Raw genomic sequence first — 57,671 nt, 5'->3', positions numbered from 1 at the left:
GATAAAAGTCTTCCGGCAATGGATGTTAGACAAGCTGCAGGAAAGCCGAACGCTTGAGCACGATATGGCCCAGGCCTTAGTGAATAAAGAGTTCGTGGTTTACTATCAGCCGATAGTCGACTCCTTCAGCCGCGAAATTTACAGCTATGAAGCGCTGATTCGCTGGATACATCCCCTGAAGGGCGTGCTGTCGCCGGACACCTTTATTCCCGTGGCCGAAAAAACCGGCATGATTAACGAGATGGGGAAATCTGTACTTGAAATGGCCTGCCGGGAAGCCGCTTGCTGGGCGGTACCGACCAAAATTTCTGTCAACGTCTCTCCCGTTCAGCTCAGCAGTAAAGCTTTTACCGGCATAGTGATGTCTATCCTGAAGGACACGGGGCTTGCGGCTGAGCGGCTTGAGCTGGAAGTGACCGAATCCTCTCTCTTTACCGAGAGCAGCACGCCGGTGAATACGCTTAACAGACTGCGTGCTCTGGGCGTGAAAATCTCTATCGATGATTTTGGTACCGGATACTCTTCTCTGTCGCGCCTCAGCAGGATTGCCTTCGATAAAATCAAAATAGATAAGTCCTTTGTGCATTCGATATCTGCCCAGGGCGATGCTTTGAATATCATCAGGCTTATCACAGGTATGGCGAAATCCCTCAATATGAAGGCCGTTGCCGAAGGGGTTGAAACGCAGGAGCAGCTGGAGAGCCTTCAGGCGCTGGGCTGTGATTTTGCTCAGGGTTATCTGTTTGGCAAACCTCAGCCTTTTATCGATGCAAAAATCAGAAACGGCTAGGCCGTGAAGAGCGGCTGTAATTGAAGTATGCAAGAAAATCTGACAATTTTTATGGTTACGTTATAGTATAACGATGGTGTTTGTCGTCGCGAAGGATGCGCGCTTATCACGACAAATCGTAGAAACGCCCGTTGCTTACAGTTTCGGATGACCTAAATGAAAATTCGCAGCATGATTGTCGCATCGCTTGCCTTAAGTTCTTTCAGTTGTCTGGCCTTTAAAGCAGAAACGGTCAGTGTTTCTCCCCTCCCGACGAGCCAGCTCAGCCCGATAGCATCCGGTATTTTTACTGGATTTAACGCATCTCATCCACCCACCGCGCTCGGCGGTACCTGCAAGGCTTCCCCGCTAGCAGGCTGCAGTTGTCCATTCTGTACGATGTTGCGAACGCATTCACGTTAGTCACCGTCTCAGAGCAGAAAAGCGCAGTCATTGTCAGTTCAAGACTCCCTTAAGGGAGCCGAAATGTGTTGCGTGTTCTGGTATAACAATTGACCTCATCGACTCGTTATCACGTTTTTAGAGTGTGTCTTCTTTAAACAGGAGCCCTAATGGAGCCTAGCCTTCAAAGTGATGCCACCCGCCTGGATACGCGACTACGTTCTCGCCTTTTATGGTGCAGAGCCATTGTCAGCATGCTCCTTGGTGTTGTGGCTATCCTCTTCTTTCTGCTGGAGTTTATCGATACGCAAAGTGTCTGGATGATGGTTTTTCGGCCACTTCTGGCATCAGGGTTATTAACTTTTGCAGTGGTAGACAATGCGCTGAGGGCATCTTCCATTCCTGAGCCCTGGGAAGCAGAGACTCAAACAGCACCCCCCGAAAAACCACGCTGGAAGAAACTGGCCTGGCTTAAAACGCTGGACGAATATTTGGCGAGATGGGAACCGCACATTATTCATCTTGGGCTGACCGCCGCTTGTTCCATTATCGCGCTGGTGCTGGTCAGTAAGAACCTCAGTACGGACAACGTTTTCGCGCCGCTTGAAAGCGGTCTGATCCCGGTGGGTTCGGCGCTTCTGGCCGGTTGCTTTGCACTGCTGGTCTGTGAACGCACTCTCAGCTTCCGTCGTCTGAAAAGTTGGCCGCAACAAGCCGCGATGATTGGATTATTGCGCACGGCGTTGAGCATCAGCGTGCTGATGATGGTCGCCGTTGCCGTTTCGGCGTTATCCCTCACCATTGCTTTTTGGATAGTCTGGCTTGCCAGCCTGATTGTTTTCCTGGTCGCTCTCGAGTTTCTTCTGCGCACGCTGGCTGCGGCCTGTGTAAAACCTGATCTCACCCGTAAGCCGCCATTTCTGACCCAAAGCCTGGTTGCCGAACAGTATCGCTGGCCGCTTCATCCTCTGCTGGCGCTGCGCAAAAAAATCATGCAGCACTTTGGCGTGGACGTCGGCAAGATTCAGGCGTTCAGGCTGCTGGGTCAAATCCTTTTGCCTGTCACCTTTGGCGTGGTGTTGATTGGCTGGCTCGTCAGCGGGCTGCATGAAGTTCCTTCCACCCAGCGCGGCGTCTATGAACGCTTTGGTCGCCCTGTCGCTGTTCTGCCTCCGGGGCTGCATGTCGGTCTGCCCTGGCCATTTGGTCGGGTGCTTGCGGTCGATTATGGCGCAGTGCATGAGCTTCAGCTCAGTGACAAGCCGGCAGATGAGAGCGTAGGCCGCAAGATAGCCGACACCATTGAGGGCCCGGCCCCGCAGGAAAGCTGGCGTTTGTGGGATAACTCCCACACCACCGACCAGGCGCAGGTGATTGCCAGCGCCGTGGGTGACAAGCAGAGCTTTCAGATTGTGAACATGGATATCCGTCTTATCTGGCGAGTGGGATTACAGGACAACGATGCCATGAACAGTCTGTATCAGACTGACGACCTCCCGACCACCATTCAGCGCATCGCCCGTCAGGTTCTGACGCAATATTTTGCCCATCAGCAGCTCGATGCGTTACTGAATGAACAGCGGGCGTCGATGTCTGCGGCCATGAATACTGAAATACAAAAACGCCTCGATAAACTCCACACAGGCGTGGAATTGCTCTATACCCGCGTGGAATCTATTCACCCTCCAGCCGGGGCGGCGAATGCCTATCACGGCGTGCAGGCGGCACAAATAGCGGCCAATACTCAGATAGCGAAAGAGAGAGGATATGCCGCCGCGCAGGGGAAAGAGGCACAGCGTAAAGCGACCACGGCAATCAGTAACGCCGAGGCATCAGCTGGCGAACGTATGGCTCAGGCCAATGTCGCCCTGACGCGCTACAGCGCTGAGCATAATGCCTGGAAAATCAATCCTGAGGCTTACCTCAATGAACGCCGTTACCAGACGTACAGCAAAGCGCTGTCCAGAACGCCGCTGCTTATTCTGGACAGTCAGGTGGCAGAAGATAATCAAGCCATGCTCGATTTACGTCAGTTTTCCCAGCCTTCGCGCTAGCACCCGATAAATAAGGCCCGCTGAGAATGAAAATTCGTACTATTTCAACCGCCGCAGAAAGCGATAAGGTTGGTTTAACTCCCGCATCACATCAGATGCGGGCTTCCCGTCCTGACCGCCGCTGGTTGCGTTACGGTATCGCAGCCCTGCTGGTCGTGCTGGCATTACTGACCGCCTGTCTGGTTCAGGTTCATGCCGGCAGCGCCACCATTATGACCCGTTTTGGCAGCCCGGTTCGGGTCCTGCTCTCACCGGGGCTGGCGTGGCGTCTTCCTGCCCCGTTTGAAACACCCGTCGAGGTGGATTTGCGTACCCGCTCAACGTCCAGCGGATTGCAGGATGTCGGGACCCGCGATGGCTTAAGGGTCATTGTCCAGGCCTGGGCTATCTGGAAAGTCAGTCCGGAACAGCCGCATGTGCTGCGTTTTATCCGCGCGGTACAGAACCAGCCTGAAGAGGCTGCGCGCCAGATCCGTACTTTTATCGGTTCTTCCCTCGAAACCACCACCAGTAACTATGCGCTGTCGGAGATCGTCAATACCGATGGCAAGCAGGTGAAAATTCCACAGCTGGAGCAGCAGATTAAAAGCCAGCTGAAGGCGCAGTTGCTGAACAGCTATGGCATCGAGCTGATTGATGTCGGTATCGAGCGTCTGACGCTGCCTGCCGTCACCCTGAATGCGACCGTTGACAGGATGCGCGCAGAGCGTGAAACCATCGCCACTGAGCGGACGGCTGAAGGCAACCGTATGGCGGCCGAAATTCATTCCAAAGCGGATAAAGAAGCGCGTATTACTGAAGCCGATGCGTCAGTGAAAGCTGCGACGATCACAGCCCAGGCGCAGCAGGATTCCGCAGCCATCTACGCCAAAGCCTATGCGCTCGATCCGCAGCTTTATAATCTGCTGCGTTCTCTGGATACCCTTAACGACGTGGTGAACAAAAGCACCCGCATTGTGCTGAGCACTGACGCCGCGCCATTCAAAGCCCTGGTGCAGAAACCGGATGATGCGCAGAAGGCGAATCCATGAGAAAAGCTTCCACAGTATTAAGCCCCTGGGGCCAGTCATACCGGATTGCCTTCTTTGGCTTGTATGCCGCAACCGTGGTGGCGGCGCTATCCTGGGTCGTTTCCAGTTTTCATCAGGTCACGCCCGACACGCAGGCTGTTGTTTTCCGCTTCGGTAAAGCGGTGAACGTAGAAAGTTCAGGTATGTTGTTTGCCTGGCCGAAGCCGGTTGACCGTGTGGAAATCATTCCGGGTCCGGCCCGCATTTTGCAGCATGACGTCCTGCCCTTGCTCCGCCGCGAACAGCTGAATCTGTTGAGCAACGATCAGTACACCAGCGATGCCGGGGCCGGAGCCGGGTATTTACTGACCGGTGATTCCGGCGTCGTCCAGCTCAATATGCAGGTGTACTACCGCATCAGTTCGCCGCTGCAGTATGTGCTTCAGCAACAGCATATCAACCCGCTGCTCGACAGACTGGCACAGCGTGCCGCGACAGTGGTCAGCGCAGGGCGAGATCTGGATACGATCCTGGTCGCCCGCCCTGAAACACTTGAGAACGACAGTCATGCCGCGCAGGAGCGTTCGCGTTTGCGCAGCGATCTGCGTCAGGTGATGATGCAGGATCTGCAGAAACTGAAGGACAGCGACAACGATCCGGGTATTACCATCGAACGTGTCGATATAGCCTCATCCCTGCCGGATAACGCCGTGGATGCTTTCAACGCCGTACTGACTGCCAGTCAGCGCGCAGAGCAGACCGTTGCGCAGGCACAGAACGATGCCACGCTGCGCCTGCAAAAAGCGCAGCAGCAGTCCGACAGGGTTATCCAGCAGGCGCAAGCGGACAGCCGTGAAATGCTTGCTCAGGCCGAAGTGGCAACGCAGACCATCACCAAACTTGCCCAGGCGCGCGCAACGGGTACCGATGCCGGCATGCTGTCACGCATCTGGCGCGACAGAATTACCACCATCTTCTCCCACGCCGGACAGGTACTGACGGTGGCGCCGGAGAATAAAAACCGGCTGGTGCTTACAGGACCAGACGGGCAGGGGATCGATCAGCCGGCGGCGACCCGTTCTGCTTCGCCGTCTGACATCAGCATCAATTCTGACTGGTCTTCTGCGCCATCTTCAGCATCGACCCCAGCCTCATCTTCGGCCCCTGCGTCGAAGACTCCCACCTCTCTGTCTGATGTATTTGGAGATCTGCGATGAGTCATCAGTGTAGTCACGGGCATATTCATCCTAACTTCAGCCAGGCTCTGCTGACGCCGGAAGAGCAGCGTAAAATGACCGTGCAGCTGACCCTGGCCATGACCACCATCGGCCTGATAATCCTGAGTCTGGTGTGGCGTTCCATCGCGCCACAGCAAGCGGCTATCAGCGATTTGCTGGCGGGCGTGGCCTGGCTTATTGTCGCCATTCCGGTGTTTCGGGCAGGATTCCACAGTCTTCGCCATCCGGACCTGCACGGCGTCACCGATTTATTAATCGTGCTGGCGATGCTCGGCGCCTGGGCGCTTGGCGACCTGATCACTGCCGCATTGCTGCCGGTATTGATGATTTTCGGTCATATCCTCGAAGAGCGTAGCGTGATGGGGACGCGTCAGGCGATTGCGGGCCTGACGAAGCTGACCCGCAGTAAAACGCGGCGGGTGCGCGAGGATGGCTCGTTCGAAACGGTCGATAGCGATAAGGTCCGCAAAGGCGACGTTGTGGAAATCCGCGCTGGCGATAACGTGCCTGCGGACGGCAAAATCCTCAGCGGCTTTGCCAGCCTGGATGTGGCCTCCATCACCGGGGAGTCAGTACCGCAGGAAGCCGGGCCAGGAGCGCTGATTTTTGGTGGCTCCATCAACCTCAACGGACTGCTGCGGATGGAGGTGATGCACACCGGCGAACAGTCGACGCTCGGGAAAGTCATCGCCCTGATGAAGGATGCCGAGCAGGCAAAACCGCCGATCACCCGTCTTCTGGAGCGCTACGCCTCGCACTATCTGGTACTGGTATTGCTCATCGCGGCCAGCACGTGGTTTTTAACCTATGACAGTCAGGCGATGCTGGCGGTACTGGTTGCCGCTTGTCCGTGTGCGCTGGTGCTTTCTGCACCGGCAACGGCAATGGCAGGGATAGCGGTCGCGGCACGTCACGGTATCCTGATCCGCAACGCGGCGTTTCTGGAAGAGCTGGCAGATGTTGATGCCCTGATCGTCGATAAAACCGGCACCCTGACTCAGGGGCGTCTGAAGCTGGTGGATTCGGTTCTGGCGCAGGACTGCGACTATGACCAGGTGCTACGTCTGGCGGCGACGCTGGGAGCGACCAGCAGCCATCCGGTCAGCCACGCGCTGGCTGAATATATCAGCGTTGATAAGCGCTTGCCGGTGCTGGACGTGCAGGAGAAGCAGGGCTTAGGCATCGTGGCGCAGACGGAGCAGGGGACAGCGCTGCTTGGACGTGCCGATCTGTTTGCCGAACACGGCGTCAGCATGTTGCCGCAGCCCGATCATCAGGGGCCGATTGTCGGGGTTGCCCATCAGGGGCAGTTCCTGGGCTGGTTGCTGCTGGCCGATACCCTTCGCCCGGAAGCGCCGGAAGCGCTGCAGGAATTAAAGCAAATGGGCATTGATAAGCAGCTCCTGCTCACCGGCGATCGGCTTGCGGCGGCGCAAAGTGTGGCAGATAAGTTGGGTATTCAGGACGTTGTCGCCCAGGCGCTACCCGCAACTAAATTGCAGGAAGTGCAGAAGGCCGTTAACGAGGGCTGGCGTCCTCTGGTGGTCGGCGATGGCATCAATGATGCGCTGGCGTTGAAGGCCGGGGCAGTCGGGATGGCGATGGGTGCAAACGGCGCGGATATTGCGCTGGTGTCAGCGGACGTCGTGCTGACAGGCAGTGACCTGCGCCGTATCGCCTCGGCAATCCGCCTGAGTCGTAAATGCCGACAAACGCTGATGGTGAACGTGTTTATCGGCCTCGGCTGGACCATCATGATTGTTGCCGCTGCGGCACTCGGCTGGCTTGGCGGCGCGGGTGCGCTGGTGGCGGCATTGCTGCATAACCTGAGTACGCTGATGGTTCTCGGCAACACCGGCCGACTGCTGCAGTTCGACGAGACTCATTAATCTATCCCCCCGGTGCGCAATGTGCCGGGGTAACCGCGCTTGACTCTCCGTACTTCATCATCGGCAAGGTATCTTCGCCACTGTCATCATTAGATGAGGATTTCTCATGTTGTGATGAAATTTAGTCGCTTCCGTTGGACCCCTGGCTCTGGCATAAATTATCAAGAGTTAACGTTTTCACAACATCATGACTGCTAAATGAAAACAAGTCTCTCTCGATACTTTAGCCAATAAACTCAGCTGTCATGGATGGGTGCAGGAACAACGCGATGAATACTGATTTGACTTTCTCTTTGAAATATACGCCTTTCGACGAAAACTATAACCCCTCTGAAAATACACGTATTACCACTAACTTTGCTAATTTAGCCAGGGGGAAAGAGCGTAGGGAAAATTTACACAACACGCTGGTGATGATTAACAACCGTTTTAATAGTCTGGTTCACTGGGATAACCTCACCAGCGATCGCTATTCCGTTGAACTGGAAATTGTCTCTGTTGAAATGCGTGTGGAAAGTAATGAAGAGACTTTCCCGGTGATTGAAATTCTGAAAACGGTCATTGTCGACAATAAAACTAATGAGCGTATCGACGGTATTGTCGGTAATAATTTTTCCTCTTACGTCAGGGATTACGATTTCAGCGTGCTGTTGCCAGCCAGTAATGCAGGTGGTTCGGCGTTCCGTATCCCCGAAGGATTTGGCGATTTACACGGTAATATTTTTAAAGCATTTATTGGATCTGCCGAATACAGGCAGCACTTTAATAAGTCACCGGTGATCTGCTTAAGTGTATCCAGCAAAGAAACCTATACCCGAACAGGAAATCAGCACCCGGTACTGGGATTCGAGTACCAGCAGTCCGGCACCTCGCTGACGGAATATTACTTCAATAAAATGGGATTGCAGGTGCGCTATTTTATGCCGCAAAACAGCGTCGCGCCTCTGGCTTTCTATTATTCCGGGGATTTGCTGAGCGATTATTCAGATCTGGAACTCATCAGCACCATCAGCACAATGGAAACATTCCAGAAAATTTATCGGCCTGAGATATACAATGCTAACTCTGTCGCCGGGCGTCAGTACCGGCCGGACCTGAATCATCATGACCATTCGGTGACAAAAATTGTTTACGATCGGGAAGAGCGTAGTCATTTGGCGATTGAACAGGGAAAATTCACTGAACAGCATTTCATCAAACCCTATAAAAATTATTCTTGAACAATGGTCCACGAATGCATAACGCATTTAATCCGATCTAAAAGGTCCGCGAGCATGAAAAAATTATTACCTACCTCCACCGCCGGGAGTTTACCGAAGCCATCCTGGCTGGCGCAGCCAGAAACGCTGTGGTCGCCATGGAAGCTGCAAGACGAAGGGCTGCTTGAGGGAAAATACGATGCGCTTCGTTTATCACTGGACGATCAGTTACGCGCCGGGATTGATATTGTCAGCGATGGCGAACAAACCCGTCAGCACTTCGTCACGACATTTATTGAGCATCTCAACGGTGTTGATTTTGAGAATCGTAAGGTCGTTAAAATTCGTAATCGTTACGATGCGAGCGTCCCGACTGTGGTGGGTGAGGTCAGCCGACAGAAACCCGTTTTTGTTGAAGATGCCGCTTATTTACGTCAATTAACCAAACAGCCGATTAAATGGGCGTTGCCAGGTCCAATGACCATGATCGATACCCTTTATGACAATCACTATAAGAGCCGGGAAAAACTGGCGTGGGAATTTGCAAAAATTCTTAACCAGGAAGCCAGGGAATTAGAAGCGGCAGGTGTCGATATCATCCAGTTCGATGAGCCAGCCTTTAATGTGTTTTTTGATGAGGTCAATGACTGGGGTATCACCGCGTTAGAAAGAGCGACCGAAGGGCTGAAGTGCGAAACGGCCGTACATATTTGCTATGGATATGGTATTAAGGCCAATACCGACTGGAAAAAGACGCTCGGTTCCGAGTGGCGCCAATATGAAGAAGCGTTTCCAAAGCTGCAAAAATCCAGCATCGATATTATTTCCCTGGAGTGTCATAACTCGCTTGTGCCGATGGATCTGCTTGAATTGATACGCGGGAAGAAGGTCATGGTGGGGGCCATTGATGTGGCAACAAACACCATTGAGACAGCGGAAGAAGTAGCGAATACCCTGCGAAAAGCGCTTCAGTTTGTCGATGCAGATAAGCTCTATCCTTGTACCAACTGTGGTATGGCTCCCTTGTCCCGCCAGGTCGCCACCGGCAAGCTTCGCGCATTGAACGCGGGGGCTGAGATCATCCGCAGGGAAATAGAGGGGCTATAATCCCGCAGGCCAGGCTAACTTAGTGAGTACTGGCCATATTAAGTTGAAAATAATTATCATTTTTTTTAGGAGGCGGTGCCGGTAGAAGAGGGAGTTGCAGTTGCTAAGCGAGGGAAAACATATGATTTTCGTATATCACCTTCGTTTCAACGCCATTCGATTGATCCTGAATAAGTCATAAGTATGATGATTAACTAGAATCGTCATACTCATTAAGTTGTATCAGGGTTACCTTCAGGATCACTACCTTGTCCAGACTACGCCACACACTCTTTGCGTTGTTGGCCAGCGCGTCCTTCTTCGCATCCGCCAGCGCACCTGTCACGATAACCACCGCATGGCCGGTAAACGTCGGGCCACTTAACCCGCATCTTTACACCCCAAATCAGATGTTCGCCCAGAGCATGGTCTACGAGCCGCTGGTGAAGTATCAGGCAGATGGGTCGGTAAAGCCGTGGCTGGCAAAAAGCTGGAGCCATTCGGCGGATGGCAAAACCTGGACCTTTATCCTGCGCGATGATGTGACGTTTTCCAATGGTGAACCCTTTGACGCGCATGCCGCAGCTGAGAATTTCCGCGTTGTGCTGGATAATCGCCCGCGTCACGCCTGGCTGGAACTGGCTAATCAGATAGTTAGCGTCAAGGCGCTCGACAAGAATCAACTGCAAATCACGCTAAAAAGCGTCTATTACCCGTTTCTGCAGGAGCTGTCCCTGCCGCGTCCATTCCGCTTTATTGCGCCGTCGCAGTTTAAAAACAACGAAACAATGAACGGAATTAAAGCGCCGATTGGTACCGGTCCGTGGAAACTTAAAGAGTCGAAGCTCAATCAGTACGATGTGCTGGTGCGAAACGATCGTTACTGGGGTGAAAAACCGGATATTCAAACGATTACGGTGAAAGTGATTTCAGACCCGACGACGCGCGCCGTGGCGTTTGAAACAGGCGACATCGACCTGCTGTATGGTAATGAAGGGCTGCTGCCACTCGATACCTTTGCCCGCTTCAGCCAGAACCCGGCATACCGTACCCAGCTTTCGCAGCCCACAGAGACGGTGATGCTGGCCCTCAATTCAGCCAAAGCGCCCACAAATGAGCTGGCTGTCCGTGAAGCGCTGAACTTTGCGGTTAACAAAAAATCGTTAATTGATAACACCCTGTATGGTACGCAACAGGTTGCCGATACGTTGTTCGCCCCTGGCGTTCCTTACGCCAATATTGGTCTGAAACCGCGACAGTATTCACCACTGCAGGCGAAGGCATTACTGGAGAAGGCCGGCTGGACGCTGGCTGACGGCAACCCCATCCGTGAGAAAAACGGCCAGCCGCTGCGGATTGAACTGGCCTTTATTGGTACCGATGCACTGAGCAAGTCGATGGCGGAAATCATCCAGGCGGAAATGCGTCAGATTGGCGTGGATGTGGCGTTAGTGGGTGAGGAGGAGAGCAGCATCTACGCCCGCCAGCGTGATGGTCGCTTCGGCATGATTTTCAATCGAACCTGGGGGGCGCCTTACGATCCGCACGCCTTTATGAGTTCAATGCGCGTCCCGTCCCATGCCGACTACCAGGCGCAGCAGGGCCTGGAAGACAAGCCTCTGATTGACAAAGAGATTGGTGAAGTACTTGAAACCACTGACGAAACAAAGCGTCAGGCTTTGTACCGCGATATTCTGACGCGACTGCACAACGATGCGGTTTACCTGCCCATCAGCTACGTCTCAATGATGGTCGTTGCCAGACCGGAGCTTGGCGTCATCCCTTACGCGCCTATTGCTTCCGATATTCCCTTTGAACAGATTAAACCGGTGAAGCCCTGATGCTGCGTTACGCGTTGCAGCGCATGGTGCTGCTGATCCCCATGATTTTCGCCGCCTCGGTCATTATCTTCCTGATGCTCCGTCTGGGGACCGGCGACCCGGCACTCGACTATTTGCGGCTGTCGAGTCTGCCACCCACGCCTGAGATGCTGGCCTCTACACGCATTATGCTGGGGCTGGATCAGCCGCTTGTCGTGCAGTACGGCACCTGGCTTTGGAAGGCGCTGCATCTGGACTTCGGTATCTCTTTTGCCTCTCAGCGACCGGTGCTGGATGACATGCTGCACTTCCTGCCCGCGACGCTACAGCTGGCAGGCGCTGCGCTGGTGCTTATCCTGCTTACCTCTGTCCCGCTCGGCATCTGGGCGGCGCGTCACCGCGATCGTCTGCCTGATTTCGCCGTACGCGTTATCGCCTTTTTGGGCGTGTCGATGCCTAATTTTTGGCTCGCTTTCCTGTTAGTCATGTTTTTCTCGGTTTACCTGCAATGGCTACCGGCGATGGGCTACGGCGGCTGGCAGCACATCATTTTGCCCGCGGTGTCGATAGCGTTTATGTCACTGGCGATTAACGCCCGTCTCCTGCGCGCCAGCATGCTGGAAGTCACCGGGCAGCGCCATGTGACATGGGCGCGACTGCGCGGGCTGAGCGAGAAGCAAACCGAACGCCGGCATATTTTTTATAACGCTTCGCTGCCGATGATCGCCGCCGTGGGCATGCATATCGGTGAATTAATTGGTGGCACTATGATTATCGAGAACATCTTTGCCTGGCCCGGCGTCGGGCGCTATGCCGTCTCTGCGATTTTTAACCGCGACTACCCGGTGATTCAGTGCTTTACGCTGATGATGGTGATTGTTTTTGTGGTCTGCAACCTGATAGTCGATCTGGTGAGTGCGGCGCTGGATCCGCGCATTCGTCACCATGAAGGAGCGCATTCGTGAATTTTTTCTGCGCTTCACACTGGCCGGTGCGCTTTGCGATGGTCATCATTGCGCTGCTGGCGGTGATTGCCCTTACCTGTCAGTGGTGGCTTCCTTACGATCCTCAGGCCATTGATTTGCCGTCGCGTCTGCTTTCGCCTGACAGCCAGCACTGGCTGGGCACCGACCACCTGGGGCGCGATATTTTTTCACGCTTGCTGGCGGCAACCCGTGTCTCACTCGGGTCTGTCATGCTTTGCCTGCTGCTGGTCCTGACGCTGGGACTCCTTGTTGGCGGCAGCGCAGGACTTATCGGCGGTCGGGTTGATCAGGCCACCATGCGCGTCGCAGATATGTTTATGACCTTCCCGACCTCGATCCTTTCATTCTTTATGGTTGGCGTGCTGGGAACCGGGCTCACCAACGTGATTATCGCCATCGCCCTGTCGCACTGGGCGTGGTATGCGCGAATGGTGAGAAGTCTGGTGATCTCCCTGCGACAGCGCGAGTTCATCCTTGCCTCCAGGCTTTCCGGGGCAGGTCATGTCCGGGTGTTTATCGATCATCTGGCCGGGGCGGTTATGCCGTCGCTGCTGGTGCTGGCGACGCTGGATATCGGCCACATGATGCTGCACGTGGCCGGAATGTCATTTCTTGGTCTGGGCGTCAGCGCCCCAACCGCGGAATGGGGCGTCATGATTAACGATGCGCGCCAGTACATCTGGACTCAGCCGCTGCAGATGTTCTGGCCGGGGCTGGCGCTGTTTATCACGGTAATGGCCTTTAACATGGTGGGGGATGCGCTGCGCGATCGCCTGGATCCTCACCTGGTCACGGAGCATGCCCACTGATGCTGAAACAGATTGAACTGCAAAACATCACCCTGCAGGCAGGATGCCCGCTGGTGGAAGGCGTCTCTTTGTCGCTTAAACGGGGACGCGTACTGGCACTGGTCGGCGGTAGCGGCAGCGGTAAATCGCTGACCTGCGCGGCGGCCCTTGGCGTTCTGCCAGCGGGTGTAAGACAAACGGCGGGGACAATTCTCGCCGATGGCAGGCCAATACTCCCTCGCGAGCTTCGCGGTAGAAAGGTCGCCACCATTATGCAGAATCCACGTAGCGCCTTTAACCCGTTGCGTACCATGGCAACCCATGCGCGAGAAACCTGCCGGGCGTTGGGCAAACCCGCAGACGACGCGACGCTTATCGCGGCCCTGGACGCCGTCGGACTGGAACATCCGCAGCGCATCCTGAAGCTTTACCCGTTTGAGATGAGCGGAGGCATGCTGCAACGCATGATGATTGCCATGGCATTTTTGTCAGATGCGCCGTTTATCATCGCCGATGAACCCACCACCGATCTGGACGTCGTGGCTCAGGCGCGCATTCTTGACCTGCTGGAAAACATTATGCAAAAGCATGGCCCGGGAATGCTGCTGGTGACGCACGACATGGGCGTGGTCGCGAGGTTGGCGGACGATGTCGCGGTAATGGATCACGGCCGCATTGTGGAGCAGGGCGATGCCGGAACGCTGTTCAAATCACCACAGCATGCGGTCACCCGAGGTCTGGTTGCGGCGCATCTCGCCCTGTACGGTATGGAGCTTGCCTCATGACATTACTCAGCGTATCCGCCCTGACACATAAGTATGCGCACGCAGGATTTCGCGGCAATCATCAGCCCCAGACTGTGCTGAAAGCGGTCTCTTTTGCGCTGAACAGCGGCGAAACGGTAGCCTTGTTGGGGCGTAGCGGCTGCGGAAAAAGTACGCTGGCGCGCCTGCTCATCGGCCTGGAGTCGCCAACGGAAGGAAGCGTCTGCTGGCAGGGCGAGCCACTTTCACGTCTCAATCGCGCAAGGCAAAAGGCATTTCGCCGCGATATTCAGATGGTTTTTCAGGATTCCATCAGTGCGGTCAATCCACGTAAAACCGTGAGTGATATTTTGCGTGAACCCATGCGACATCTGCTGTCGTTAAGCAAATCAGAGCAAATGGCGAGGGCCACAGAAATGCTCCGCGCGGTCGATCTCGATGAGACCGTGCTCGATAAGCGTCCGCCGCAGCTGAGCGGGGGGCAACTCCAGCGAGTCTGTCTGGCCCGAGCGCTGGTTGTGGAGCCGAAACTGCTGATCCTGGATGAGGCGGTGTCGAATCTCGATCTGGTATTACAGGCAGGCGTGATCCGTCTGCTAAAAAAACTGCAGCAGCAGTCTGGTGCAGCTTTCCTGTTTATTACTCATGACCTGCGCCTGGTTCAGCGTTTTTGCCATCGGGTGATGGTCATGGAAGAGGGGCAAATCGTGGAGATGCAAACCGTGGGAGACGCTTTACACTTTTCCTCTGATGCGGGCCGCGTGTTACAAAATGCCGTACTGCCTGCTTTCCCTGCGCCCCGTCGCGCCATAGCCTAAGGTTTAAATCAGATGCAACGTGTAACCATCACCCTCGATGACGATTTACTGGAAACGCTCGACAGCCTCAGTCAGCGTCGTGGCTACAATAACCGGTCTGAAGCGATTCGCGACATTCTTCGCGGCGCGCTGGCGCAGGAAAAAACGCAGGAGCACGGCGTCCAGGGATTTGCGGTGCTGTCGTATGTCTACGAGCATGAGAAGCGCGATCTGGCCAGCCGACTGGTCTCTGCCCAGCATCATCATCACGATTTATCCGTCGCCACGCTGCACGTGCACATTAATCATGACGACTGCCTTGAAATTGCGGTACTCAAAGGTGATATGGGCGATGTTCAACACTTTGCCGATGATGTTATTTCTCAGCGCGGCGTCCGCCATGGCCTGTTGCAGTGTTTGCCTGTTATAAAGTGATAATCAGCCGGGTGTTTCAATCGCCCTGCTAAGCACCGCCCAAAAGACACAAATCAAAGCCAAAAAAAAGCGCCCGCAGGCGCTTTTCATCATAACCGATCAAGGCTTTTTCTTCGGCCAGTCGTCCTCATCGTCCCACTTGTCGTTGAAATCACGATGCGGAGGAAGGTCCGGTTTGTTGGCCATAAATTTCTTCGGATCGACGCGATTGAGATCTTTGATAACGTTGATCATCACGCCCACCAGAAACACCAGCACCAGGATCCACCAATATTTTGCCAGCCAGTCCATGCCTGTTACCTCTCAAAGTCATGCCGCTTACGCGACCAGTTGTTCCATAATCCGCTGATACATTCGGGCCAGAAGCTGCAGGTCGGCGGCGTTCACGCACTCGTTAATTTTATGAATGGTGGCGTTCACCGGCCCAAGCTCCACCACCTGCGCCCCCATTTGCGCGATAAAACGCCCGTCGGAGGTGCCGCCCGTGGTCAGCAGCTGTGGTTTAATTTCATTATAGTGCTCAATGGCATTCACCACCGCATCCACCAGCTTGCCGCGGGAGGTCAGGAACGGCTGGCCGGATACCCACCAGTCGACACTGTAGCGCAGCTCGTGCTTATCGAGCAGGGCGAGCACCTTCTGCTTAATCATCTCGTCGGTCAGTTCGGTGCTGAAGCGGAAGTTGAACTGCACGAACAGATCGCCCGGAATGACGTTGTTGCTGCCGGTGCCCGCTTTGATGTTGGCAATCTGCATGCTGGTCTGCGGGAAAAACTCGTTGCCTTTATCCCACTCCGTTGCCACCAGCTCGGTGAGCATCGGGGCCGCACGGTGAACCGGGTTATCGGCCAGATGCGGATAAGCCACGTGGCCCTGCACGCCGTGGATGGTGAGATTACAGGTCATGGAGCCGCGGCGGCCATTTTTCACCACGTCACCCACCACTTCGGTGCTTGACGGTTCGCCGACCAGGCAGTAATCCAGACACTCGTTGCGCGCCATCAGCGCTTCCACCACCTTCACGGTGCCGTGGGTGGCGCTGGCTTCTTCGTCTGAGGTGATAAGGAACGCCAGACGGCCTTTATGGTTCGGATGCTGCGCCACAAAGCGCTCTGCCGCGACGACCATAGCTGCCAGCGAGCCTTTCATGTCTGCCGCGCCGCGTCCGAACAGCATGCCGTCGCGAATGGTGGGTTCAAACGGCGGGTTGATCCAGCGGTCGGCATCGCCCGTTGGCACCACGTCGGTATGTCCTGCGAAGGCGAGCGTTTCCCCTTTGCCACGCCAGGCCCAGAAATTTTGGGTATCGCCAAAGTCCATGGCTTCCACGGTAAAACCAATTGCGCGCAGGCGCTCAATCATCAGCGCCTGGCAGCCCGCGTCGTCGGGGCTAAGGGAAGGGCGGCGAATAAGCTGCTGAGCCAGCTCAATGACCGGGCATGACATACACTACACCTCGTTAAACGTCTGGTAACTGGAATCACTAAAGCCCAGCAGCATAGGCTGACCGGGCGCGCAGAGCAATGGGCGTTTGATGATTGCCGGCATTTCCAGCATCAGCGCGGCAGCGGCATCGGCGTGAGTAATCGTCGAACGGAGGGATTCATCCAGTTTGCGCCAGGTGGTGCCGCGAGTATTCAGCAGTGCTTCCCAGCCCAGTTCGGCAATAAAGGTGTCTAATAATGCACGATCGAGGCCGTCAGCGCGGTAGTCGTGAAAGCGGTACTCCACCTGATGTTCGTCCAGCCAGCGGCGGGCCTTTTTAATGGTGTCGCAGTTTTTAATGCCGTACATGATAAGTGTCGGTTCAGAATGGTCCGTCATGGCGTTTTACCTGTGGGTTTTTATAGGGTTGTAGAATACAGGCGATTACGACCATGAAACATCAGAAATTATGATTTTTAGTCAATGTGTTACCTGGGTGTCATCCGAGTCAAGATGCGCAGTATAAGCCTGTTTCTAAAACGGCATTAGTACAAATGTCGAGCGTTATGATCAGAAGGCGCGCTATTTTATAGAGATAAATATTTATATAAGAACATGTCGTCTTTCAACTTTTTACTATTCCAATTTTTTTTGTGTGTGTAATAGTCAAGTTTCACCAAGTGCAAAAAACAACCAAAAAGAGGGATTTTTATGCCTAATATCAAAGATCTAAATTTTGATGAGATAGCTTTGGTTAGCGGTGGAGAAGGTCATGGAACGGAAGTCAATCGTGAGCGGCAAGAAGCTAGAAATTCTGTGGTAAGAAATGCACCAACATATATTTATAGTGACCCAAACACTGTTAAATGCGCCAATAATGTACTCGGCGGTTTAGTCAGTGGTATTCCCAAAGGGCCTGGTGGCATGATTTCAGGGGTAGTTGGAGGTGCAATTAAAGGTGATTGCCTTGGGTCATCAAACAGCAAAAGTAATGGATGTAATTCAGGTAGTAGCAAGTGTTCAGGAAGTAACGCGGCTTCTACTTGTAATAGATAATTAAAATCCATGGGGGAAACAATGAATTTAGTTAAATTAACATCTGCTATATTAGGTATGCTAATAGGCTTTTCACTGTTAAGTGGTTCCTCCATTATTGACTCTCCAGAATTTTATTTTTTTTCAAAAATATTTTCTGATTTCATCATTATAATCTTTGCGCTGCATACATCTGCTGCATCTTTTAATAAAATCATAACATTAGTAAAGAATTACTTGATTTAAAGGTGATGTATCAAATGAAAGGAAATACTCAGATGGCCATGGTCCTTTTGGTAGCATTTTTTTCCTCCGTGCTAATTACGTTTTTACCTTTGATAACATTAAGGTACTATAGCAAGGATGTATCATTTCTTATGATGCTTACCACCGAATTTATATTGTCACTATTAGTGTATTTTTCTTTTTTAAGAAAGACTATGGACAATAGTCTAATGCCGAAATTTTCAAAAAAATATGCGACAATTTTTATTTATTGCTTTGCAATACTCGCTGCATTGCAAATAATAGCCTTTATTCTTGTCTTGAAAAGGGGGGAAGCAATACAAGCGCACTTCTCACTTATTCTTACCATAATAATGACCGTTATAGTACCATTGCATGAAGAGATATTTTACAGGGGATGCCTTTTCACTGGATTATGCTTGTTTTTTAAAGGTAAACATATTATTGCTTCCGCATGTGTGTCTTCCTTGATATTTTGCGCGATGCACTTTCAGTATAGTGATCCCTTCGATTTTATAGTGTTATTAATCGCATCAACTTTATTAATTATCATAAAGCTTAAGACAAGTGGTCTATTCTACCCTGTAATATTACATTCAAGCATGAATATGGTTTTCTTATCAGTAAACCTTCAAAATATTTATAGATAAATGAGCTTGTTTAGAAAGGAAGCTATAGAGCATAAAAATGATGGCGCACATGGCGATATCATTATTCCTGCATCATTTGGTATGACATTCAGCTCGATAGCTACAATCGCTCTACTCATTCTTATAGCTTTATTCCTGTACATTGGTGAATACACCCGCAAGGCTCAACTTTCCGGAATTGTTATGCCCTCAGGGGACATAATCAGTGTGTCGGAAGATCTCTAAAAGTGAATGGTCCGATTAAGCGGGATACTTACAGTGTTACCTGAGTGTCATCCGATTCACGATGTGCAGTATAAGCCTGCTTCTAAAACGGCATTAGTACAAATGTCGAGCGTTACGATCAGAAGGCTCGCTATTTTTTAGAGATAAATATTTATATAAGAACATGTCGTCTTTCAAATTTTTACTATTCCAATTATTTTTGTGTGTGTAATAGTCAAGTTGCACCAAGTGCAAAAAACAACCAAAAAGAGGGATTTTTATGCCTAATATCAAAGATCTAAATTTTGATGAGATAGCTTTGGTAAGTGGTGGGAATGGAGCTGACTCGGCAGATCGTGACCGGGCTCTGAGAGCCGCACGCAATGCACGCAATGCTAGTACTTCCTATGGTGGGCAGGCTAATGGTTTTCAATCTAATTATGCCGCTGGAGCTGCCGGTGCCAATATGTACAACGATTTGAGCAGTAACTGCGGGCTAGCTATGATGGGGGGTATTGCTGGGTTAGTAGGTGCTGTTGCATCTAGAAGCATTACAGGTGCTGTATCATCTATTACCGGTATGATTGCAGGTTGTAAGCCTGATTCTAATGCTGCGTCAAAAAATGGTGCTCCATTCCGTTGATTTATGGCAGGGCTACAGATTATGAACTTCAGTAAATATCTTAGTATTATATTAGCCTCGATTTTAGCGATATTTATTACTTACTATTCAGTAGTTCTACTTGATTGCAATGAGCCATCAACCGGTGTTAAGAAAGTTGCTTATGTCTTTACAGTTTTTAGTATTATTTATACTAGTGGGAAATTAGCTCCATTAGTAGTGAGGAAGCTAATTTCAACTTCTGAAAAGTTGGTTGGGTTTATAGTCAAGGGTTAAGTAGTCCAATGTTATGCCCCCTCACTTTCATAAAATGGAGAGGGGGTATTTATTCATAATCACGGATATCTAGAAGAAAATAAATAAATGGAAAAATCAGAGCCTGAAAATGTTTATCAGTACAGTGGTTTTAGTAAAAACACATTAATACTTTTAATTATCTTTTTCCTGTCTGTTGGTATTACCGGTTTGCCGTTATTGCTTTACCCCAAATTCATGGGGGTTGATTATGCATTTAGCGTAATGTTCATAGCTGAATTTATACTTGGTGGGATAACTTATTATATTTATTTCAAGAGATCTGATTCTTTCCCTGGAATTAATAAAGGGATGTTGGTTAAGTCGATACTTATAATTCTGAGTATTCAGTTGTTAATGTACTTTTCTGGTCCACACAATATAGGATCAATGAAATTTACTCTTGCAAATACATTGCCACTCGCCATGCTAGTAGTTCTCATTCCGTTTTATGAGGAGGTTTTTTATAGAGGATGCCTTTTAGAGGTTTTGTTTTCAATTTTCAAAGGTCAACGATATTTTCCTTATGTTATTAATTCTGCGGTATTTTGCTTGATGCATACGCAATACCATCGAGTGAGTGAATATTTTGTTTTGTTTGTGGTTTCACTTATATTTACGCATGTTAGAGTGAAAAGTAATAGTATAATTCACTCAGTGATCGCTCACTCCAGCATGAATGCTTTCGTTGTTATTATAAATATGCAGGTTTTTTTCTAACTATGTCTTTATTTAGAAAAGAGTCAATTGAGCATGGAAATGATGAAATACATGGTGATATAATTATTCCTGCTTCATTCGGTATGATATTTAACGCAATAGCTACAATTGGCTTGCTTGTTCTGTTATTTTCATTTCTCTACTTTGGAGAATATACTCGAAAAGCCCATCTATCAGGTCTGGTCATGCCATCATCCGGGCTGATAAAAGTCACACCCCAGTATTCTGGGTTTGTCACGCGTATGGAGGTGACTGAAGGGGAGCATGTCAGCGCCGGAAAGCCTTTATATTATATCAGCGGTGAACGATACAATGCCCAAGGCACGGGTACGTTGGCTGCGATGAATATCTCCCTACAAACACAGTATTCCATGCTTTCTTCTCAGCAGGAGTTGGAGTTGCGCGACAATCTGCAACAACAACAAGCTGCCAGGCAGAGGATATCGTCTTTACAGCCACAGTTGTCCACTTCGGTAATGAGCCGTTACAGGAAACTGGTATCTTCACATTACGTATCCGATATTGAGTACCAGCAAAAGCAAATTGAAGTTTCCGCAGCAAAAGAAAATGTTGAGGATCAACGCCAGGTTCTTCTGCAACTTCACACCGCTCTGGATACAGCAGAAGATGATCTCAGGCATCTTGTCACCCTTGGTGAGAGCAGGAAGTCAGAGCTGGACAGGCAGCTTCAGGCCTTAAAACAACAGCAGGTTGAACTTGCAGGACAAGAAAGCTTTACGCTGACCTCCCCGGTGTCCGGCACTGTTGCTGCTGTTCTTGTGAGGCAGGGGCAGTCTGTAAAAGTTTCTGAACCTGTCATGACTCTCGTTCCGGATAATGCCCGGTTACAAGTAGAGCTCTACGCCACCAGCCAGAATGCGGGATTTATACAGCCAGGTCAGCGGGTTGCATTGCGATTTGCTGCATTTCCCTATCAAAAATTTGGCACTCAGCACGGCACTATTCGCGAGATAAGCCGCACTACGTTGACGCCTTCAGACATACTTTCCGTTTCACCTGTCACCTGGAAAGAAAATGAAGGGCATTATCGGGTGATCGTTGAACCAGAACATGCCTTCATCCTTGCTTACGGCAAAAAAGAACCATTACGTCCCGGTATGACTCTGGAAGGTGATGTCAGCCTAGATACCCGCCATTTGTGGGAATGGCTGACAGAACCGCTCTGGAGCCTTAAAGGAAAATTATAAATGGATGTATTGAATTGGACGGGTAGAAAGCATCTGCCCATTATCCGACAGACAGAATCGGCTGAATGCGGGCTGGCCTGTCTGGCAATGGTTGCCAGTTGGCATGGGTTCAAAACAGATTTGCCTGCATTACGCGAGCGCTTCAGTATCAGCACTCAGGGTATGACATTACAACGGTTGATCGAATGCGCTTCCAGTATTCGTCTTTCTCCTCGCGCTGTCCGCCTGGAGCCGGAGGATCTGAAATCCCTCAACCTCCCCTGTATTTTGCACTGGAATATGAATCACTTTGTCGTGCTTCACAAAGTACGCAGAAACAGGCTGGTCGTGCATGATCCGGATCGGGGATGCGTTGTTATTTCTCTCAAAGAGGCGGGTAAGCATTTTACTGGCGTAGCGCTGGAATTAGCTCCTACAGCAGATTTTATCGCCCGTGACGATCGTAAGAAAATACGTTTACGCCAGCTAACAGGTAAAACGCCGGGACTATTTTCTGCGATGGTGAGAATTATCATTTTTGCTCTCGCACTGGAAATTCTCGCATTGGGTAGTCCTCTGCTTAACCAGATGGTTATCGATGAAGTGCTGGTTGCGGCGGACCATAGTTTGCTTACCGTTATCATTATCGCCTCGCTGTTACTGTCCTTTACGCAGTTGCTTTTATCACTGGCTCGTCAGTGGGCCAGTATCACGTTGTCCGTTAACTTCAACATGCAGTGGACTGCGAAAGTTTTTCACCATCTGATCAGACTTCCTCTCACCTGGTATGATGCCCGCAGTAAAGGCAGTATTAACGCCCGTTTTGGCGCGATAGATACCATCCAGACAGCACTAACGACACAGATTCTTGAAGGGATCCTGGATGTGCTGCTGGTATTCACATCGTTGGGTATGATGCTGCTCTACAGTCCTGAAATGACGCTAATAGCGCTAGCAGCGGCAGTGATTTACGGCGTACTGAGAGCACTTTGGTATCCTGCTCTCCGACAGGCCGCAGAAGACGCCTGGGATGCAGAAGCCCGAGAATCAGGACATTTTCTGGAAACGCTGAATGGTATTCTGAGCCTGAGAATAAACGGGGTGGCGGCGCATCGTGAAGCCGCTTGGCTTAATCTCAATGTCACTCGACGAAATACTCAACTGCATCAGAGCAGGCTGAGTATGTACTATGACGTGGCTCATACTCTGGTCGGGAGCCTGGTTTCGGCGCTGGTATTATGGAAAGGGGCAGGTGAAGTGCTGAACGGAACATTTACCGTCGGGATGTTAGTTGCCTATCTCTCCTACCAAGGGCGTTTTACCTCGAGCATCAGCAGTCTGACCGATAAGTTTTTTTCCTGGCGCATGCTGGACGTTTACAACGAACGACTGGCGGATATTGTTACTGCTCCCGCTGAAGGTCAACAGCAACAGCAAAAAGAAGGGCTGACAGTCGAACATATACCGGATGGCGTTTCCATGCTGCCAGGCTTTGTTCCACAAAAAACCAGCGTTCCTTTGTCCATTGAGAACATAGCTTTCAGCCACAAAGGAAATCTTGCCCGGGTCATTAAAGACGTCTCCTTAACGTTGAATCCAGGTGAAATCGTTGCCATTACAGGAAAATCCGGCTGTGGCAAATCAACACTGGTTAAACTCATTTTGGGTATTCACATACCGGCAGAGGGGGTGATCAGTAGCTTTGGTATCCCTCATACCCATCCTGATTATTTTCAGGTTCGTCAGCGAATTGGAACCGTGCTTCAGGATGACCACTTATTCAGGGGCTCGATAGCGGACAACATCATTTTCTTCAATGAGACTCGGGACCAGGAGAGAATGATGCAATGTGCGACCCTGGCACTCATTGATGCAGATATAATGGCAATGCCGATGGGCTATCAAACACTTGTTGGTGAAACGGGTGGGGGTCTGTCCGGAGGGCAGAAGCAGAGGATCCTTCTGGCACGTGCTTTATACAAAAATCCAGGATTTTTATTGCTTGATGAAGCGACCAGTCACCTGGATGTGGAGAGTGAAATTATCATTAGCCAGACGCTGCGACAGACAGGTATCCCCATACTTCTTATCGCTCATCGCCCTGAAACGCTTGCTTCCGCCGATCGTGTACTCATACTGGAAAATGGCGAGCTACTTGAGAAAATGATCTAATTTTTCAATGGGATATTTTTTCACGCTAACAACATAACCCGGCTGCCCGTTCATTTGGTTTCAGAGCATCGGCCCTGGTCCCTGATAAGCAATCTAAAACGCCAGACTCACAGCCTGAACTTCTCTACAAATTTTATGGTTCTTTCAGCAAAAACAGCTCGCAGTTTTTAATGCCGTACATCGTGATCATGGTTAATCTTTTTGCGGTATTGCCGGTGTATTACTCAGAATTTTCGAATAATCAAAATGCCTGTTGGAATCATACGCGAAATAGCCGTCAGACCCTACGTAACCCTGAGTAAAATATCCATTCGCAGGTGGTGAATGAATTTTCATGCAGAGTGCATAATAGTGCGAAATCATGCAGAAGTCTTAATGTTTCGAAATATTGCAGTAAGTCACATTAAATTAATGGTTATCGGTCATAGTAGCTGTAAGCCCCGTGGTACGGTACTCAGGCCCATATCGCAGCGATGGGCCGAACCTTCTTCACACCGCCAGGCTAATTTTGTACACTACCCATAATAATAAGAGAGGTTGTTATGATCGAACATGAACTGGGGAACTGGAAAGATTTTATCGAAGGGATGCTTCGTAAATAATTCCAAAAAAGAGCAAATGCGCTAACTGTTTTTTAATAGTACCGGCCAGGAGCGACAAAAAAGGCGACCATCACAGTCGCCTTTTTTAATGCCTGCTTTTTATTCCGGCTTCGGCTTCAGTGGGAAGCGACGGCGCACCAGCACGAAGAACAGCGGCACGAAGAAAATGGCCAGCACGGTGGCGGAGATCATCCCGCCCATTACCCCGGTACCGACGGCATGCTGGCTGCCGGAGCCCGCGCCGGTGCTGGTCGCCATTGGCAGTACGCCGAAAATAAACGCCAGTGAGGTCATCAGGATCGGGCGCAGACGCTGGCGGCAGGCGTGCAGCGTCGCCTTCAGCAAATCTTCCCCTTTCTCATTCATCTCATTGGCAAATTCGACAATCAGAATGGCGTTCTTCGCCGAAAGCCCGATAACCGTCAGCAGGCCGACCTGGAAGTAAACGTCGTTTTCCAGCCCGCGCATCCAGGTGGCGAGCAGGGCGCCGATCACCCCGAGCGGCACCACCAGCATCACGGAGAACGGCACCGACCAGCTCTCATACAGCGCCGCCAGGCACAGGAAGACGACCAACAGCGAAATGGCATACAGGGCAGGGGCCTGCGCGCCGGAGAGGCGTTCCTGATAGGACATCGCCGTCCACTCGAGGCCAAAGCCTGTCGGCAGCTGGCTCACCAGTTTTTCCATCACCTCCATTGCGGTCCCGGTACTCACGCCCGGCGCGGCTTCGCCAACAATTTCCAGCGCGGAGTAGCCGTTATAGCGCTCCAGGCGCGGCGAACCGGTTTCCCATCGCGAGGTGGCGAAGGCGGAGAACGGCACCATCTGCCCGTTGCTGTTGCGTACGTACCAGTAATTGATATCGTCCGGCAGCATGCGGTACGGCGCGGCAGACTGCACGTAGACCTTCTTGGTACGCCCGCGATCCATAAAGTCGTTCACATAGTCTGAGCCCCAGGCGGTCTGCATGGTGTCGTTGATATCGTCAATGGAGACGCCGAGCGCCTGCGCTTTACGCTGATCGATATCGATTTGCAGCTGCGGGCTGTCGTCGAGGCCGTTGTGGCGCACTCGGGTGAGCTCTGGCTCGTTACTCGCCATATCGAGCAGCTTGTCACGGGCGGCCATCAGCGCCGTATGGCCGAGGCCGGCGTGATCCTGCAACTCCATGTCGAAGCCCGCAGAGCTGCCCAGACCGCTGATTGCGGGTGGGTTGTTGGCAAATACACGCGCTTCGTTGATCTGGTTAAAGGCTTTCGTGGCCCGTTCGATAATGGCAAAAGAGGTGCCGGTCTTCGCATCGCGGTCGTCCCAGTCCTTCAGACGGATAAACATACGCGCCACGTTCTGGCCGTTGCCGCCCGGGCCGGAGCCGATGGTGGCGAAGATAGAAGCGACGTTTGCCTGCTCGTTTTTGAAGAAATAGTCCTCCACCTTTTCCACCACTTTCAGCGTCTGCTGCTGCGTGGAGCCGCTCGGCAGCTGAATGGAGGTGAGGAACATACCGCGGTCCTCCTGCGGCAGGAAAGAGGTCGGCAGTTTGAGGAACAGGAACACCATTCCGCCGAGCAGCAGCAGGTAAATCAGCATCCAGCGCACGCTGCGGTGGAGGATCTTACCGACGCGGGTCTCATAGCGCTGGGCGTTGCGGTTGAACATGCGGTTGAACCAGCCGAAGAAGCCTTTCTGTCCGTGCTGTTCACCTTTGTGCAGTGGTTTAAGCATCGTGGCGCACAGGGCGGGCGTCAGGATCATCGCCACCAGTACCGACAGCACCATCGCCGAAACGATAGTCACCGAAAACTGACGGTAAATCGCCCCGGTAGTGCCGCCGAAGAAAGCCATCGGGATAAATACCGCCGACAGCACCATCGCGATGCCGACCAGCGCCCCCTGAATCTGACCCATGGATTTTCGCGTCGCTTCACGTGGCGAAAGCCCTTCCTCGCTCATGATGCGTTCGACGTTCTCCACCACCACGATGGCGTCATCCACCAGAAGGCCGATGGCCAGCACCATCGCGAACATCGTCAGGGTGTTTATCGAATAGCCGAAGGAAAAGAGGATCGCGAAGGTGCCCATCAGTACCACCGGCACAGCGATGGTCGGAATAAGCGTAGCGCGGAAGTTTTGCAGGAACAGGTACATCACGAGGAACACCAGCAGTATGGCTTCCAGCAGCGTTTTCACCACGTCGTGAATTGAGGCCTTAACGAACGAAGTGGTCTCGTAGGCAATTTTGTATTCCAGCCCGTGCGGGAAGTAGTGCGAGAGCTCGTCGAGACGCGCCAGCGTGGCTTCTGCCGTCTGCATTTCATTCGCGCCGGAGGCGAGCTGAACCCCAAGGCCGGAGGCTGGATTGCGGTTATAGCGGCTAAGGTAATCGTAGTTTTCCGCGCCGAGTTCGACGGTGGCGACATCGCCCAGCGTGACCACGGAACCGTCCTGATTCACGCGTAATGTGATATCACGGAACTGCTGCGGTGTTTGCAACAGCGATTGTGCATTTACCGTGGCGTTCAGCGCCTGTTTATTCACCTGCGGCGTGCCGCCAAGCTGGCCGACGGCGACCTGGGCGTTCTGCGAGCTGACGGCGTCGGTCACATCTTTAGTGGTCAGTTGATAGGCGTTGAGCTTAGCGGGATCGAGCCAGATACGCATCGAATACTGCGACCCGTAGGCGGTGATGTTACCCACGCCGTTGACGCGGCTCAGCGGCTCCTGCACGTTACTGGCTACATAGTCGGCGATATCCTGCTTATCCATGCTGCCGTCAGTCGAGACGAAGGCGATAGTCAGAATGTTGGTATCGCCGGTTTTACGCACCGTCACGCCCTGATCCTGCACGGCCTGCGGGAGCTTCTTCAGCGCCGACTGCAGCTGGTTTTGCACCTGCTGCATCGCTTCGTTCGGGTCGGTTCCCGCGGCAAAGGTTATGGTCACGGTGGCCTGCCCGGCAGAGCTGCTCTGGGAGGACATGTACATCATGTTATCGAGCCCGGTCATGTTCTGCTCGATAACCTGGGTGACGGTGTTTTCCAGCGTTTGTGCGGAAGCGCCAGGATAGTTCGCGATGATGCGCACATTGGGTGGCGCAAGATCGGGGTATTGCTCAACGGGAAGCGACAGAATGGCCAGCGTACCGGTCAGACACAGCAGAATGGCCAGCACCCAGGCAAAAATGGGGCGATCGATAAAGAAATTCGCCATCGGAATCAGGACCTCATTACGCGTATTTTTTGTTATGACAGGCTCTGAATACTGTAGCGGCAAGGCCTGAGCGAAACGTGGAGGAATTAAGGAGATAGTGTAAATTATCATGCCGCTTTCGTGCATAAGCATACATAAATCAACGTAAACCTGCGTAAGGACAAAATATGACGCAGCGCGTAGACTGAGAGGCTTATTCGACGCTGAGGAGCCCGCATGGCGGTTAACATTACACTCATCAAAGACAAAATCCTGTCGGAAAACTACTTTGTCCTGCGCAACATCACCTACGACCTGACGCGAAAGGATGGCGAAGTCGTTCGCCACAAGCGTGAGGTCTACGATCGCGGCAACGGCGCGACCATTCTTCTCTACAACCCGGGCAAGAAAACTGTGGTGTTGGTCCGCCAGTTCCGCGTGGCGACCTGGGTCAACGGGAATGCCGACGGCAGGCTGATTGAAACCTGCGCCGGGCTGCTCGATGACGATGAACCGGAAGCCTGCATTCGTAAGGAAGCGGTGGAGGAAACCGGCTATCAGGTGAAGGACGTGCGTAAAGTCTTCGAACTTTACATGTCTCCCGGCGGCGTCACGGAGCTGGTGCATTTCTTTATCGCCGAATATGACGACGCGCTGCGCGCGAACGCAGGCGGTGGCGTTGAGGATGAAGACATCGACGTGCTGGAGATGCCGTTCGCTCAGGCGCTGGCGATGGTCAGAAGCGGTGAGATCCGCGATGGCAAGGCCGTCATCCTTCTGCAATACCTGCAAAACGCCGCTTTAATGGACTAATCCGATTGAGTAAAAGATGGCCGCCAGCGAGGATACGCGCCAGTAACGGGTGTTTTTTCTGCTGGGGTCATCGCGTGTCTTACCGTCTGTTTTTCCTTTTCTGGCTTCTCGGGTTGCCGTTGACGCAGGCCTGGAGTGCGCCTGTGCAGCAGGAATTCAGCGACTGGCAGGTCACCTGTAATAATCAGAATTTCTGTACGGCGAGAAATACCGGCCTGCATCATGGGCTGGTGATGACGCTGAGCCGCAGCGCCGGGGCGCACAATGACTCCACGCTGCGCATCGAACTGGGCGGCCCGGAAAATGTGCTGCCCAAAATCCCTCCCATCGCGCCCCGTTTGCTGCTGGATGCATCGCCGCTGAAGCTCACCGGCGAGCGCTGGCAGGTCACGCCCTGGCATCTCAGCACCAGCGATACGCCAGCCATCAACGCTTTCCTGCAACATATTCAGGACGGGCAGGCGCTGACGCTGGTGAAGGGCACGCAGCAGATTTCCTTACAGGGGCTGAAAGCGGCGCTGCTGTTTATCGACGACCGGCAAAAGCGCGTGGGGAGTGAAACCGCCTGGATTGGCAAGGGTGATGAGCCGCCGCTCAGCGTGCCGCCTGCGCCTGCGCTGAAATCCGTAGCGAAGGTTAACCCGACGCCCACACCCTTCAGCCGCGAAGAGTTTGATGCCCTGCTGGACTACGGCACGCAGCGCCTGAACAACAGCCAGTGCTCGCTCGATCCGCTGCGCCGCGAAGCCTGGGTGACGCCGCTCACCGACGATAAGGCGCTGCTGATGCTGAGCTGTGAATCAGGCGCCTACAACACCATTTATCGCGCGTGGCTGGTGTCGCGACAGAAGCCGTTTGTGGCGCAGGTCGTGCGCCTGCGGCTGCCGTTTCAGCCGCCGGACAGTGAGGAAAGGGAGATCGAACTGGTCAATCTGACCTTCAACGATAAAACCCGCGAACTGCAGACGCTGGAAAAAGGCCGTGGTCAGGGCGACTGTGGCGTGCAGACGCGCTGGCGTTACGACGGGCAGCGTTTCCGCCTGGTGCGCTACGCCGGGCAACCGACCTGCGATAACTGGCAGGGACCGGATGCCTGGCCGACGCTGTGGATCACTCGCTAAGTTTTGCCTGATGGCGCTTCGCTTATCAGGCCTGCAAACCCGTGGGCTCTGTGTGCAGACCCGGTGAGGCATCAGCCGTCACCGGGCGCTTCACTATTTCCCCAATACCTTCTCCGCCTTCGCGACAATGTTCTCCACCGTAAAACCGAAGAACGGGAACAGCTTATCGGCAGGTGCAGATTCGCCAAAGGTGGTCATGCCGACAATCGCACCTTTCAGACCGACGTATTTGTACCAGTAGTCGGCGATCCCCGCTTCAACAGCCACGCGGGCTGCAACGTCCGAAGGCAGCACGGATTCGCGATACGCTTCGTCCTGTGCATCGAACACATCGGTTGAAGGCAGCGACACCACCCGAACGTTATGCCCGGCGCCTGTCAGTTTCTCCGCCGCCAACACCGTAATTTCAATTTCAGAACCCGTGGCGATGAGGATCAGGTCCGGCTTGCCGCCTGAATCTTTCAGCACGTAGCCGCCGCGTGCAATGGCTTTCACCTGCTCGGGCGTGCGTTCCATCTGCGCCAGGTTTTGACGAGAAAGGATCAGCGCCGTTGGCCCGTTGTGTCGTTCGATAGCCGCTTTCCACGCTACCGCCGTTTCCACCTGATCGCACGGCCGCCAGGTGCTGAAGTTCGGCGTCAGGCGCAGGCTGGCTAACTGCTCCACCGCCTGGTGCGTCGGGCCGTCTTCACCCAGACCGATGGAGTCGTGGGTATAGACCATAATCTGCCGCGCCTTCATCAGCGCCGCCATGCGCGCGGCGTTACGGGCGTATTCGACGAACATCAGGAAGGTGGCGGTGTAAGGCACGAAGCCACCGTGATTGGCGATGCCGTTGGCGATGGCGGTCATGCCGAACTCACGCACGCCGTAGTGGATGTAGTTCCCGGCGTGATCTTCTTTTAGCGATACCGACTCTTTCCAGATGGTGAGATTGCTCGGCGCGAGGTCGGCAGAGCCACCAAGTAGCTCTGGCAGCATCGGGCCAAAGGCATTGAGGGCATTCTGTGAAGCTTTACGGCTGGCGATTTTTGCCGGTTCGGACTGCAATTTTTCAATATAGGCCTGGGCCTGGCTCTGCCAGTTTTCCGGCAGATTACCGCCTGTACGACGTAAAAATTCCGCAGCCAGTTCAGGGTGCGCTTTTTTGTAGGCCGAGAGTTTGTCATTCCAGCTCTGCTGGGCTTTCTCGCCTTTCTGATGGGCGTCCCAGGCCTGGTAAATCTCTTTCGGGATCTCAAACGCCGGGTACTTCCAGCCGAGCTGCTTACGCGCCAGCGCCACTTCTTCCTCACCGAGCGCTGAGCCGTGCGACTCCTCCTTCCCGGCCTTGTTCGGCGAACCGAAGCCAATCACCGTGCGGCAGAGGATCAGCGACGGTTTGTCCTTCACGCCCTGCGCTTCAATAATCGCTTTCTTCACCGCTTCCGGGTCGTGGCCGTCGATGTCATGGATCACGTGCCAGTGATAGGCTTCGAAGCGTTTGGCGGTGTCGTCGGTGAACCAGCCTTCCGTTTCGCCGTCGATCGAAATGCCGTTGTGATCGTAGAAGCCAATCAGCTTGCCGAGCCCCAGCGTGCCCGCCAGCGAACAGGCCTCGTGGGAGATGCCTTCCATCAGGCAGCCGTCACCCATAAAGACGTAGGTGTAGTGGTCGACAATCTCATGGTCCGGCTGGTTGAACTGCGCCGCCAGCGTGCGTTCGGAAATCGCCATCCCGACGGCGTTCGCCAGCCCCTGGCCGAGCGGCCCGGTGGTGGTTTCCACGCCCGGCGTGTAGCCCAATTCCGGGTGGCCCGGCGTTTTCGAGTGGAGCTGACGGAAGTTTTTGAGCTCTTCCATCGGCAGATCGTAGCCCGTCAGGTGCAGCAGGCTGTACAGCAGCATGGAGGCGTGACCGTTGGACAGAATAAAGCGGTCGCGGTCGAGCCAGTGCGGGTCGTTCGGGTTGTGCTTCAGGAAATCGTTCCACAGCACTTCAGCGATATCCGCCATCCCCATGGGCGCACCCGGATGGCCGGAATTGGCTTTCTGCACCGCGTCCATGCTCAGGGCGCGGATGGCGTTGGCAAGTTCTCTACGGGACATAAGCTATTCTCCGTGGCAAAAAATTACAGTTTGGCGGCAAGCAGATCTTCAAGTTTGCGCTGGTCGACGGCGAACAGGCGAATACCTTCCGCCAGTTTGTCCACCGCCATCGGGTCCTGATTGTGCTCCCAGCGGAACTGCGCTTCGGTCAGCGGGGCAGGACGGTTGAAGAACTGCGAGGCCGGGATCAGTTTGCGCTTCACTTCGGCCTCTTTCTCCTGCAACTCTTTCAACAACGCCGGGGCGATGGTCAGCCTGTCGCAGCCCGCCAGCGCCAGAATTTGCTCGGTGCGGCGGAAGCTCGCGCCCATCACCACGGTTTCATAGCGATGCTGCTTGAAGTAATCGTAGATATTACGCACCGATTTCACGCCCGGATCTTCTTCCACGACGTACGGATCCATTGGCTCGCGCTGCTGATACCAGTCGTAAATGCGCCCGACGAACGGGGAGATCAGGAACACGCCCGCTTCGGCGCAGGCGCGGGCCTGAGCAAAGGAGAACAGCAGCGTCAGGTTGCAGTGAATGCCTTCTTTCTCAAGGACTTCAGCGGCGCGGATGCCCTCCCAGGTTGAAGCGAGTTTTATCAGGATGCGGGACTTGTCGATGCCCTGATCGGCGTACAGCGCCACCAGATGGCGCGCTTTGGCGATGCTTTTGTCTTTATCAAACGACAGGCGGGCGTCCACTTCCGTCGACACGCGACCCGGCACGCTTTTCAGAATTTCTACCCCAAAATTGACCGCTAACTTATCGCTGGCGTCGATGACCTGCTGTTCGCGGCTTGACCCCTGTTTTTTGGCGAAAGCAACGGCGTCATCAAGCAGGTGCGCGTAGTGCTCAAGCCCGGCGGCCTTCAGCAGAAGTGACGGGTTGGTGGTGGCATCTTCAGGCTGATAGTGGCGGATGGATTCGATATCGCCGCTGTCGGCGACCACGGTGGTGAATTTTTTAATGCCGTCTAGCTGGTTCATGAAAGAAGACTCCTTAGAAAGCAAGGCGTTATGCGAATGTTTTCGCTTGCCGTTCCGGACGATGAATGAGGGTCTTAACTCAAAAGCATAGCAGACGACGATCGCCTTGCTTTGCGATGCTTGTTAACAGGAGTGTTAAAAATTACTAACAAAATGGCGTTTTGATGACGAGAGTATGGCAGCCTTCAAAGTTTACAAAACCGTAACGGAGGATACTCAGGGGTTAGCACCGGGAAGACATTTCTCCTGAAAATGACGTGATGTAAAAAAGGAACCCCAAATGGATGACCAGTTAAAACAAAGCGCCCTCGACTTCCACGAATTCCCGATCCCGGGGAAAATCCAGGTTTCACCCACCAAGCCCCTTGCCACGCAGCGCGATCTGGCGCTGGCTTATTCGCCGGGCGTTGCCGCGCCGTGCCTTGAAATCGAAAAAGATCCGCTGGCGGCCTACAAATATACCGCCCGTGGCAACCTGGTGGCGGTGGTGTCTAACGGCACTGCGGTGCTTGGGTTAGGCAATATCGGCGCGCTGGCCGGGAAACCGGTGATGGAAGGGAAGGGCGTGCTGTTCAAAAAATTTGCCGGTATTGACGTGTTCGATATCGAAGTGGATGAGCTCGATCCGGATAAATTTATTAACGTTGTCGCCGCGCTGGAGCCGACGTTCGGCGGCATCAACCTCGAAGACATCAAAGCGCCGGAGTGTTTCTACATCGAGCAAAAGCTGCGTGAGCGCATGAATATCCCTGTATTCCATGACGATCAGCACGGCACGGCGATTATCAGTACGGCGGCAATCATCAACGGCCTGCGCGTGGTGCAGAAAAACCTCTCAGACGTGCGCATGGTGGTGTCCGGCGCGGGCGCGGCGGCGATTGCCTGTATGAACCTGCTGGTGGCCCTCGGCATGCAGAAGCACAACATTGTGGTGTGCGACTCCAAGGGTGTGATTTACAAAGATCGCGAGCCGAACATGGCGGAAACCAAAGCCGCCTACGCCGTGGTCGATGACGGCAGACGCACCCTTGCCGACGTTATGAAAGATGCGGACATCTTCCTCGGCTGTTCAGGGCCTAAAGTGCTGACCCAGGAGATGGTCAAAGAGATGGCCCGCCAGCCGCTGATCCTGGCGCTTGCCAACCCGGAGCCAGAAATTCTGCCGCCGCTGGCGAAGGAAGTCCGTCCGGATGCCATCATCTGCACCGGGCGCTCCGATTACCCGAATCAGGTGAACAACGTGCTCTGCTTCCCGTTCATCTTCCGTGGTGCGCTGGACGTGGGCGCGACCGCCATTAACGAAGAGATGAAGCTTGCGGCGGTGCACGCCATTGCTGAACTGGCGCACGCAGAGCAGAGTGAAGTGGTTGCTTCGGCCTATGGCGATCAGGATCTGAGCTTTGGCGCCGAGTACATCATTCCGAAGCCATTCGACCCGCGCCTGATTGTAAAAATCGCCCCGGCCGTGGCGAAAGCCGCGATGGATTCCGGCGTGGCAACGCGTCCGATTGCCGATTTCTCCGCCTATGAAGAGAAGCTGAGCGAGTTCGTCTACAAAACCAATCTGTTCATGAAGCCGATTTTCTCCCAGGCGCGCAAAGAGCCGAAGCGTGTGGTGCTGGCGGAAGGCGAAGATACGCGCGTGCTGCACGCCACCCAGGAGCTGATTACCCTTGGCCTGGCGAAGCCGATCCTGATTGGTCGTCCGAACGTGATTGAAATGCGCCTGCAAAAACTTGGCCTGCAAATGAAGCCAGGTGTGGACTTTGAAATCGTCAACAACGAGTCGGACCCGCGCTTTAAAGAGTACTGGATGGAGTATTACGCCATCATGAAGCGCAAGGGAATCACCCAGGAGCAGGCGCAGCGCCACGTGATCAGCAACACCACGGTGATCGGCGCGATAATGGTCCAGCGCGGTGAAGCGGATGCGCTGATTTGCGGCACCATCGGCGACTATCACGAGCACTTCACCGTTATCCAGCAGCTGTTTGGCTACCGCGACGGCGTGCATACCGCAGGCGCAATGAATGCGCTGCTGCTGCCAAGCGGCAACACCTTTATTGCTGATACCTATGTGAACGACGATCCGACGCCGGAACAGCTGGCGGAGATCACCCTGATGGCGGCGGAAACCGTGCGTCGTTTCGGGATCGAACCGCGCGTGGCGCTGCTGTCGCATTCGAACTTTGGTTCATCGAACTGCCCGGCGGCGACAAAAATGCGCAACACGCTCGATTTGGTTCGCGCGAGCGACCCGGAGCTGATGATTGACGGGGAGATGCACGGCGACGCCGCGCTGGTGGAAAGTATCCGTCACGAACGGATGCCGGACAGCCCGCTGAAAGGGGCCGCCAACATCCTGGTGATGCCCAATATGGAAGCGGCGCGTATCAGCTATAACCTGCTGCGTGTATCGAGTTCAGAAGGGGTGACGGTGGGGCCAGTGCTGATGGGCGTGGCGAAACCAGTGCATATTCTGACGCCAATCGCCTCGGTTCGCCGTATCGTTAATATGGTGGCGCTGGCGGTGGTTGAGGCGCAGACTCAGCCGCTGTAATCGCTGTTCCCCCTCCCCCTAACCCTCTCCCTCAAGGGAGAGGGGACTGATTGTGCTCGCTTGTGGCTTCGACTTTCTGGGTCGATTGCGCAAGAGTTGAGTGCGGCGCAAGGTGTCTCCCTCAAGGGAGAGGGGACTGATTGTGCTTGCTTGTGGCTTCGACTTTCTGGGTTGATTGCGCAAGAGTTGAGTGCGACGCAAAGAGTCTCCCTCAAGGGAGAGGGGACTGATTGTGCCCGCTTGTGGCTCCGACTTTCTGGGTCGATTGCGCAGGAGTTGAGTGCGGCGCTAAACGTCACCCTCAAGGGAGAGGGGACCGGTTGTGCTCGCTTGTGGCTTCGACTTTCTGGGCCGATTGCGCAGCAGTTGAGTGCGACGCAAGGCGTCTCCCTCTCCCTTTGGGAGAGGGTCGGGGAGAGGGGAACAGGAGTGTTCACTCAAATGCTGTCCGGACTTTCTCCCTCTCCCTTTGGGAGAGGGTTGGGGAGAGGGGATTCAGAGTGTTCAACTCAGATGCTGTCCGGGTTTTCTCCCTCGCCCCTTTGGGGAGAGGGGCGGGGTGAGCGGCGTTACACCCAGTCTCTCACCTGAATAAACTCACTTAAGGCAGCCTCCGGGCTGCCTTCTTCCGCCTGCCAGTTGTACTCCCAGCGCACCAGCGGCGGCATCGACATCAAAATCGACTCCGTGCGGCCTCCGGTTTGCAGGCCGAACAGCGTGCCGCGATCCCACACCAGGTTAAATTCCACATAGCGCCCGCGGCGGTAAAGCTGGAAATCTCTCTCTCGCTCGCCGTACGGCGTGGCTTTCCGGCGTTCCACAATGGCCAGATACGCTTCGGTGAAACCGTCGCCGACTGCGCGCATAAAGGCGAAGCAGGTGTCGAAATCTGGCGTGTTCAGGTCGTCAAAGAACAGGCCGCCGATGCCGCGTTGTTCGTTGCGATGCTTGAGGAAGAAGTAGTCGTCGCACCATTTTTTGTAGCGTGGATAGACGTCTTCGCCAAACGGCAAACACAGGTCACGGGCGACGGTATGCCAGTGAATGGCGTCTTCTTCCACGCCGTAGTAGGGCGTTAAATCGAAACCGCCGCCGAACCACCACACGGGATCGGCACCGGGTTTTTCGGCGATAAAGAAGCGCACGTTGGCGTGGCTGGTGGGCACATGCGGATTGCGGGGATGGATAACAAGCGACACGCCCATGGCCTCAAAGCTGCGGCCCGCCAGCTCCGGGCGATGCGCCGTAGCGGAGGCTGGCATGGCATCGCCGTGGACGTGGCTGAAGTTCACGCCCGCCTGTTCGAATACGCCGCCGTCGCGCAGCACCCGGCTGCGACCACCGCCGCCAGCCTCACGCTGCCAGCTGTCTTCAATAAACTCACTGCCGTCGATTTCAGCCAGCTGCTGAGAGATACGGTCCTGAAGATTCAGTAAAAAGGCTTTGACCTGGGCGACATCGGGTTTCATTAACGTCTCTTCACGTGGGCTTTCTGGTTATCGAACCAGCTGAAATAGCTGACGATGCCGGAGGCAATGGCATTGGCAATCTTCTGGCGAAACGCGGTGGTGCCGAGCAGCTTCTCTTCACCCGGGTTGGTGATAAACGAAGTTTCGACCAGCACTGAAGGAATCGACGGTGATTTGAGCACCACAAACGCCGCCTGTTCAGTGCTGCGGCTGTGCAGCTTATGCACCGGTTTGATCTGCTTAAGAATATGCGAGCCCAGCGTCAGACTGTTCTTGATAGTGTCAGTTTGCACCAGATCGAACAGCACCTGCTGGAGCAGATGATCTTTGTCGAGCGCCTTCTTGCCCGCCAGTTCATCGGCGGCGTTCTCTTTATCAGAGAGGTATTTCGCCATGGCGCTACTTGCCCCACGGTTAGAGAGGGCGAAGACGGAGGCACCGGCGGCGCTCGGGTTGGTAAAGCCGTCGGCGTGGATCGACATAAACAGATCCGCGCCGTGCTTGTGGGCGATTTCAACGCGATCGTAGAGCGGAATAAAGGTGTCGCCGGTACGCGTCAGGCGGGCATCAATGCCGTGGCCGCGCAGAATGGCGCGAACGTTTTTGGCAATCGCCAGCACCACATGCTTCTCTTTCGAACCGCCGTGGCCGATGGCGCCGGTATCAATGCCACCGTGGCCTGGATCGAGCATGACGATGCGCCGGGCTCCGGCTTTTTTTGCCGCTGGTTTGCTGTGACCGTTGCTGGTTTTCAGCGTTTCTTCTTTCGCGATGGCTTTGGACATCCCGGACAGCGTCAGCGCAGCCAGCCCGGCTTTCAGCACCTGGCGGCGCGAGGCGAGTGTTTTTAAAGGTTTAAACGTGCTCATACGGCCCGATGTGTAAAAATAAAATTTCCATGTGTTATATCGTATCGTGTTTTCCGTTACGACTTATCCTGGATGAGAATTGTTTTACTTTTCATTTCAATACGTGACAATGCAACATTATGCCATTTTTTTGCTCTCTCTTCGCGAGTTATTGGCTAATCAGGGCGTTCGCGCCATAATCACTGTTTTTAAACCTGAAAAGATGGGTAATACCATGGAGATACGCGTTTTTCGCCAGTCCGATTTCGAAGAGGTTGTGACGCTCTGGGAGCGTTGTGACCTGTTACGTCCATGGAACGACCCGGAAATGGACATTGAACGTAAGCTCAATCATGACGTCAGCCTGTTTCTGGTAGCGGAAGTGAATGGTGAAGTGGTGGGGACCGTTATGGGTGGCTACGACGGTCATCGCGGATCGGCTTATTACCTTGGCGTTCATCCGGATTACCGCGGCAGGGGCATTGCCAATGCATTGCTGAACCGTCTTGAGAAAAAACTGATCGCCCGCGGCTGCCCGAAACTGCAAATCATGGTGCGCGAAGATAACGAAATGGTTCAGGGCATGTATGAACGCCTGGGCTACGAGCATAGCGACGTGCTGGTACTCGGTAAGCGTCTGATTGAAGATGAAGAATATTGATTTTTCACCGTCGGCATACGATGGTCATGGGCGGCTTCGGCTGCCCTTTCTGTTCTGGTGCGTACTGCTTTTGCAGGCGCGTACCTGGGTGCTGTTCGTGATGGCAGGTGCGTCGCGCCAGCAGGGCGACACACTGCTGAATCTGTTTTATCCCGATCATGATAATTTCTGGCTTGGCCTGCTGCCTGGGGTGCCTGCGGTCATTGCTTTTTTGGTCAGCGGGCGGCGGCATCAGAACCCGCGCCTCTGGGCCGCAATGCGCTGGGCGCTGATAGCGGCACAGCTGGTGCTGATGGTCTGGCAGCCGCTGCTGTGGTGGCAGGGCGAGCCGCTTTCCGGCATTGGTTTCACGCTGGTGATACTGGATATTTTTGCCCTCTGGTGGCTGCTCAGCAACCGCCGTTTACGCGCCTGTTTCTTACCGGTTGAGGATTAATGGCACTTTTCTGCCGTTCCGGACTCCAACTGGCGTTGTGTTGACATAGAAAGGACCCTGAAATGAAATCAATGCGTTTATTACTCTGCGCTCTGCCTCTGGCGTTAACGGGCTGCGCAACCGTCAGCTCTGGCTTCAGTTCGGTACACTGGTCATCTGCGCTGCCGTGGAACTGGTTTGGTTCCTCAACGGAAGTCACCGAGCAGGGCGTGGGTGACCTGACCGCTTCCACGCCGATGGACGAAAAAGCCATCAGCGTTGCGCTCGACGGCGATTACCGTCTGCGGACTGGCATGAAGACGGACAAGGGCAATATCGTCAAATATTTCGAAGCCCTGAAAGATGACAAGGTCGCGCTGTTGGTGAACGGCGAGGCGGGAAGCGTTAGCCGAATCGACGTCATGGACAGCGATATTGCCGTGGCGGACGGCGGCAAAATCGGCACGCGCTTTAGCGAACTGTACAGCAAAGCGTACGGCAACTGCGTAAAAGCCACCGGCGATGACAGCGCAGGCGTGGAGTGTAAAGCCAAAGAGAGCCAGCATATCAGCTACTTGTTCAGCGGCGAATGGGCCGGGCCGCAGGAGCTGATGCCGCCGGACGACTCCCTGAAAAACTGGAAAGTCAGCAAAATTATCTGGCGCCGCTAATTTGCGCCCGGACAAGCTGCCCTGATTAAAAAACGGGTATAATACGAGCCATCAGTCAATGCCACGGAGTCGTGGCATCTTTTATTTGTTTTTCAGGAGAAGCAGCGATGTCTCAGGTTCAGAGCGGCATTTTGCCGGAACATTGCCGTGCGGCGATTTGGATTGAAGCCAATGTGAAAGGGGACGTCGACGCCCTGCGTGAGTGCAGCAAAGCGTTTGCCGATAAGCTGGCCACCTTTGAGGCCAAATTCCCTGACGCGCACCTCGGCGCGGTGGTGGCATTTGGGCACGATACCTGGCGCAGCCTCAGCGGCGGCGTGGGTGCCGAAGAGCTGAAAGATTTCACCCCTTACGGCAAAGGCCTTGCGCCTGCCACGCAGTACGATGTGCTGATCCACATTCTCTCCCTGCGTCATGACGTGAACTTCTCCGTTGCTCAGGCGGCCATGGAAGCCTTCGGCGGCGCTATCGAAGTGAAAGAAGAGATCCACGGCTTCCGTTGGGTGGAAGAGCGCGACCTCAGCGGTTTCGTGGACGGCACCGAAAACCCGGCTGGCGAAGAGACGCGTCGTGATGTGGCGGTGATTGCTGACGGCGTGGATGCGGGCGGCAGCTACGTGTTCGTTCAGCGTTGGGAGCACAACCTCAAGCAGCTGAACCGCATGAGCATTCCCGATCAGGAAATGATGATTGGCCGCACCAAGGAAGCCAACGAAGAGATCGACGGCGACGATCGTCCGGAGACTTCACACCTGTCGCGCGTCGACCTGAAAGAGAACGGCAAAGGGCTGAAGATTGTGCGTCAGAGCCTGCCGTATGGCACCGCCAGCGGCACGCACGGCCTGTACTTCTGTGCCTACTGCGCGCGCCTGTACAACATTGAGCAGCAGCTGCTCAGCATGTTTGGCGATACCGACGGCAAGCGCGATGCGATGCTCCGTTTCACCAAACCGGTGACCGGCGGTTACTACTTCGCGCCTTCTCTCGATAAGCTGCTGGCGCTGTAAGTGACGAAGTGCCCGGTGGCGATAATGCTTGCCGGGCCTGTGTTTCGCTACAATAAGCCTTTATCAATGAACGTCTGGCGCGTGGCCACGTTCAAATCGTATTCCCCAAGCTTCTCCGGGCGGACCCACGCAATCTCCTGAAACTCTTCGTTAAAGGTCACTTCACGGTTGGCGCTGATGCAGTCAAACATCAGGTAAATCATGTAAATCTCTTCCTTGGTGCCGTCGGCGTAGGTTTTGATACGCGTGTCGTCACGGAAGTGCCACGGAGTGATTTGGCTGATTTCCAGTTTATCCCCCAGCTCCTCGCCAATCTCGCGCAGCAGTGCCTGCTCCATGGTTTCACCGGGCTCCATTCCGCCGCCGGAGATAGCCCACTGGCCGGGGAAAACACCTCTGTCGTCGGCCATTTTGCACAGCAGATACTCACCGTTGTTCTGAATAATCGGGCAGACAATCGTCCTCTGACGCATCGTTTCATCCTCATTGTATTTTTGTCGAGTGTACCAAATCGGCGCCGGATCACCCCTTATTCTGTTTTCAACTTGCAAATCACCAAACGGTATATAAAACCGTTACTGGTTTCATCCTTGTTATAAATATGATGACCATAAGATAGTCATTATTTTGATAAGGGTGCGCAATGGTCGTTACATCACTGAAAAAAGGAACGCTGGCGCTGGGCGCTTTGCTGCTGGCGACGCAGGTTCAGGCAACTGAACTCCTGAACAGCTCCTACGACGTTTCCCGCGAGCTGTTTGCTGCCCTGAATCCGTCGTTTGAACAGCAGTGGGCGAAAGAGAACGGTGGCGATAAGCTGACGATCAAACAGTCCCACGCCGGTTCCTCCAAACAGGCGCTGGCGATTTTGCAGGGCCTGAAGGCGGACGTGGTGACCTACAATCAGGTGACCGACGTGCAAATCCTGCATGACAAAGGCAACCTGATCCCGGCCGACTGGCAGAGCCGTCTGCCGAATAACAGCTCGCCGTTCTATTCGACCATGGCGTTCCTGGTGCGCAAAGGCAACCCGAAGAATATTCATGACTGGAACGATCTGGTTCGCACAGACGTACAGCTGATTTTCCCGAATCCAAAAACCTCCGGTAACGGGCGTTACACCTATCTCGCCGCCTGGGGCGCAGCCGCCAAAGCCGACGGCAACGATAACGCTAAAACCCAGCAATTCATGACGCAGTTCCTGAAAAACGTGCAGGTGTTCGACACCGGCGGCCGCGGCGCAACCACCACCTTCGTTGAACGTGGACTCGGCGATGTGCTGATCACCTTTGAATCCGAAGTGAACAACATTCGTAAACAGTATGCTGACCAGGGCTTCGAAGTGGTGGTCCCGAAAACGAACATCCTCGCGGAGTTCCCGGTGACATGGGTGGACAAAAACGTAAAAGCCAACGGCACGGAAAAAGCCGCTAAGGCCTACCTGACCTGGCTCTACAGCCCACAGGCGCAAACCGTCATCACCGATTACTACTACCGCGTGAACAACCCGGAAGTGATGGATAAGCTGAAAGACAAATTCCCGCAGACCGATCTGTTCCGCGTGGAAGATCAGTTTGGTTCCTGGCCGCAGGCTATGAAGACGCATTTCGCCAGCGGCGGCGAGCTGGATAAGCTGTTAGCGGCGGGGCATAAGTAATGTTTGCGGCGGCTTCCCGGCGCGTGCTGCCGGGTTTTACCCTCAGTCTCGGCACCAGCCTGCTGTTTGTGTGCCTGATTCTGCTGCTGCCGCTTAGCGCGCTGGTGATGCAGCTGGCGCAGATGAGCTGGGCGCAGTACTGGGAGGTTATCACCAATCCTCAGGTGGTTGCGGCCTACAAAGTCACGCTGCTGTCGGCGTTTGTGGCATCCATCTTTAACGGCGTGTTCGGTTTGCTGATGGCGTGGATCCTGACGCGCTACCGCTTCCCGGGCCGCACATTGCTCGACGCGCTGATGGATTTACCCTTCGCGCTGCCGACGGCGGTAGCGGGCCTGACGCTCGCCTCGCTGTTTTCCGTGAACGGCTTCTACGGTGAATGGCTGGCGAAGTTTGATATCAAAGTGACTTACACCTGGCTTGGTATCGCCGTGGCGATGGCCTTCACCAGCATTCCGTTCGTGGTGCGAACTGTTCAGCCTGTGCTGGAAGAGCTGGGGCCGGAATATGAAGAAGCGGCGGAAACGCTCGGTGCCACGCGTATTCAGAGCTTCCGCAAAGTAGTGCTGCCGGAGCTTTCTCCTGCGCTGCTGGCGGGGATTGCGCTGTCGTTCACTCGCAGTCTCGGCGAGTTCGGCGCGGTGATTTTTATCGCCGGCAACATCGCCTGGAAAACGGAAGTGACCTCGCTGATGATTTTCGTGCGTTTGCAGGAGTTTGACTATCCGGCGGCGAGCGCGATTGCGTCGGTCATTCTGGCGGCATCGCTGCTGCTGCTGTTTTCCATCAACACCCTGCAAAGTCGCTTTGGTCGACGTGTGGTAGGTCACTAATGGCGGAAGTTACGCAATTGAAACGCTATGACGCGCCCCGCATCAACTGGGGAAAATGGTTTCTGATTGGTACCGGGCTGCTGGTTTCGGCCTTTATTCTGCTGGTGCCGATGATTTATATCTTCGTGCAGGCGTTCAGCAAAGGGCTGATGCCGGTGCTGCAAAACCTGGCCGACCCGGACATGCTGCACGCCATCTGGCTGACGGTGATGATTGCGTTGATCACCGTGCCGGTGAACCTGGTGTTCGGCACGCTGCTGGCCTGGCTGGTGACGCGCTTTAACTTCCCCGGCCGTCAGCTGCTGCTGACGCTGCTGGATATTCCTTTTGCGGTTTCGCCCGTGGTGGCGGGGCTGGTGTATCTGCTGTTCTACGGCTCGAATGGTCCGCTCGGTGGCTGGCTGGATGAGCACAATCTTCAGGTTATGTTTGCCTGGCCGGGCATGGTGCTGGCGACGATTTTCGTCACCTGTCCGTTCGTGGTGCGTGAACTGGTGCCGGTGATGCTGAGTCAGGGCAGCAATGAAGATGAAGCGGCTATTCTGCTTGGCGCGTCCGGCTGGCAGATGTTCCGCCGGGTGACTTTGCCGAACATTCGCTGGGCGCTGCTGTACGGCGTGGTGCTGACTAACGCCCGCGCGATTGGTGAGTTTGGTGCGGTTTCGGTGGTGTCCGGCTCGATTCGCGGTGAAACGCTGTCGCTGCCGTTGCAGATTGAATTACTCGAGCAGGATTACAACACGGTCGGTTCCTTTACCGCCGCGGCCCTGCTGACGTTAATGGCTATTTTGACCCTGTTTTTGAAGAGTGTGGTGCAGTGGCGCCTGGAAAATCAGGAAAAACGCGCGCATCAGGAGAAGCATCATGAGCATTGAAATTGCCAGCATTAAGAAGTCGTTTGGTCGCACCCAGGTGCTGAATGATATCTCTCTGGACATTCCGTCCGGCCAGATGGTGGCGCTGCTCGGGCCTTCCGGATCCGGCAAAACCACGCTGCTGCGCATTATTGCCGGGCTGGAGCATCAGACCAGCGGGCAAATTCGCTTCCACGGCACCGACGTCAGCCGCCTGCATGCCCGCGATCGCAAAGTCGGCTTTGTGTTCCAGCACTACGCGCTGTTCCGCCACATGACGGTGTTCGACAACATTGCGTTCGGCCTGACGGTGCTGCCGCGGCGTGAGCGCCCGAATGCGGCGCAAATCAAAGCGAAAGTGACCCAATTACTGGAAATGGTTCAGCTGGCGCATCTGGCGGATCGTTTTCCTGCTCAGCTTTCCGGCGGGCAGAAACAGCGCGTGGCGCTGGCACGCGCCCTGGCCGTCGAGCCACAAATTCTGCTGCTGGATGAGCCGTTCGGCGCGCTGGATGCCCAGGTGCGTAAAGAACTGCGCCGCTGGCTGCGTCAGCTTCACGAAGAGCTGAAATTCACCAGTGTGTTCGTGACCCACGATCAGGAAGAGGCGATGGAAGTTGCCGACCGCGTGGTGGTGATGAGCCAGGGCAATATCGAACAGGTAGATGCCCCGGAACAGGTCTGGCGCGAACCTGCAACCCGCTTCGTGCTGGAGTTTATGGGCGAAGTGAACCGCCTGAAAGGCACCGTCCGCGGCGGGCAGTTCCACGTTGGCGCGCACCGCTGGCCGCTTGGCTACACGCCTGCTTATCAGGGGCCGGTTGATCTGTTCCTCCGCCCCTGGGAAGTGGACGTGAGCCGCCGTACCAGCCTCGACTCGCCATTGCCGGTACAAGTGCTGGAAGCTAGTCCGAAAGGCCACTACACGCAGCTCGTTGTGCAGCCGCTCGGCTGGTATGACGAAACGCTGACCGTTGTCATGCAGGGCGATGACGCCCCACAGCGCGGCGATCGCCTGTTCGTTGGCCTGCAGCATGCTCGCCTTTATGACGGCAAAGATCGGATTGAAAACCGCGAGGAGCTTGCTCTGGCTGAATCTGCCTGATAGGTTTATGGCATCCTGATGTTGCCGGGTGGCGATCTGCTTACCCGGCCTACAAGAAAATGCATGGTTTTGTAGGCCCGGTAAGCACAGCGCCACCGGGCTTTTTTATTGGAATGCAGAAGTGACAACACTCGAACACACCATCGGCAATACGCCTCTGGTCAAACTCCAGCGCCTGATGCCCGATAACGGCAGTGAAATCTGGGTCAAGCTTGAGGGCAACAACCCCGCAGGTTCCGTCAAAGATCGTGCTGCGCTTTCCATGATTGTCCAGGCGGAAATACGTGGTGAAATTAAGCCTGGCGACGTGCTGATTGAGGCGACCAGCGGCAATACCGGCATTGCGCTGGCGATGATCGCGGCGCTGAAAGGCTATCGTATGAAGCTGCTGATGCCTGACAACATGAGTCAGGAGCGCAGAGCCGCAATGCGAGCCTACGGCGCTGAACTGATACTCGTCAGCAAAGAGCAGGGCATGGAGGGCGCACGCGATCTGGCGCTTGAGATGGCTAAGCGCGGCGAAGGCAAGCTCCTCGATCAGTTTAACAACCCTGATAACCCCTACGCACACTACACCACCACCGGGCCGGAAATCTGGCAGCAAACCTCGCAGCGAATCACGCATTTCGTTTCCAGCATGGGGACAACGGGCACCATCACCGGCGTTTCTCGTTTTCTTCGCGAACAGGACAAACCGGTGACCATCGTCGGGCTGCAGCCGGAAGAGGGCAGCAGCATTCCGGGGATTCGCCGCTGGCCTGCGGAATATATGCCCGGAATTTATAATGCCACTCTGGTGGATGAGGTCATGGATATTCATCAGCGCGATGCGGAAAATACCATGCGCGAACTGGCGGTGCGGGAAGGCATTTTCTGCGGCGTGAGTTCCGGTGGTGCTGTCGCGGGTGCGCTGCGGGTGGCGAAGGCCAATCCAGGTGCGGTTGTGGTCGCCATCATCTGCGATCGTGGCGATCGTTATCTGTCGACCGGCGTATTTGGTGAAGAGAGTTACAATCAGGGAGCGGGAATTTAACTGGCATGGATATGATTCTTTTTCGGGATAAAACCCGGGCGCAGCAGGCTGACATTGTGGCCGTGCAGTCTCAGGTTGTATATGGCAGCGTCGGCAACAGCGTGGCGGTGCCGAATATTAAGCAGCATCATCTGAACGTGCTGGCAGTGCCGACGGTCCTGTTCAGCAACACGCCGCATTACGACACCTTCTACGGCGGGGTGATCCCCGATGAGTGGTTCAGCGGTTATCTGCGGGCGCTGGAAGAGCGCGATGCGCTGCGTGAGCTGAAAGCCGTGACAACGGGCTATATGGGGAGCGCCAGCCAGATCGCTATCCTGGCCGAATGGTTGAAGGCCATTCGCGAAAAGCATCCGCAGATAATGATTCTCGTCGACCCGGTCATCGGTGATACCGACAGCGGCGTGTACGTGAAGCCTGAAATTCCGGCTGCATACTGCGAGCATCTGCTGCCGCTGGCACAGGGGATTACGCCAAACGTCTTCGAGCTTGGCGTGTTAAGCGGCAAGCCGTGCGATACGTTGGATGAAGCCATTGCCGCTGCAAAAGGGCTGCTTTCTGACACCCTGAAATGGGTGGCGATCACCAGTGCCCCGGTTCCCGATGACAACGATATTCACGTAGTACTGGTTACTGAAGAGAGCGTGGATATCAGCGGCTGGCCGCGCGTAGCAACTGATTTAAAAGGAACAGGCGATCTGTTCTGCTCGGAGCTAATAAGCCGTGTTGTGCAGGGAAAAACCTTGCAGGAGGCCGTGCATGCAGCCGGAAGTCGCGTCGTTGAGGTGATGGATTACACGCTGGAAAAAGGCTATGACGAGCTGATTTTGCCGCCGCGCTAATCACAATATGCAGAAACGAAAATGGCGCCCGAAGGCGCCATTTTTCTATTCATGCGGCATCAATTATTTTTTGATGCGGATAACCGGGGTTTCACCAACGGTCACGCTACCGGACAGTTTGATCAGCTCTTTGATCTCGTCCATGTTGGAGATAACAACCGGGGTCAGGGTAGACTTGGCTTTCTCTTCCAGCAGTGGCAGATCGAACTCGATCACCGGGTCGCCAACTTTAACGCGCTGGCCTTCTTCTGCAATACGTTTGAAACCTTCGCCTTTCAGTTCAACGGTGTCGATACCGAAGTGAACGAACAGCTCAATACCACTGTCGGACTCGATAGAGAACGCGTGGTTGGTTTCAAAGATTTTACCGATGGTACCGTCAACCGGCGCAACCATTTTGTTGCCGGTCGGTTTGATAGCAATGCCATCGCCCACGATTTTCTCAGCAAAAACTACATCCGGCACGTCTTCGATGTTGACGATTTCGCCAGACAGCGGAGCAACAATCTCAATAGTTCCGGTGTCTTTCTTATCATCAGAAACCAGAGATTTCAGTTTATCGAACAAACCCATGATCTTCTCCTAAGCAGTAATTTGGGCCGCATCTCGTGGATTAGCAGATTGTTTTTTCTTCAATGAACTTGTTAACCAGCGTCATTAACTCGTCCGTTGTCGGTTGAGCAAGAGCCTGCTCTGCTAATACCTTCGCATCTTCGAAGTTCGTGTTACGGATAATCTTCTTAATGCGCGGGATGGAAATGGCGCTCATAGAGAATTCGTCCAGACCCATACCCAGCAACAGAAGTGTAGCACGTTCATCGCCTGCAAGCTCACCACACATGCCAGTCCACTTACCTTCAGCATGAGAAGCATCAATAACTTGCTTGATAAGCGTCAGGACGGACGGCGACATTGGCTGGTAGAGATGCGAAATCATATCATTACCACGGTCAACTGCCAGGGTGTACTGCGTTAAATCATTGGTACCGATACTAAAGAAATCAACTTCTTTCGCCAGATGACGGGCAATGGTCGCCGCGGCTGGGGTTTCCACCATCACGCCGATTTCGATTGCTTCGTCAAAGGCTTTACCTTCGTCACGCAGTTCCTGTTTGTAGATTTCGATCTCTTTGCGCAGGGCGCGAACTTCTTCAACAGAGATGATCATCGGGAACATGATGCGCAGTTTACCGAAAGCGGATGCACGCAGGATAGCGCGGACCTGATCGCGCAGGATCTCTTTACGATCCATAGCGATACGGATTGCACGCCAGCCCAGGAACGGGTTCTCTTCTTTCGGGAAGTTCATGTACGGCAGCTCTTTGTCGCCACCGATGTCCATGGTACGGACGATAACTGCCTGGGAGCCGCAGGCTTCAGCCACAGCTTTGTACGCGGCAAACTGCTCTTCTTCTGTAGGCAGAGAGTCGCGGTCCATGAACAGGAATTCTGTACGATACAGGCCGACACCTTCAGCGCCATTGCGCTCTGCACCGTCGATATCACGTACGGTACCGATGTTGGCACAGACTTCAACCTGATGGCCGTCGAGAGTGATAGCCGGCAGATCTTTCAGTTTTGCCAGTTCAGCTTTCTCTTCAGCAACCTGGGTCTGAATCTTACGCAGGGCTTCGATCTCGTCGTTGGTCGGGTTAACGTAAACTTTGTTGTTAACCGCGTCGAGGATCAGGTAGTCGCCGTTTTTGACTTCAGAGGTCACGCTACCGGTGCCCACGATCGCTGGCAGTTCAAGAGAACGCGCCATGATAGAGGTGTGGGAGGTACGGCCGCCGATGTCGGTGATGAAACCCAGCACCTTGTTCAGGTTCAGCTGTGCGGTTTCAGATGGCGTCAGGTCTTTGGCGACCAGGATAACTTCATCCTGAATGGCGCTCAGATCGATGATGGCGAGGCCGAGGATGTTGCGCAGCAGGCGCTTACCGATGTCACGTACGTCAGCCGCACGCTCTTTCAGGTATTCATCATCCAGCTCTTCCAGGGCAGTTGCCTGACCTTCGATAACCTCATGGGCTGCTGCATCAGCAGTCATGTGTTTATCTTTAATCAGGGCTATGATTTCCTGCTCCAGCTCCTCATCTTCCAGCAACATAATGTGGCCTTCGAAGATGGCTTCTTTTTCTTCGCCGAACGTTTCGCCAGCTTTTGTCTTGATAGCTTCCAGCTGAACGGACGCCTTAGAACGACCACTCAGAAAGCGTTCAACTTCCTGGTCGACGCTGTCGGCAGAAATTTTCTTCCGGTCGATGACAATCTCATCTTCAATCAGCAGCAGTGCTTTGCCGAAAGCGATACCCGGGGATGCTAAAATGCCTGAAATCATAACCCTACCTTACTTGTGACTGATTTTTAAGAGAACTCGTGAACTTACTCGAGTTCAGCCATCAGTTTAACCAGATGCTCAACTGCTTTCTGCTCGTCTTCGCCTTCTGCAGAAATGGTCACCACGGTGCCCTGAGTCAGACCCAGAGTCTGCAGTTTGAACAGGCTTTTAGCGCTGGCGCTTTTGCCGTTGGAGGTCACGGTGATCTCGGAAGCGAAGCCTTTAGCTTCTTTAACAAACTGAGCGGCAGGGCGGGTGTGCAGACCGTTCGGAGCGGTAATGGTAACTTCTTGCTGGAACATTATATTTCCCCAACTTATAGGTTTAGTGTTGTGGAACTAAAGTCTAGCCTGGCGGCTACACTTTAGCCTGTATAGATTAGCGCCGGCGGATACGAAACGACGCAGAAGGTCTGACGCAATCCTGGCAGGCACTTCTGGCCTGTGACGTTTAGCTCGTCATTAAACATTATGCAGCGAAAGCAAGACTTGAACCAAATCATAAAATCGATTCAGCAAGCGGAAATCCTGAACTGAATAATTTCGCGCATCAAAATAAATGTGATGGTTAAATACCAGACCCGACGGGGGGAAGCAATGCCAGGTGGGCTAAAAGTATGACGGATGCCACAAAAAAGCACCCTGGAGGGTGCTTTTTTCGTCACTTTTTTACATTTGGCATTACTGTTGCAGTTCTTTTTCAGTGAAGAGATCGGCAAATAATGCGGTGCTTAAGTAACGTTCACCCGAAGAAGGAAGGATAACCACAATCGTCTTGTTGGTAAAGGTTTCATCTTCCTGCAGTTTTAGCGCGGCGGCTACGGCTGCACCGGAGGAAATCCCGGCCAGGATGCCTTCTTCTTCCATCAGACGACGTGCGGTGGAGATGGCTTCGTCATTGGTGATGGTCACGACTTTGTCGATAAGCTTCAGGTCGAGGTTGCCAGGAATGAAACCGGCCCCGATGCCCTGGATTTTGTGAGGGCCAGGCTTGATCTCTTCGCCCGCCAGCGCCTGGGTGATAACCGGGGAATCGGTCGGTTCAACCGCAACGCTAATCAGGTCAGTTTTGCCTTTGGTGCCTTTAATAAAGCGGGACACGCCGGTCAGGGTTCCGCCGGTGCCGACGCCCGCGATAAACACATCCACCTGACCGTCAGTGTCTTCCCAGATCTCTGGGCCGGTGGTTTTTTCGTGAATTTCCGGGTTCGACGGGTTGCTGAACTGCTGCAGCAGCAGGAATTTTTCCGGATTGCTAGCCACAATTTCTTCTGCTTTCTGAATGGCACCTTTCATGCCCTTCGCGCCTTCGGTCAGCACCAGGTTCGCACCCAGCGCTTTCAGGAGCTTACGGCGTTCGATACTCATGGTTTCCGGCATGGTCAGCGTCAGCTTGTAGCCACGCGCGGCAGCGACGTAGGCGAGGGCGATACCAGTATTGCCGCTGGTTGGCTCAACCAGTTCGACACCGGGCTTCAGCACGCCACGTTTTTCGGCATCCCAAATCATGTTGGCACCGATACGGCATTTGACGCTGAAGCTCGGGTTGCGTGATTCCACCTTCGCGAGGATGCGTCCATTACCGATTCGGTTCAGTCGAACCAGCGGCGTATGACCGATTGTCAGCGAGTTATCTTCAAAAATCTTACTCATAGCCCGTCCTTAACTGTCTGAAATTTGGGAAACGACACCAGCATACGCGGATGCACATGATGCGGAAGGAAAGTTTTCGCATATCGATATGCTGATGTGAAATAAAGGTTATCAGTATGGAATAAGGGGTGGCATATGCCACCCCAGATTTACTTTTATATACAGAAGACAATCACTTCCAGAGGGCGTGCTTATCGCGATAGCAGTCGACCCACATCGCCGTGGCACCACAGATTGCCACGGGCAGGATGACCAGATTGAGGATGGGGATCATCGTAAACAGGCTGGTCAGTGCGCCAAACTGCATGTTGGTGACCTTGCGGGCACGAAGCGCTTCCCGCATGGTTTTGAACGGCACTTTATGGTTGTCGAAAGGATAGTCGCAGTACTGGATAGCCATCATCCATGCGCTGAACAGGAACCAGAGTACAGGGGCCACCGTCTGGCCAATTCCGGGAATAAAGTAGAGCGCCAGCAGCACCACCGCGCGAGGGAGATACCACGCCAGCTTCTGCCATTCACGCTTCATTATACGTGGCACATCTTTCATTATGCCGAGCATGCCGGTGTCCGGCGGTGTGGCGCCCGTCAGGCGTGCTTCAAGCTGTTCCGCCAGCAGCCCGCTGAACGGCGCGGCAATCCAGTTGGTGATGGTAGAGAATAAATAGCCGAATACCAGCAGCACCGAAATCACTGCAATCGGCCACAGCAGATAGCTGAGCCACTGCAGCCAGTCCGGCACGTGGCTCATCATCGCCGGGATCCAGTTGCCCAGTTCACTGAACAGCCACCAGAAGGCGCCGCCCATCAGGATGATATTGACCAGCAGCGGCATAAAAACATAGCGGCGAAGGCCCGGCAGGCGGATAAGCTTCCAGCCCTGTGAAAAGTAATAGACGCCACTACGGGGTGCAGATGAGGAAACCATGGTCAGGGGAGACTCCTTTTATAAAATCCTGGTGGTTGCGCGAGTATACTATCGGCTTGTCAGGAAAGAATCAGTTCAGAAATGTTCGAAAAAACAGCAAAAAGCACGATTTAGTTCATCTTTATCGTCCGATTTCCGGGTACGCACTTGCACTTGACGTAATGGGCAAATACTCTTAGTGAGTAAATGTTTGCCGTGGTGGCAAGGTGTTAGAACAACAGAGAATATAATGATGCAGGATTTGCGTCTGATATTAATCATTGTTGGCGCGATCGCCATAATTGCACTGCTGGTTCATGGTTTCTGGACCAGCCGCAAAGAACGTTCCTCGATGTTCCGCGATCGCCCGATGAAACGGATGAAATCACGTCATGACGATGAGTCGGATGACGACGGTTTCGATGACGATGCTGAAGGCGTGGGTGAAGTTCGCGTTCATCGGGTGAATCCTGCCCAGAACCCGAATGCCGCAGAGCATGATGCCAATCGCCAGGCACCGCAGCATCAGTACCAGCCGCCCTATGAGCGTCAGGTACAACAGCCTGTGCGCCATGAGGAGCCGGCTCGTCAGCCCGTTCAGCCACAGGAGCAACCCGTGCGTCAGCAGCCTGTGCATCAGGCTCCGGTTCAGCCGCCTGTGGAACCCCAGCATGTGCCGCCACAGCAGCCTGCGACACCACAGTATCAGCAGCCCGTTCAGCAACCTGTAGCGCAACCTCAGCAGCCTGTCGTTGCCGAGCCGCAGCCTGTTGCCGCACCACAGCCTGCGCCAGAAGCCAAGCCTGTTGTCGCAGAAGAGCCTCAGCCTGCAAAAGCCGAACGCAAAGAGACGGTGATTGTGCTGAGCGTGGCCGCGCACCAGGGGTCGTTTATCAACGGCGAACTGCTGCGTAACAGCGTAGAGCAGTCCGGGTTTGTCTTTGGCGACATGAATATCTATCACCGCCATCTGAATCCTGGCGGCGGTGGTCCGGCGTTGTTCAGCCTTGCCAATATGGTGAAGCCTGGCACCTTCGACCCGGAAAATATGGCCGATATGCAAACGCCTGGCGTCACCATCTTTATGCAGGTGCCGTCCTACGGCGATGAGCTGCAAAACTTCAAACTGATGCTCCAGTCTGCGCAGTACATCGCAGATGAAGTGGGTGGCGTGGTGCTTGATGACCAGCGCCGCATGATTACGCCACAGAAAGTGCGTGAGTATCAGGATCGTATCCGCGAAGTGAAAGACGCCAACGCCTGATAGCCTTGTGTGTCGCAACCCCTTCTGAACCCCCGCCTGTCGGGGGTTTTTTATCATTGATGGTGAGATATGCAATCAATCGAACAACAGCTGACAGACCTGCGAACCACGCTTCGCCATCACGAATACCTCTATCACGTAATGGATGCACCGGAAGTGCCGGATGCCGAATACGATCGGCTGATGCGCGAACTGCGTGAGCTTGAGGCGCAACACCCCGAACTCATTACGCCTGATTCACCGACACAGCGCGTGGGCGCGGCGCCGCTGGCTTCGTTCAGCCAAATCCGTCATGAAGTGCCAATGCTCTCGCTGGATAACGTCTTTGATGAAGAGAGCTTCGTTGCCTTTAACAAACGCGTGCAGGACAGGCTGAAAAGCACCGATGCGCTGACTTACTGCTGCGAACTGAAGCTTGATGGCCTCGCGGTCAGCATTCTGTATGAGAACGGGGTACTGATTCAGGCGGCGACCCGCGGTGACGGTACAACCGGCGAAGATATTACCGCCAACGTGCGTACCATTCGCGCCATTCCGTTGAAGCTGCGCGGCGACAACATTCCGGCCCGTCTGGAAGTGCGTGGTGAAGTCTTCCTGCCACAGGCGGGCTTTGAAAAAATCAATGACGATGCGCGTCGCACAGGTGGCAAGCTGTTCGCTAACCCACGAAACGCCGCAGCAGGTTCGTTGCGTCAGCTTGACCCACGCATTACGGCGAAGCGACCGCTTACTTTCTTCTGCTATGGCGTTGGCGTGCTGGAAGGCGGTGAGCTGCCGCGCAGCCATCTGGGCCGTCTCCAGCAGTTCAAAGCCTGGGGCCTGCCCGTCAGCAACCGCGTGAAGCTGTGCAGTTCCCCGGAGGAAGTACTCGCTTACTACCACAAGGTTGAAGAGGACCGCCCGACGCTGGGGTTCGACATCGACGGCGTGGTGATTAAGGTTGATTCGCTCGATCTGCAGGAACAGCTGGGCTTTGTGGCCCGTGCACCTCGCTGGGCGGTGGCATTCAAGTTCCCTGCGCAGGAGCAAATGACCTTTGTACGCGACGTGGAGTTTCAAGTGGGGCGCACCGGGGCGATAACGCCCGTTGCCCGTCTGGAGCCTGTGCAGGTTGCGGGGGTGCTGGTGAGCAACGCCACGCTGCACAACGCCGATGAAATTGAGCGTCTGGGCCTGCGGATTGGCGACAAAGTGGTGATTCGCCGTGCCGGTGATGTTATTCCGCAGGTGGTGAACGTGGTGCTCTCAGAGCGCCCGGAGGAGACACGCGCCATAGAGTTTCCTGCTCACTGCCCGGTTTGTGGTTCGGACGTTGAACGCGTGGAAGGCGAGGCGGTTACTCGCTGTACCGGCGGCCTGATTTGCGGCGCACAGCGTAAAGAAGCGTTGAAGCACTTTGTTTCCCGCCGTGCGCTGGACGTCGACGGCATGGGCGACAAAATCATCGATCAGCTGGTCGAGAAAGAGTATGTCGACACGCCGGCGGATCTGTTCCGTCTGACGGCAGGCAAGCTCACCGGGCTCGATCGTATGGGACCAAAGTCTGCGCAAAACGTCGTCAGCGCGCTGGAGAAAGCCAAAGAAACAACCTTCGTTCGCTTCCTCTATGCGCTGGGCATTCGTGAAGTTGGCGAGGCTACAGCGGCTGGCCTGGCCTCCCATTTTGGCGCACTGGATGCGCTGGAAAATGCTTCCATCGAAGAGCTGCAAAAAGTGCCGGATGTTGGCATCGTGGTCGCCACGCATGTGTTTAACTTCTTCGCCGAAGAGAGCAACCGCAAAGTGATTCAGCAACTGCAAGCCGAAGGTGTGCACTGGCCAGCGCCGGTAGTGGTTAATGCCGAAGAAATCGACAGCCCGTTTGCCGGTAAAACCGTGGTGCTGACCGGAAGCCTCAGTCAGATGTCACGTGATGATGCGAAAGCCCGACTGGTGGAGCTGGGCGCGAAAGTGGCCGGCAGCGTCTCGAAGAAAACCGATCTGGTTATCGCCGGAGAAGCCGCTGGCTCCAAGCTTGCCAAAGCACAGGAGTTGGGTATTGACGTGATCGACGAAGCAGAAATGCTGCGATTGCTGGGAGCGTAACGTGGAAAAAGAGCAGCTGATTGAGATAGCCAACACGGAGATGCCCTTCGGGAAATACAAAGGGCGGATGCTGATCGATTTGCCGGAGGAGTATCTTCTGTGGTTCGCCCGTAAGGATGAGTTTCCTGCCGGGCGGCTCGGCGAGCTGATGGCTATCACGCTGCTCATTAAAACAGAGGGGCTGACGCATCTGGTTCAGCCCCTGAAGCGCGGTCGTTAGGCCTTCGCTTCACCGGCGGTGCTTTTGGCATGCAGTGCTTCAGTTTGCCGCTTATAGCGCCGGGCCAGCACGGCGCAGACCATCAGCTGGATTTGATGGAAAATCATTAATGGCAGCACCATCATGCCAATCATCGCCGTCGGGAAGAGAATGTTGGCCATCGGAATGCCGTTGGCCAGACTCTTTTTCGAACCGCAGAACACAATCGTAATTTCGTCCGCTTTATTGAATCCGCATTTACGGGCCACCAGGACGTTGATTGCAATGACAATTGCCAGCAGCACGCAGCTCACCACCACGATAAACAGCAGCGATCCCACGCCTACTTTGTGCCAGATGCCATTCACCACCGCTTCGCTGAAGGCGGAGTAAACCACTAACAGAATCGACGTCTGGTCGGTTTTGGAAATCCATTTCTTATTTTTCGCCACCCACGCGGCGGTCCACGGGCGGGACAAGTGCCCCAGCACGAACGGCAACAGCAGCTGAAGCATAATCTTGCCGACCTGCTCCAGGCTGCCTTCCGCGCCGTGAAGATTCATTAACAGGCCAACCAGCAGAGGCGAAATAAAAATACCGAGCAGGCTGGAAGCCGACGCCGAACAGACCGCGGCAGCAACGTTGCCCCCCGCCATGGAGGTAAACGCGATCGCTGACTGCACTGTGGCGGGCAGAATACAGAGATACAGGAAGCCGTTGTATAACGCAGGATCGACATTCACCGGCGCCCAGCGTGCGAAAAGCACACCTAAAACCGGGAACAGAATGAAGGTGCTGCACATCACCCAGAGGTGGAGCCGCCAGTGGCTACCGCCAGCAATGATGGCTTCGCGAGACAGCTTGGCTCCATGCATAAAGAACAGCAGGGCAATGGCTGCGGTGGTCAGCCCTTCAAAAAACGGAACGTAGCCGCCGCGAGCGGGAAACAGCGAGGCGAGCAAAACGGTGCAGATTAGCGTCAGCGTGAAAGGATCAAGAATGCGGAAAAGTTTCATAAACGCTCCTGAAAATACGATGCCGCTATTGTGCTTTTTTCACTTTGAGAAATAAAATTGATTTATTGCATCCATTGATGAATTTATCCCATGAATTATTCACTGCGTCAGTTAAAGGTGTTTATTGCCGTTGCTAAGGCGAAAAGCTTCAGCCGGGCAGGGGAGATGATTGGCCTTAGCCAGTCTGCCGTCAGCCACAGCGTAAAAGAGCTGGAGCAGCAGACAGGCGTGAAATTGCTCGACCGTACGACCCGTGAAGTTTTATTGACCGAGGCCGGGCAGCAGCTGGCGGTGAGGCTTGAGCGGCTGCTTGATGAGCTCAGCAGCACGTTGCGTGAGGCCGGGCGCGTAGGGCAACAGCTAACGGGTACGGTCCGCGTGGCCGCCAGCCAGACGATTTCGGCGCATCTCATCCCCCAGTGTATTGCCGCCAGCAACCGCCGCTATCCGGAGATTGATTTTGTCCTCCACGACCGTCCGCAGCAGTGGGTGCTGGAAAGTATCCGCCAGGGCGAAGTTGATTTCGGGATCGTGATCGATCCGGGAGCCGTCAGCGATTTACAGTGTGAGTCGATTCTCTCGGAGCCCTTTTTTGTGCTGTGCCATCAGGAGCACCCTTTTGCCGGGCAGCCGGAGGTGAGCTGGCAGGCGCTGCAGGGGACGCGTCTGGTATTGCAGGATTATGCCTCTGGCAGCCGCCCGCTGATTGATGCGGCGCTGGCAAACCACAGTATTAGCGCCAGCATCGTTCAGGAAATTGGACATCCCGCGACGCTTTTTCCGATGGTGGAAGCGGGGATCGGCATCAGTATTTTACCGGCGCTGGCTTTACCACTGCCGCAGGGCAGCAGGCTGACGGTGAAACGTCTGACGCCCGTCGTCGAGCGGCAACTGATGCTGGCAAGGCGCAAGAACCGTTCACTTTCGACGGCCGCCCAGGCGCTCTGGGATGTAGTCGGGCAGCAGGCGCAGGCCCTGACTGCCGCCCGTGCGCACGATCCGCTGTATCAGACGTAAATATCGATCTGATGCTCGTCAGACGGTTTATTGACGCCGGTTACCGGTGCTGCTGCCGATTGCTGATCCTGCTCTTTCTCTGCCTGCTGGCGCTGAAGCTGAGCCAGTTGGGCTTCGAGCATCGTGATTTGCTCCTGAATCATCTCTGCCTGTTTTTGCTTTTCATCGGCATCGCCAGGACCATCAGCAATGGTCTTCAGCTGCTGGGTCAGTTTGGTGATTTGCTGTGTGATACGCGTGATTTGCGATGAGATGTCGTTGCCCTGCGGTGCGGCTGTGCTGGTGGTTGTCTGTAATCCAGGGGCAGAAGAAGAGGGCATGGAAATGCTGGTCATCGTGAACGCCTTTCAGGGATGAAAAAAGAGTTATCGGCAAGGCGTAGTGGGAGCTTGAGATAAAAATTAGGGCGAGAAAGGCAGGAATTTGACAGAAGTCGTGCAGGTTATCACTCGTCTCATCCTGAGACTCGCCCTTCGGGTCGCCGTGAGTGGCGATGCAAAATTGTTCCCGACAATTTTGTCTCATCCAGCACGAATCGCGCATAGCAAAAAGGCGCCTTTAGGGCGCCTTTCTACATTGGTGGGTCGTGCAGGATTCGAACCTGCGACCAATTGATTAAAAGTCAACTGCTCTACCAACTGAGCTAACGACCC

At 54.2% G+C, this 57,671-nt stretch carries 52 protein-coding genes, 1 tRNA gene and 1 pseudogene (1 of these 54 running past the window's edge); 37 read left to right on the top strand and 17 right to left on the bottom strand.

The genetic code is table 11. The features are described 5' to 3' along the window. From CRO87_RS12245 to nikR, 13 genes and pseudogenes are all read left to right on the top strand, one after another. Positions 1-790: the 3' portion of a bifunctional diguanylate cyclase/phosphodiesterase gene (locus tag CRO87_RS12245; RefSeq protein ID WP_097163222.1), read on the top strand. It extends 1,139 nt beyond the left edge of the window; 790 of the gene's 1,929 nt are visible here — the last part of the coding sequence; the start codon falls outside the window, past its left edge; its stop codon occupies positions 788-790. 551 nt (positions 791-1,341) lie between these two features. After that, positions 1,342-3,225, top strand: coding sequence for a protease modulator HflK (gene hflK, locus CRO87_RS12235; RefSeq protein ID WP_097163220.1), 1,884 nt, complete (start codon positions 1,342-1,344; stop codon positions 3,223-3,225). 26 nt (positions 3,226-3,251) lie between these two features. Continuing rightward, a complete protein-coding gene (hflC, locus tag CRO87_RS12230; RefSeq protein ID WP_097163219.1) occupies positions 3,252-4,256 on the top strand; it encodes a protease modulator HflC in 1,005 nt (334 codons plus the stop codon). Continuing rightward, positions 4,253-5,452 (top strand): protease modulator HflK, encoded by a 1,200-nt coding sequence (gene hflK, locus CRO87_RS12225; RefSeq protein WP_097163218.1) that lies wholly within the window; start codon positions 4,253-4,255, stop codon positions 5,450-5,452. The genes hflC and hflK (CRO87_RS12225) overlap by 4 nt, the downstream gene beginning before the upstream one ends. 74 nt (positions 5,453-5,526) lie before the next feature. Beyond that, entirely contained in the window at positions 5,527-7,362 is a 1,836-nt protein-coding gene (locus CRO87_RS12220) for a cation-translocating P-type ATPase (protein WP_097163328.1), read from the top strand. A gap of 269 nt (positions 7,363-7,631) precedes the next feature. Next, positions 7,632-8,604 (top strand): annotated as a pseudogene (locus CRO87_RS12215) (DUF1852 domain-containing protein). A 32-nt stretch (positions 8,605-8,636) separates the two neighbouring features. Next, the gene (locus CRO87_RS12210; RefSeq protein ID WP_097163216.1) at positions 8,637-9,668 is read left to right on the top strand and encodes a methionine synthase; all 1,032 of its coding nucleotides are present in this window, start codon (positions 8,637-8,639) and stop codon (positions 9,666-9,668) included. A 248-nt stretch (positions 9,669-9,916) separates the two neighbouring features. After that, entirely contained in the window at positions 9,917-11,488 is a 1,572-nt protein-coding gene (gene nikA, locus CRO87_RS12205) for a nickel ABC transporter substrate-binding protein (RefSeq protein ID WP_097163215.1), read from the top strand. After that, positions 11,488-12,432, top strand: coding sequence for a nickel ABC transporter permease subunit NikB (gene nikB / locus CRO87_RS12200; protein ID WP_097163214.1), 945 nt, complete (start codon positions 11,488-11,490; stop codon positions 12,430-12,432). Before nikA ends, nikB begins: the two co-directional genes overlap by 1 nt. Further along, a complete protein-coding gene (nikC, locus tag CRO87_RS12195) occupies positions 12,429-13,262 on the top strand; it encodes a nickel ABC transporter permease subunit NikC (protein WP_097163213.1) in 834 nt (277 codons plus the stop codon). The genes nikB and nikC overlap by 4 nt, the downstream gene beginning before the upstream one ends. Further along, positions 13,262-14,026: a nickel import ATP-binding protein NikD gene (gene nikD, locus CRO87_RS12190; RefSeq protein WP_097163212.1), complete on the top strand. Its 765-nt coding sequence runs from the start codon at positions 13,262-13,264 to the stop codon at positions 14,024-14,026. The genes nikC and nikD overlap by 1 nt, the downstream gene beginning before the upstream one ends. Further along, positions 14,023-14,823, top strand: a complete 801-nt coding sequence (gene nikE / locus CRO87_RS12185) for a nickel import ATP-binding protein NikE (RefSeq protein WP_141398697.1) — start codon at positions 14,023-14,025, stop codon at positions 14,821-14,823. The genes nikD and nikE overlap by 4 nt, the downstream gene beginning before the upstream one ends. Before the next feature lie 12 nt (positions 14,824-14,835). After that, a complete protein-coding gene (gene nikR, locus CRO87_RS22570) occupies positions 14,836-15,237 on the top strand; it encodes a nickel-responsive transcriptional regulator NikR (RefSeq protein WP_141398696.1) in 402 nt (133 codons plus the stop codon). Positions 15,238-15,336: 99 nt separating this feature from the next. Here the strand turns inward: nikR and CRO87_RS12180 are convergent, their stop codons facing one another. From CRO87_RS12180 to CRO87_RS12170, 3 genes are read right to left on the bottom strand one after another with little or no spacing between them, the layout of a single operon-like run. Next, entirely contained in the window at positions 15,337-15,528 is a 192-nt protein-coding gene (locus tag CRO87_RS12180; RefSeq protein WP_097163211.1) for a YpfN family protein, read from the bottom strand. A 27-nt stretch (positions 15,529-15,555) separates the two neighbouring features. Then, entirely contained in the window at positions 15,556-16,683 is a 1,128-nt protein-coding gene (gene dapE / locus CRO87_RS12175; RefSeq protein WP_097163210.1) for a succinyl-diaminopimelate desuccinylase, read from the bottom strand. 3 nt (positions 16,684-16,686) lie between these two features. Continuing rightward, a complete protein-coding gene (locus CRO87_RS12170; RefSeq protein ID WP_097163327.1) occupies positions 16,687-17,031 on the bottom strand; it encodes an ArsC family reductase in 345 nt (114 codons plus the stop codon). Positions 17,032-17,373: 342 nt separating this feature from the next. Here CRO87_RS12170 and CRO87_RS12165 point away from each other — a divergent pair, with 342 nt between their 5' ends. From CRO87_RS12165 to ypfM, 7 genes are all read left to right on the top strand, one after another. Continuing rightward, the gene (locus CRO87_RS12165; protein ID WP_097163209.1) at positions 17,374-17,718 is read left to right on the top strand and encodes a hypothetical protein; all 345 of its coding nucleotides are present in this window, start codon (positions 17,374-17,376) and stop codon (positions 17,716-17,718) included. Between the two features lie 230 nt (positions 17,719-17,948). Next, positions 17,949-18,593 (top strand): type II CAAX endopeptidase family protein, encoded by a 645-nt coding sequence (locus CRO87_RS22955; RefSeq protein WP_097163208.1) that lies wholly within the window; start codon positions 17,949-17,951, stop codon positions 18,591-18,593. A gap of 484 nt (positions 18,594-19,077) precedes the next feature. Then, a complete protein-coding gene (locus CRO87_RS22565) occupies positions 19,078-19,440 on the top strand; it encodes a hypothetical protein (protein WP_141398695.1) in 363 nt (120 codons plus the stop codon). Between the two features lie 342 nt (positions 19,441-19,782). Then, a complete protein-coding gene (locus CRO87_RS12150; protein WP_097163206.1) occupies positions 19,783-20,433 on the top strand; it encodes a CPBP family intramembrane glutamic endopeptidase in 651 nt (216 codons plus the stop codon). 2 nt (positions 20,434-20,435) lie between these two features. Beyond that, positions 20,436-21,641 (top strand): HlyD family secretion protein, encoded by a 1,206-nt coding sequence (locus CRO87_RS12145; RefSeq protein WP_097163205.1) that lies wholly within the window; start codon positions 20,436-20,438, stop codon positions 21,639-21,641. Next, positions 21,642-23,792 (top strand): peptidase domain-containing ABC transporter, encoded by a 2,151-nt coding sequence (locus CRO87_RS12140; RefSeq protein WP_097163204.1) that lies wholly within the window; start codon positions 21,642-21,644, stop codon positions 23,790-23,792. A gap of 542 nt (positions 23,793-24,334) precedes the next feature. Next, a complete protein-coding gene (ypfM, locus tag CRO87_RS22335) occupies positions 24,335-24,394 on the top strand; it encodes a protein YpfM (protein ID WP_100181659.1) in 60 nt (19 codons plus the stop codon). A 99-nt stretch (positions 24,395-24,493) separates the two neighbouring features. Here the strand turns inward: ypfM and acrD are convergent, their stop codons facing one another. Then, the gene (acrD, locus tag CRO87_RS12135) at positions 24,494-27,607 is read right to left on the bottom strand and encodes a multidrug efflux RND transporter permease AcrD (RefSeq protein WP_097163203.1); all 3,114 of its coding nucleotides are present in this window, start codon (positions 27,605-27,607) and stop codon (positions 24,494-24,496) included. Between the two features lie 216 nt (positions 27,608-27,823). Here acrD and nudK point away from each other — a divergent pair, with 216 nt between their 5' ends. Further along, entirely contained in the window at positions 27,824-28,399 is a 576-nt protein-coding gene (gene nudK / locus CRO87_RS12130; RefSeq protein ID WP_097163202.1) for a GDP-mannose pyrophosphatase NudK, read from the top strand. A gap of 74 nt (positions 28,400-28,473) precedes the next feature. Further along, positions 28,474-29,520: a DUF1176 domain-containing protein gene (locus CRO87_RS12125; protein ID WP_097163201.1), complete on the top strand. Its 1,047-nt coding sequence runs from the start codon at positions 28,474-28,476 to the stop codon at positions 29,518-29,520. 93 nt (positions 29,521-29,613) lie between these two features. Here the strand turns inward: CRO87_RS12125 and tkt are convergent, their stop codons facing one another. Together tkt and tal are read right to left on the bottom strand one after the other, a co-directional pair. Continuing rightward, entirely contained in the window at positions 29,614-31,608 is a 1,995-nt protein-coding gene (gene tkt, locus CRO87_RS12120) for a transketolase (RefSeq protein WP_097163200.1), read from the bottom strand. Between the two features lie 23 nt (positions 31,609-31,631). Then, complete coding sequence (gene tal / locus CRO87_RS12115; RefSeq protein WP_097163199.1) at positions 31,632-32,582, bottom strand: transaldolase; 951 nt, start codon at positions 32,580-32,582, stop codon at positions 31,632-31,634. A gap of 280 nt (positions 32,583-32,862) precedes the next feature. Here tal and maeB point away from each other — a divergent pair, with 280 nt between their 5' ends. Continuing rightward, positions 32,863-35,142: an NADP-dependent oxaloacetate-decarboxylating malate dehydrogenase gene (maeB, locus tag CRO87_RS12110; RefSeq protein WP_097163198.1), complete on the top strand. Its 2,280-nt coding sequence runs from the start codon at positions 32,863-32,865 to the stop codon at positions 35,140-35,142. Between the two features lie 569 nt (positions 35,143-35,711). On the opposite strand, the gene hemF is transcribed toward maeB, so the two are convergent. Next, positions 35,712-36,611: an oxygen-dependent coproporphyrinogen oxidase gene (hemF, locus tag CRO87_RS12105; RefSeq protein WP_097163197.1), complete on the bottom strand. Its 900-nt coding sequence runs from the start codon at positions 36,609-36,611 to the stop codon at positions 35,712-35,714. Next, entirely contained in the window at positions 36,611-37,480 is an 870-nt protein-coding gene (amiA, locus tag CRO87_RS12100) for an N-acetylmuramoyl-L-alanine amidase AmiA (RefSeq protein ID WP_097163196.1), read from the bottom strand. Before amiA ends, hemF begins: the two co-directional genes overlap by 1 nt. A gap of 214 nt (positions 37,481-37,694) precedes the next feature. Between amiA and CRO87_RS12095 the strand changes: the two genes are divergently transcribed. From CRO87_RS12095 to CRO87_RS12080, 4 genes are all read left to right on the top strand, one after another. Next, complete coding sequence (locus CRO87_RS12095) at positions 37,695-38,120, top strand: GNAT family acetyltransferase (protein WP_097163326.1); 426 nt, start codon at positions 37,695-37,697, stop codon at positions 38,118-38,120. Further along, positions 38,107-38,556: a DUF2919 domain-containing protein gene (locus CRO87_RS12090; protein ID WP_097163195.1), complete on the top strand. Its 450-nt coding sequence runs from the start codon at positions 38,107-38,109 to the stop codon at positions 38,554-38,556. Before CRO87_RS12095 ends, CRO87_RS12090 begins: the two co-directional genes overlap by 14 nt. Before the next feature lie 62 nt (positions 38,557-38,618). Next, positions 38,619-39,206, top strand: a complete 588-nt coding sequence (locus CRO87_RS12085; RefSeq protein WP_097163194.1) for an RpoE-regulated lipoprotein — start codon at positions 38,619-38,621, stop codon at positions 39,204-39,206. Positions 39,207-39,313: 107 nt separating this feature from the next. After that, the gene (locus CRO87_RS12080) at positions 39,314-40,213 is read left to right on the top strand and encodes a Dyp-type peroxidase (RefSeq protein WP_097163193.1); all 900 of its coding nucleotides are present in this window, start codon (positions 39,314-39,316) and stop codon (positions 40,211-40,213) included. Positions 40,214-40,260: 47 nt separating this feature from the next. Here CRO87_RS12080 and nudI read toward each other — a convergent pair whose 3' ends face one another. Then, positions 40,261-40,686 (bottom strand): nucleoside triphosphatase NudI, encoded by a 426-nt coding sequence (nudI, locus tag CRO87_RS12075; RefSeq protein WP_097163192.1) that lies wholly within the window; start codon positions 40,684-40,686, stop codon positions 40,261-40,263. Positions 40,687-40,856: 170 nt separating this feature from the next. Here nudI and cysP point away from each other — a divergent pair, with 170 nt between their 5' ends. The 6 genes from cysP to pdxK all read left to right on the top strand — a co-directional run bounded on the left by cysP (position 40,857) and on the right by pdxK (position 46,537). Next, positions 40,857-41,870, top strand: a complete 1,014-nt coding sequence (gene cysP / locus CRO87_RS12070; RefSeq protein WP_097163191.1) for a thiosulfate ABC transporter substrate-binding protein CysP — start codon at positions 40,857-40,859, stop codon at positions 41,868-41,870. Beyond that, positions 41,870-42,703 (top strand): sulfate/thiosulfate ABC transporter permease CysT, encoded by an 834-nt coding sequence (gene cysT, locus CRO87_RS12065; RefSeq protein WP_097163190.1) that lies wholly within the window; start codon positions 41,870-41,872, stop codon positions 42,701-42,703. The genes cysP and cysT overlap by 1 nt, the downstream gene beginning before the upstream one ends. After that, positions 42,703-43,578 (top strand): sulfate/thiosulfate ABC transporter permease CysW, encoded by an 876-nt coding sequence (gene cysW, locus CRO87_RS12060; RefSeq protein ID WP_097163189.1) that lies wholly within the window; start codon positions 42,703-42,705, stop codon positions 43,576-43,578. The genes cysT and cysW overlap by 1 nt, the downstream gene beginning before the upstream one ends. After that, positions 43,568-44,662, top strand: a complete 1,095-nt coding sequence (gene cysA / locus CRO87_RS12055; RefSeq protein WP_097163188.1) for a sulfate/thiosulfate ABC transporter ATP-binding protein CysA — start codon at positions 43,568-43,570, stop codon at positions 44,660-44,662. Before cysW ends, cysA begins: the two co-directional genes overlap by 11 nt. Before the next feature lie 121 nt (positions 44,663-44,783). Further along, positions 44,784-45,695, top strand: coding sequence for a cysteine synthase CysM (gene cysM, locus CRO87_RS12050; protein WP_097163187.1), 912 nt, complete (start codon positions 44,784-44,786; stop codon positions 45,693-45,695). A gap of 5 nt (positions 45,696-45,700) precedes the next feature. Beyond that, positions 45,701-46,537, top strand: a complete 837-nt coding sequence (gene pdxK, locus CRO87_RS12045) for a pyridoxine/pyridoxal/pyridoxamine kinase (protein WP_097163186.1) — start codon at positions 45,701-45,703, stop codon at positions 46,535-46,537. A gap of 63 nt (positions 46,538-46,600) precedes the next feature. On the opposite strand, the gene crr is transcribed toward pdxK, so the two are convergent. From crr to cysZ, 5 genes are all read right to left on the bottom strand, one after another. Continuing rightward, positions 46,601-47,110, bottom strand: a complete 510-nt coding sequence (gene crr, locus CRO87_RS12040) for a PTS glucose transporter subunit IIA (RefSeq protein ID WP_000522253.1) — start codon at positions 47,108-47,110, stop codon at positions 46,601-46,603. 40 nt (positions 47,111-47,150) lie between these two features. Then, a complete protein-coding gene (gene ptsI, locus CRO87_RS12035; RefSeq protein ID WP_097163185.1) occupies positions 47,151-48,878 on the bottom strand; it encodes a phosphoenolpyruvate-protein phosphotransferase PtsI in 1,728 nt (575 codons plus the stop codon). A gap of 44 nt (positions 48,879-48,922) precedes the next feature. Continuing rightward, a complete protein-coding gene (gene ptsH / locus CRO87_RS12030) occupies positions 48,923-49,180 on the bottom strand; it encodes a phosphocarrier protein Hpr (protein ID WP_004960145.1) in 258 nt (85 codons plus the stop codon). 378 nt (positions 49,181-49,558) lie between these two features. Beyond that, entirely contained in the window at positions 49,559-50,530 is a 972-nt protein-coding gene (cysK, locus tag CRO87_RS12025; RefSeq protein ID WP_097163184.1) for a cysteine synthase A, read from the bottom strand. 172 nt (positions 50,531-50,702) lie between these two features. Further along, positions 50,703-51,458: a sulfate transporter CysZ gene (cysZ, locus tag CRO87_RS12015; RefSeq protein ID WP_097163182.1), complete on the bottom strand. Its 756-nt coding sequence runs from the start codon at positions 51,456-51,458 to the stop codon at positions 50,703-50,705. A 229-nt stretch (positions 51,459-51,687) separates the two neighbouring features. Between cysZ and zipA the strand changes: the two genes are divergently transcribed. The 3 genes from zipA (at position 51,688) to CRO87_RS11995 (ending at position 55,006) form a co-directional block, all read left to right on the top strand. Further along, on the top strand, positions 51,688-52,701 hold the full coding sequence (gene zipA / locus CRO87_RS12005; RefSeq protein WP_176504305.1) for a cell division protein ZipA: 1,014 nt from the start codon (positions 51,688-51,690) through the stop codon (positions 52,699-52,701). Positions 52,702-52,770: 69 nt separating this feature from the next. Continuing rightward, the gene (gene ligA / locus CRO87_RS12000) at positions 52,771-54,786 is read left to right on the top strand and encodes an NAD-dependent DNA ligase LigA (protein WP_097163180.1); all 2,016 of its coding nucleotides are present in this window, start codon (positions 52,771-52,773) and stop codon (positions 54,784-54,786) included. 1 nt (position 54,787) lies between these two features. Next, positions 54,788-55,006 (top strand): DUF3820 family protein, encoded by a 219-nt coding sequence (locus CRO87_RS11995; protein ID WP_097163179.1) that lies wholly within the window; start codon positions 54,788-54,790, stop codon positions 55,004-55,006. On the opposite strand, the gene CRO87_RS11990 is transcribed toward CRO87_RS11995, so the two are convergent. Then, complete coding sequence (locus CRO87_RS11990; RefSeq protein WP_097163178.1) at positions 55,003-56,001, bottom strand: bile acid:sodium symporter family protein; 999 nt, start codon at positions 55,999-56,001, stop codon at positions 55,003-55,005. The two genes, CRO87_RS11995 and CRO87_RS11990, sit on opposite strands and share 4 nt — an antisense overlap. A gap of 90 nt (positions 56,002-56,091) precedes the next feature. Here CRO87_RS11990 and CRO87_RS11985 point away from each other — a divergent pair, with 90 nt between their 5' ends. Next, positions 56,092-57,018 carry a LysR family transcriptional regulator gene (locus CRO87_RS11985; RefSeq protein ID WP_097163177.1) on the top strand — a complete coding sequence of 309 codons (927 nt, stop codon included), beginning with the start codon at positions 56,092-56,094 and terminating at the stop codon, positions 57,016-57,018. Here the strand turns inward: CRO87_RS11985 and CRO87_RS11980 are convergent. Both CRO87_RS11980 and CRO87_RS11975 read right to left on the bottom strand, forming a co-directional pair. Next, a complete protein-coding gene (locus CRO87_RS11980) occupies positions 57,009-57,353 on the bottom strand; it encodes a FlxA-like family protein (protein ID WP_097163176.1) in 345 nt (114 codons plus the stop codon). The genes CRO87_RS11985 and CRO87_RS11980 overlap by 10 nt on opposite strands. 242 nt (positions 57,354-57,595) lie before the next feature. Continuing rightward, positions 57,596-57,671 (bottom strand) — tRNA-Lys (locus tag CRO87_RS11975).

The sequence above is a fragment of the Enterobacter sp. CC120223-11 genome (assembly GCF_900215375.1).
In the GTDB taxonomy this organism is placed as follows: domain Bacteria; phylum Pseudomonadota; class Gammaproteobacteria; order Enterobacterales; family Enterobacteriaceae; genus Scandinavium.
The sequence above is the reverse complement of the archived record's forward strand: the minus strand, read 5'-3'. Positions and strand labels throughout refer to the sequence as shown.

Coding starts and splice junctions, on each gene's coding strand:
- CRO87_RS12165 (WP_097163209.1), top strand. CDS start 17,374: ATGCCTAATATCAAAGATCTAAATTTTGATGAGATAGCTTTGGTTAGC.
- crr (WP_000522253.1), bottom strand. CDS start 47,110: ATGGGTTTGTTCGATAAACTGAAATCTCTGGTTTCTGATGATAAGAAA.
- CRO87_RS11980 (WP_097163176.1), bottom strand. CDS start 57,353: ATGACCAGCATTTCCATGCCCTCTTCTTCTGCCCCTGGATTACAGACA.
- hflC (WP_097163219.1), top strand. CDS start 3,252: ATGAAAATTCGTACTATTTCAACCGCCGCAGAAAGCGATAAGGTTGGT.
- nikR (WP_141398696.1), top strand. CDS start 14,836: ATGCAACGTGTAACCATCACCCTCGATGACGATTTACTGGAAACGCTC.
- CRO87_RS11985 (WP_097163177.1), top strand. CDS start 56,092: ATGAATTATTCACTGCGTCAGTTAAAGGTGTTTATTGCCGTTGCTAAG.
- cysZ (WP_097163182.1), bottom strand. CDS start 51,458: ATGGTTTCCTCATCTGCACCCCGTAGTGGCGTCTATTACTTTTCACAG.
- CRO87_RS12170 (WP_097163327.1), bottom strand. CDS start 17,031: ATGTACGGCATTAAAAACTGCGACACCATTAAAAAGGCCCGCCGCTGG.
- cysW (WP_097163189.1), top strand. CDS start 42,703: ATGGCGGAAGTTACGCAATTGAAACGCTATGACGCGCCCCGCATCAAC.
- CRO87_RS12210 (WP_097163216.1), top strand. CDS start 8,637: ATGAAAAAATTATTACCTACCTCCACCGCCGGGAGTTTACCGAAGCCA.
- zipA (WP_176504305.1), top strand. CDS start 51,688: ATGATGCAGGATTTGCGTCTGATATTAATCATTGTTGGCGCGATCGCC.
- CRO87_RS12090 (WP_097163195.1), top strand. CDS start 38,107: ATGAAGAATATTGATTTTTCACCGTCGGCATACGATGGTCATGGGCGG.
- CRO87_RS12080 (WP_097163193.1), top strand. CDS start 39,314: ATGTCTCAGGTTCAGAGCGGCATTTTGCCGGAACATTGCCGTGCGGCG.
- hflK (WP_097163220.1), top strand. CDS start 1,342: ATGGAGCCTAGCCTTCAAAGTGATGCCACCCGCCTGGATACGCGACTA.
- CRO87_RS11990 (WP_097163178.1), bottom strand. CDS start 56,001: ATGAAACTTTTCCGCATTCTTGATCCTTTCACGCTGACGCTAATCTGC.
- CRO87_RS12145 (WP_097163205.1), top strand. CDS start 20,436: ATGTCTTTATTTAGAAAAGAGTCAATTGAGCATGGAAATGATGAAATA.
- cysT (WP_097163190.1), top strand. CDS start 41,870: ATGTTTGCGGCGGCTTCCCGGCGCGTGCTGCCGGGTTTTACCCTCAGT.
- hflK (WP_097163218.1), top strand. CDS start 4,253: ATGAGAAAAGCTTCCACAGTATTAAGCCCCTGGGGCCAGTCATACCGG.
- CRO87_RS22565 (WP_141398695.1), top strand. CDS start 19,078: ATGCCTAATATCAAAGATCTAAATTTTGATGAGATAGCTTTGGTAAGT.
- ligA (WP_097163180.1), top strand. CDS start 52,771: ATGCAATCAATCGAACAACAGCTGACAGACCTGCGAACCACGCTTCGC.
- nudI (WP_097163192.1), bottom strand. CDS start 40,686: ATGCGTCAGAGGACGATTGTCTGCCCGATTATTCAGAACAACGGTGAG.
- cysP (WP_097163191.1), top strand. CDS start 40,857: ATGGTCGTTACATCACTGAAAAAAGGAACGCTGGCGCTGGGCGCTTTG.
- tkt (WP_097163200.1), bottom strand. CDS start 31,608: ATGTCCCGTAGAGAACTTGCCAACGCCATCCGCGCCCTGAGCATGGAC.
- CRO87_RS12085 (WP_097163194.1), top strand. CDS start 38,619: ATGAAATCAATGCGTTTATTACTCTGCGCTCTGCCTCTGGCGTTAACG.
- CRO87_RS22955 (WP_097163208.1), top strand. CDS start 17,949: ATGTATCAAATGAAAGGAAATACTCAGATGGCCATGGTCCTTTTGGTA.
- CRO87_RS12140 (WP_097163204.1), top strand. CDS start 21,642: ATGGATGTATTGAATTGGACGGGTAGAAAGCATCTGCCCATTATCCGA.
- CRO87_RS12180 (WP_097163211.1), bottom strand. CDS start 15,528: ATGGACTGGCTGGCAAAATATTGGTGGATCCTGGTGCTGGTGTTTCTG.
- hemF (WP_097163197.1), bottom strand. CDS start 36,611: ATGAAACCCGATGTCGCCCAGGTCAAAGCCTTTTTACTGAATCTTCAG.
- cysA (WP_097163188.1), top strand. CDS start 43,568: ATGAGCATTGAAATTGCCAGCATTAAGAAGTCGTTTGGTCGCACCCAG.
- cysK (WP_097163184.1), bottom strand. CDS start 50,530: ATGAGTAAGATTTTTGAAGATAACTCGCTGACAATCGGTCATACGCCG.
- maeB (WP_097163198.1), top strand. CDS start 32,863: ATGGATGACCAGTTAAAACAAAGCGCCCTCGACTTCCACGAATTCCCG.
- pdxK (WP_097163186.1), top strand. CDS start 45,701: ATGGATATGATTCTTTTTCGGGATAAAACCCGGGCGCAGCAGGCTGAC.
- ptsH (WP_004960145.1), bottom strand. CDS start 49,180: ATGTTCCAGCAAGAAGTTACCATTACCGCTCCGAACGGTCTGCACACC.
- CRO87_RS12150 (WP_097163206.1), top strand. CDS start 19,783: ATGGAAAAATCAGAGCCTGAAAATGTTTATCAGTACAGTGGTTTTAGT.
- ptsI (WP_097163185.1), bottom strand. CDS start 48,878: ATGATTTCAGGCATTTTAGCATCCCCGGGTATCGCTTTCGGCAAAGCA.
- acrD (WP_097163203.1), bottom strand. CDS start 27,607: ATGGCGAATTTCTTTATCGATCGCCCCATTTTTGCCTGGGTGCTGGCC.
- nudK (WP_097163202.1), top strand. CDS start 27,824: ATGGCGGTTAACATTACACTCATCAAAGACAAAATCCTGTCGGAAAAC.
- nikB (WP_097163214.1), top strand. CDS start 11,488: ATGCTGCGTTACGCGTTGCAGCGCATGGTGCTGCTGATCCCCATGATT.
- tal (WP_097163199.1), bottom strand. CDS start 32,582: ATGAACCAGCTAGACGGCATTAAAAAATTCACCACCGTGGTCGCCGAC.
- dapE (WP_097163210.1), bottom strand. CDS start 16,683: ATGTCATGCCCGGTCATTGAGCTGGCTCAGCAGCTTATTCGCCGCCCT.
- CRO87_RS12095 (WP_097163326.1), top strand. CDS start 37,695: ATGGAGATACGCGTTTTTCGCCAGTCCGATTTCGAAGAGGTTGTGACG.
- nikE (WP_141398697.1), top strand. CDS start 14,023: ATGACATTACTCAGCGTATCCGCCCTGACACATAAGTATGCGCACGCA.
- amiA (WP_097163196.1), bottom strand. CDS start 37,480: ATGAGCACGTTTAAACCTTTAAAAACACTCGCCTCGCGCCGCCAGGTG.
- nikD (WP_097163212.1), top strand. CDS start 13,262: ATGCTGAAACAGATTGAACTGCAAAACATCACCCTGCAGGCAGGATGC.
- CRO87_RS12220 (WP_097163328.1), top strand. CDS start 5,527: ATGACCGTGCAGCTGACCCTGGCCATGACCACCATCGGCCTGATAATC.